The following is a 57,671-nucleotide window of genomic DNA, read 5'->3' as shown; positions in this document are numbered from 1 at the left end:
TGTGTTTTTTGTAAAACTTTCCAAAATCTACCGGATATTACGTAAGTAATGGCGCAGAGGTGCTTAGTGGGAATTCTTTGACGGTAAAGTTTAGTTTTTTACATCAAAGCCGTTATGAACGATGTTTGTTTACTCCATCCTCGGTTTTAGTAGGAAAGTTTAATGATTACTGATTTGTTATCGGTAAAGGCACTGACCATACCAGAGCCAAAGCCAGCCTTAAGCCAGCATTTTGTGGTTCTGGGAGGTGGAATTGCAGGACTCGCAACCGCCTACGAACTTTCAAAACGAGGAATTCAAGTCACGGTGGTTGAAAAAGCGGAAGAAGTGGGCGGGCTTGCTCGAACACTAAATTATGACGGCTTTCGCTTTGATATTGGCGGACACCGATTTCATAGTAATAATTCCAGCGTGGTTCAGTGGCTGAAGGATTTGTTACAAACAGATTTGCAGGTTGTACCTCGGATTAGCCATATCTATCTAAACCAGCAGTTTGTCGATTATCCGATTCAATTTGCAAATGCGCTGGCTATCTTTCCACCCCTGAAAGCAGCGCAAATGGTGATGAGTTATCTAGGTGCCAAAATCAGCCCGACTCGGCAAGAGATTTCCTTCGAGGATTGGGTGATCAAACGGTATGGAAAAGCGCTCTACGAAGTTTTCTTCAAACCTTATACCGAGAAAGTCTGGGGGATGACTTGCGATCGCTTAGCCGCAACTTGGGCAGCACAGAGAATCCGCGTTCCTAGCCTCTGGAAGACGCTTCAGAATATGCTATTCCAGAAGCAAGGCGGGACGGCTCCGATTTCTCAGTTCTACTATCCCAGATCCGGCTTCGGCATGATCCCGAGCGCGCTCGAAGCAGAAATTATCAAGCGGGGCGGCATCGTTTACACCAGTACAGCATTGTCTGAGCTAGCCCCGACCTCTAATGGATTTGATGTAACGATTCAGCAGCAAGACGGCACGACTCGCACGATCGCAGCCGATCAAGTTGTTTCAACGCTGCCTTTGAATTATTTGCTGCAATCAATTCCAAAGCAGTGGGGCAGTCAAGAGATTCTCGACGCTTACGATCTGAAGTATCGAGATATGGTTTGCTTGTTTCTTGCACTCAAGAAGCCTCAAGTCAGCCAGGATAGTTGGACATATTTCCCGATGCAGGATCTAGTGTTTGGGCGCACTCACGAGCCTAAGAATTGGTCGAGCGAAATGGTGCCTAGCCCAGAGTTTACGTCACTGGCGGTCGAGATTTTTTCGAGTCGAGGAGAAGCAATTTGGCAACTACCCGATGCCGCAATCGCAGAAACCGTAGTTGAGCAAATGAGCCAAATTGGCTGGATTCAAAAAGCCGATGTGCATCAAAGCTGGGTCTTGAGAGTTCCCTATGCCTACCCGATCTATGAAGTAGGCTATGAAAACCGTCTAAAAGTTGTGAAAGACTATCTAGGTCAATGGCAGAATTTGCATCTGGTTGGCAGAACCGGATCATTTCACTACATGAATAGTGACGGTGTAATCGAAGATGTGTTCCGCTTAATTGAGCAACTGTTTCCTGAGCAAGCAGCAGCCGTTTCTCCGCTCGGCTCTCAAGTCGGGCGCTGGCTATAGACCTGACCGAATGTAAACCCTTTGTTCCCGACCCTTGCTGTGACTCAGCCTTTCCTATCAATTATTGTTCCGGTTCATAACGGCGCTTCTACTCTGGCAAGTTGCTTAGGCGCGATCGTCGCCTTTCGCGATCCTGCTTGGGAACTCATCGTGATCGACGACGCTTCGACTGATGCTTCCGGGTGGATTGCCCAAGAGCTTGGTGCCAGAGTGATCAAGGCTCCAAGTCAGCAAGGTCCAGCCGCTGCCCGTAATCTGGGCGCACAGATTGCACAGGGAGATTATCTGTGCTTTATTGATGCAGATTGCGAAGTGAACTCAACCACATTTTCGCAACTTGTCCGACTCTTGCTGGAAGAGCCAGAGTGGGATGCGGTCTTTGGTTCTTATGATGATGCGCCCAAAGCAACAAATTTTGTGGCGCAGTATAAGAATCTTTTCCACCACTATGTTCATCAAACTGCTAAAGAAGAGGCATCTACGTTTTGGGCAGGATGTGGAGCAGTCCAGAGATCGACCTTTCTGAGGTTGGGTGGATTTGATGTTGATCGATTTCCTCGTCCTAGTGTCGAGGACATTGATTTAGGCTATCGTTTGCGGCTAGCAGGATGCCGAATTCATTTAGCAAAAGGAGTGCAAGTCAAACATCACAAAGCTTGGAGCTTTTGGGGATTGCTGAGAACGGATGTCTGCGATCGTGGCATTCCTTGGACTCAACTCCTACTTCAGTATCGTTCAGGATTGATCAACGATCTGAACCTAAAATTTTCTCACCGCTTGAGTGTTGTCCTTGTTTATTTACTGTTGTTCTTTTGTTTTCTCAGTCTCTATCAACCGATAGCAATCCTGCTGATTGCGTTAGCAGTTGCTGGACTACTCATCTTGAACGCTGAGGTTTATCGATTTTTTTATCGAAAGCGCAGCTTCAACTTCATGCTTGGCGCTGTTCTAATGCACTGGTTCTACTACTTCTACAGTGGACTCTCGTTCGTTTTAGGAGCAGGGCTATACTGGCGGACTCAGTTCAAACCTAAGCAGCAGTTAAAAAAGCTCTTTCACCTGTCATTCCATAACTCAACGCTATGAATCCTGCCTTTGATCCGCCGTTAATCTCGGTCATTATTCCTGCCTACAATGCTGAAACGTATATTGCAAAAACACTGCGTTCTGTTTTAACTCAGACCTATCAAAATCTTGAGGTAATCATCATTGATGATGGATCTCAAGATCGCACCGTAGAAATCATTCAACCCTTTGCCGAGGAAGATACACGAGTTACGATCGTGCAACAGTCTAATCGCGGCGTTGCAGCCGCCCGCAACACAGGGATTCAGAAAGCGCGGGGACAGTTTATTGCGCTACTTGATGCCGATGACTTCTGGTTTCCGGATAATCTGGAAAAACAGATGAACTGTATGATGTCAGCTCCACCGAAAACAGGATTTGTCTACTCTTGGTCGGTGGATATCGATGAGCATGACCAAATGACCGGGGATTTTAATGCCGCTCAAGTAACCGGAGATGTGTATCTGCTATTGCTTTGTCATAACTTCGTAGGAAATGCCAGTTCCACCTTAATTCGCAAAGAATGCTTTGATCGCGTCGGCGGATTTAATGAACGCTTCAAATCGGTAAATGCTCAAGGCTGTGAAGACTGGGATCTGTATTTGCGGATTGCTGAAGCCTATTACTGTCAAGTCATACCAGAATTTTTGATCAGCTATCGAAAAAGTAAGAACAGCATGTCTCGCGATTATTTCAAGATGGCAGCATCTCACGCACTGATGCTACAAGCGATTCGCCAAAACCATCCAGAGATCCCTCATCTCTTATATCAATTATCAATTAGTAGCTTTTACTTATATTTCGCGCGTCAAAGTATTGATAACCACGATCGAGAACAAGCTCACTTTTGGCTATCCGAAGCCTTGAATATCGATCGAGCCGCTTTGCTTTTCCGCCCAGATTATTACTGGCTTCTACTCAAGAGCGTTCTGCTACAGCGAACGACTTCAGTGCGCACCCTTCACAACGCTCCTTCTCGCCTCAGCATCACGCTCAAAGTCTTTGCCACAGCTTGCCTACATCAATTCTTACGGATTGTCGATCAAGGATTACGCGATCGATCTGTTTCCAAAGCCCCCAGTCGTTCTCTTCTCACTCGTTCTTGACCTATGGCAACCGCGATTCTTGATCTTGATTTGAACCATATTCCATCTACGATCGCCGTATCAGAGCATTATAGCAAGGCATTGATTTTAATTCGCCTGAATGGTCAGCCGATCGGACAAACGACATTACCTGTTGTGACTGGACAAATTTCTGGGTTACACCTGCGCGATCAGTTAATTGAGGCTTCGGGTACACGGTATTGGAAGCAGTGGCTTGATGACTATCTAGAGTGGGATAGCTTAAGAAGAACCCAGAAGCTACCCACAGCGACTGTTGCGGTTTGTACTCGCGATCGTCCTGAGGATTTGCGCCGCTGCCTCAATGCACTGATGCAGCTTCCCGATGATGGTCAAGAATTTCTGGTGATTGATAACTGCCCTTCAACTGATGCGTCATGGCAACTTGTTCAAAATTACCCGCGCATTCGTTACATTCGGGAAGAGCGCCCAGGGCTAAATATTGCTCGAAATCGGGCCTTGCAGGAGGCACAACATGAAGTCATCGCTTTCACCGATGATGATGCAGCTCCAGATCCAAACTGGCTTCGAGCAATTCTGCCTAATTTTAATGATCCACTAGTGCTATGCGTAACTGGTTTAACGATGCCATTAGAGCTAGAAACCGAGGCCCAAGAATGGTTTGAGCAGCACTGTCCATTTGGTAAAGGCTTCTGGCGCAGTTCCTTTGATTTGACGACACAAAGCCCACTGGCAGTCGGGCGTATTGGCGCTGGCGCTAATATGGCGATACGGCGGAGTGGGCTTGAGCTAGTCGGTAAATTTGACGAGGCGCTTGATGCTGGGACAAAGACTTGCTCTGGTGGAGACCACGAAATGTTTGCACGCATTCTGACAGCAGGCTATCGCATTATCTATGATCCAGCCGCTCTTAGTTGGCATCGTCACCGTCGAACTTGGGAAGAGTTGCGATGTACATTCTATGGGTATGGTGTGGGGGTTTACGCTTCATTTACTCGTCATCTGCTAGCAGGGGAACTGAGCGTCTTGCAACTCGCGTTGGGGTGGCTATGGCACGACCAACTTCCCGCATTAAGAAAAGCCTTGCTTCAGCAATCGGGCAGCATTCCGCTTGCCCTAGTTCTCGCTGAGTTACAGGGGTGTTTTATCGGTCCTTGGGCTTATATTTCGACTCGTAGAAAGTTACTTGCTGCTGAAAATCATGGTGATTAATCCTATGCCAATTCTTAGCGTTATTATTCCAACCTATAACCGCTGTGATTCTTTGAAGCGCACCTTGAACGCTCTTGCAAGGCAAACTTTTCCCCTTGAACAAGTGGAAGTCATTGTCGTCGCGGATGGCTGTAGTGATGATACCCTAACGATGCTCGCAACCTATGCTGCGCCTTTTGCGCTGAAAGTGATTGAACAACCAGGACAAGGCGCTGCCGTAGCTAGGAATCAGGGTGCTGCACAGGCTAGTGCAAACTTATTGCTTTTCCTAGATGATGATATTGAAGCAACTGCTTGCCTGCTAGAAGCCCATTTCACAGTACACGATACGCACTCCGAGAAGGTTGTGCTTGGCTACCTCGCTCCAGTTATACATAGTCAATCACGTCTCTTTCGTTCAAAACTGAGAATTTGGTTGGAAGCAATGTTTGAGCCAATGCGCCAACCTGGCTACCGCTATAGTTATCGTAATCTACTGACGGGCAATGTTTCTCTTCGGGCAGACCTATTTAACCGAGTCGGTGGGTTTGATCCAACCTTTAAATGCCACGAGGACTATGAATTAGGAATACGGTTAATTGAAGCGGGCGCTGCCTTCCATTTCTCCGAGGAAGCGATGGGCTATCACCATGAAATGACCGATCTTAACCGGTCACTACGACGCAAATACCAAGAAGGAATCGCCAGTATACAACTCGGACGCAAGTACCCGGAATTCATCGCTACTTTTCCGGTCATGTCTTTGTTTACTCATCCTGAGTCCTGGCTGTACCGCGTTTTGCCTGTTCTAGTGTTTCAGTTTCCACGACTCTGTGACGGTGTAGCAGTGATGCTGCGGTCTTGCTTAAATTTCCTGGAGGGGATTCGCGCTTATGGCTATTGGCAAATGCTGCTCGATCGCTTACTGGGATACTGGTATCTCCGAGGAATGGTGCATGAACTCGGGAATCGATCAGCATTCGCTAAGTTTATCAGATTTGAAGTTGTCGATACTCATGAAGGATTTGAACTGGAGTTGAATTTGCAGGAAGGATTACAAGCTGCAGAAGAACAGTTAGATCGATATCGTCCTGCTAGTGTGAGCATTCGCTATGAAAAGAAATTTATCGCCCAATTTCCTGCAAAGCGAGGATTAGAGCGGCTGCGTGGAAGACACCTCCGTTCTCTCTTGGCAACCACCTCAGGCTATTCCTTAACAATGGCGTTAGCACTAGCTGGAGTGACTCAGCCAGAAATAATGCACCACCTACCTCAACCTGAGCAGTTACAACCGCTTGAGGAGACAATCCGATGAAACAATTTAGCATTTCATTTGCTCATCGTCGGATATTGCAGCGAATTGATGTTTTACGTCAACTCGTCGATCGAGATATGAAAATACTCTATAAGCGATCAATGTTGGGTGTAGCTTGGACACTGATTAATCCTCTACTTCAACTCGTCGTATTTGCGTTTGTTTTTCAGGTTGTTCTTCCATCCAATGTTCTCAAATATGCTTCGTTTACATTTACAGGGCTACTTGTCTGGAATTGGTTTCAAGGCTCATTACTTCAAGCAACAGGTGTTATCATTGCGAATCGTGCCTTAATTCGCCAACCTGGTTTTCCAAGTGCAATTTTGCCAGTCGTAACTACGGCAACAGGGTTAATTCACTTTCTGCTAGCTCTACCAGTTCTATTAGGATTTTTACTGCTTGATGGAGTTCAGATAACACCTGTAGTTTTGCTACTACCTCTTTTGCAAGTCATTCAGTTTTTACTCATCATTTGCTGTGCTTATTTTTTGGCAGCACTAAACGTGACGTTTCGCGATATTCAGCACACGCTTGGTATTGTTCTCACGCTAATTTTTTATCTCACTCCAATCTTCTACGACATCCGGCATTTGCCTTCCAACTACCAGGTGTTTTACAACATGAATCCTATGGTTCACCTTGTCAAGGCATATCGAGCCATCTTAATGGAAGGAACATTTCCAAATCTACAACCCTTGTTCATTCTGACGGTGATTGTTGGACTCGGCTTGCCGATCGGGCTGCGTGTTTTTCGACACCAAAGCGTTCGCTTTGTGGAGGATCTCTAAATGCAGGATGCCATCATTGTCGATAACCTAGGCAAACACTTTAATCGCCATCATGCTGATCGCCCGATGACGCTTATGGAAGCAGCTTTATCGGGCTGGCGACGCATTACTCCCATTGAACAATTTTGGGCGTTGCGAAACGTTAGCTTTACTGTTTCAGATGGAGAAATGCTTGGGATTTTGGGCAGAAATGGGGCGGGTAAATCGACACTACTTCAGCTAATTGGTGGAGTCGGCTCTGCAAGTGAAGGACGTGCCAAAGTCAAGGGGCGTATCGGCGCACTGCTTGATCTGGGAGCAGGATTTCATAGTGACTTAACTGGGCGTGAGAATGTTTTCGTTTGCGGAGTGGTTGCTGGGCTAACCCGCAAAGAGGTTGCCCGCCGGTTTGATGTGATCGTGGCGTTTGCTGAACTCGAAGACTTTATCGATAATCCAGTCCGCACCTACAGTAGTGGAATGCAAATGCGGCTAGCCTTTGCGATCGCAATTCACACTGATCCTGATGTGTTGCTGATCGACGAGTTTCTATCCGTAGGCGATCTGGCATTTCAGACGAAGTGTTTAGCTCGAATCCGTGAGCTCAAATCTCAAGGGTGCGCGATCGTCTACATCTCTCATAGTCCGGATCAGATTGAGAAATTATGCGATCGAGCATTGTGGCTCCAGCAAGGACGCATGGTGGCTTATGGTGAACCGGGAGTCGTTGCAGGACAATACTTAGCAGATATGCAGTCAGAAACTCGCAAGCGCACTCCTTCTCGTCCCGCTCAGTTCACCGAGGCAGGAACAGAACTGCGCGTCAACGAAAACCGTTTTGGGTCTTTGGAAGTTGAGATTACGGCGGTGCGATTGTTGCCTGATTCAGAAATTCGCAGTGGAGACTTGCTTCAAGTTGAAATCGAATATTGGACACCATGCCAGATCGAATCTCCGATTTTTAGCGTTTCAATTCACCTTGAAGATAGTACACTCTGCTGCGATTTCAATACTAAATCTCAGCAACTTTCTATCCCTTACATCGAAGGTCAAGGAAAGTTGTCACTTTCTCTCGATCGATTGGACTTAAACCAAGGACAGTATTTTATCGATGTAGGAGTTTACGAAAAAGACTGGGCATATGCTTACGATTATCATTGGCAAGCCTACCCACTCCTCGTGCAAACCTCGCTCAAGGCTCAGGGAATTTTGCATCCTCCTGCTAATTGGAAGCTTCAAAGCATTCATTCTTCTCATACTCGTTCACCCGGTAAAGTCTTAAGATGAACGGCTCTAATACTTCTGTGATTATTCCTGCTCATAATGCAGCAAACACGATCGCTCACGCTCTAAAATCCTTACAGAATCAATCTTATTCCAACTGGAAAGCGATCGTCGTCGATGACGGATCAACCGATGAAACTTATACGATCGCGGTTCAGCTTGCAGCAGAGGATTCTCGAATTCAGGTAGTGCAGCAATCACAACAAGGCGTCAGCAGCGCTCGCAACACAGGCATTGATCTCGCTAGATCGGCTTGGCTTCTATTTTTGGATGCGGATGATTGGATTGCACCCAATTATCTCGAAGAGATGACCGCCGCGATCGAGTCTGATCCGAGTTTAGATGCGGTTTGCTGTGGTTGGGTTCAAATCACGTTAGAAGGGACTGAAATCTACAGAAGGCAAGCACCAGCGCTGGATAACTTGTTTGAGATTGCATCTGGACGCAGTCCTTTTATTATTCATGCATGCCTAATTCGTCGTGAAGTCGTTCTATCAGTAGGGGGATTTGATGCTTCACGGCAAACTTGTGAAGATTGGGATTTGTGGCAACGCATCGCTCGATCAACGGTACGCTTTGGCGCAGTGAACAAAGTTATGGCTTTCTATCGAATGAGGTCTAACTCGCTCTCTCGACAAAGAATGCAGATGTTCAAAGACGCAATGCAAATCATCGAGCAAGGACACCTTGCCGATCCGCGAGTACCTCATCCTCAGCCCCGATTTCTCAAGGGTCAACCCGCCGAACAATTACCGCTGAAGCAACTCTACTATCTGAGTTGGTTAACAGGAATGTTTCTGGAGCAAGGTGAGAATCCGAAGTCGTTACTCGCATCGATTTCAGCAGACTTGATCACAGACTTAGATGCGGCTGTGATTGCATCCTGTCTCGCGGAAGGGCTACTATCTTCGGCTTGCTATCCGCCAGAAAACAGCTTGAAGCTCTGGTTCCGCGTAGAAAATCGACTGCAGGATTTTTTATTTGCCCTTGAAGAACGAGTTCAGGCATCCGGATTAGCACGTCAAGTTAGAACTGTTTTAGAGCGGTTTGTTGCAGATCAGACTAAAATCACTGAGCCTGTGACGATCGGAGCAACTCATGCTGTCCGAGTTGAGGTAACTCAACAGATTGCAAACATTATAGCTCCAAGTCATGCAGAGCGATTGTACGCTGTGATTGAACTCGAAGAAACCCGACTGGGAACGATCGAACTGCCCATTTACGATTGTCAAGTTGATCGCGCTGTATTAGTGGATGCGATCGCATCCCGATTTTTCTGGGCAATCTTAGGTCGCTTCTTCGAGAATACCTGCTATCGTCATATCCCTAAAGCGCAGCTCGATCGACAAACCTTCCATTTTTTCTGGGCAATCTTAGGCCGCTTCTTCAAGAATACCTGCTATCGTCATATCCCTGAAGCGCAGCTCGATCGACAAACCTTTCATGACCAAAACGGCTGGACAATCTTTCTCCGCGAACTTTGGAATCGACCGAACTGGTCTAGTAGACAGCTTTATGATCCACTGCTTCAGGAAGCATCGACGAAGCGGATTCACGTCACAGAGCCTTGTTACATACTGGAAGTCAGTGCAGAACTTCCAGAGATTGAAACAACCCATTCAGCACTAGAAATTGTGATAACGATCGGCGGCATGGCGATCGGAGCTTTTACGGTTCCAGTTGAGCAAAATTTGATTTCTGCTCAAGCCTTAAGATGTGCGGTGATGCTAGAGGCAGGCGTAGAACTTTGTATTGCGAGTGTTCGTGAGGCACTTGTGGGACGTTCTCTCACAGACGCTATCCCCTTGCAGCAGCGCTTGGCGGAAGCAGCCCAAAGCCGCAAAGCTGCTCAATCTTCTACCTAATTCTTCGCCTCCCAATCGTTTCCTGATTCTAGTCTGGTGATTAGTCATTACCCTGCTGCCATTGCAACCAGTGCTTCGCGACGTGCAAATTTGCCCACAGCAGTTGTCCCTTTGCTGCTGCAAAGCTCTACCGCAAGATTGGCTCCGTCAAATCCTGAGTTGATCGATCGAGTCATCTATGCTCCGGATTTGATTGCACGATCGCACTTTTCCCAGCCACTCAGAACTCCTCAGACTGATCAGAAAAATTTGTCAACCTCTAGCTCATTCAATGCTCGAAATCACTTTGAAACGCTATTTGCCACTCAACCTGATCCCTGGAAATATACCTCCGCATACGAGCAAATCAAGTACGAGCAAACCCTTTCTCTACTGCCGAAAGCCAGGTTTCCACGTGCCTTGGAATTAGCTTGTGCAGAGGGACACTTTACTGTACAACTTGGGTTGCGTGTGCAAGACTTGCTCGCCGCTGACATCTCGCAGGTTGCGATCGATCGAGCCGCAGAGCGATGTACTGGCGCAAAGAACATTCGCTTTATGCGTCTTGATCTGAGCTGTGATCCGATTCCTGGAACCTTTCCTCTGATTATCTGTAGCGAGGTTTTGTACTATCTGAAAGATCGAGAAACGTTACGGGCATTTGCTTACAAGGTTGCTGAGGCATTAGAACCAGAAGGATATTTTCTTCATGCCCACGCGAATCTCGTGGTTGATGAACCCAATCGGGCTGGGTTTAGCTGGGATCATCCCTTTGGTGCCAAGGGCATTGGCGATGCGTTTGCTCAAGTCGAATCGCTTGATCTCGTAAAAGAAATTCACACCCCACTTTACCGGATTCAGCTTTTTCAGCGGCGTTCCCGCATTCAGCTTTTGCCGCGTCGGCTTCCCCAAATTGTTGAACTGCCGCAGCCGACTGCTCCACCCGAGCGAGTTGCTTCGTCGATTCTTTGGCAGGGCGGGCAGCCTTATCGAAACTCATCTACAATCGTGACCGATCGCCTACCCATTTTGATGTATCACCGCATTGCTGCGGTAGGTTCAGCCAAACTAGATCGCTGGCGCGTCACTCCTCAAGACTTTGCGGAGCAACTAAGCTATCTACACGATGCAGGTTACTACAGCATCACTTTGGAAGCGTGGTACCGTGCCACCCTAGCCAACACGCCGTTACCAGGTCGGGCAATTCTGCTGACCTTTGACGATGGCTATGAAGATTTCTTAGAGGCATGGCCGCTACTGAAACAATACGGCTTCTCGGCGACGGTATTTCTCGCTGCCCAAGCGGTGGGTCGATCAAATCTGTGGGATCAAGCCTACTCGGAAGCAGTGCCATTATTGGGGTGGCAGCAGATCAGACAGCTTCAGGCAGAAGGAGTAGAATTTGGGTCGCATTCTTTCAGCCATCGTCCACTGACAGCGCTTTCTTCGACTGAGATTGTTGAGGAAGGATTGAGATCGCGTTCCATCTTAGAGCAGCAGTTAGGTAGACCGATTCGAGCGTTTGCTTATCCTTATGGCGATGTCGATCCAGTCGTTCAACATCTAATTGGAGCTTGTGGGTATACCTTTGGGTTATCTTGCAGCACTGGATTTGCTAGGTTTCAAGATTCCTTGATGGCGTTACCTCGAATTGAGATAGCAGGTTCAGACACTCTAAAAAGCTTCATCACAAAAATCTCTTCTATCACCCCCTAAAACAGTTTGAAGTAATGTTGTCATGAATGCAGAGTCATTCTGCCTTCACCCTCAACGATCGTTCATCGGGCTAACCGCGAGACTGTCGCAACTAACTCAGCCGGATTAATAGGCTTCGATAAGTGCTTTTGAAACCCAGCATTTAACACTTGACGTTCATTTGCTTCCCCCGCGTAAGCAGTTAGCGCGATCGCACGCACTTGAGAAGCCGGAGCAGGTAGTTGAGTGCGGATCGATTCAATCAGCATATATCCATCGATCTCTGGCATCCCGATATCGCTGACGAGCAAATCCGGCTGAATGTGTAGAATCGATCGCAGCACTTCGCTTGCCGAGGATAATGCCACGATTTCGGCACCGGCTTGCTCCAGCACAAAGGCAACAAAATCACGCGAATCAGGCTCATCGTCTACGACCACGATCTTTAACCCGCTCAGCGAAGCTTCGTCATCTGTTAACCGTGCATCATCAGGGTTAGTGTCTAACTGCATTGATTGCTTCAGGAGCGGCAACCGCACCATAAACGTAGCGCCTTGATCTTCACCTGCACTTTCGACCCTGACTGTCCCGCCATGTAATTCGACCAGTTGCCGCACGATCGCGAGTCCTAACCCTAATCCCCCGAACTTGCGCGTCGTCGCTCCGTCCTCTTGGCGAAAGTATTCAAACACATACGGTAGAAACTCTGGATGAATGCCTTTTCCGGTGTCTCGTACCTGCATTTGAGCGTGCGTTCCAAGCTGCTGTAACTCGATCTCGACTTGTCCCCCTTCCGGCGTGAACTTAATCGCGTTGGTCAGCAAGTTCCAGACCACTTGCTGAAGACGAGCCGAATCCCCCAGCACTTGCCCCACCTTCAAATCTAGATGCGTTTGAATCTGAATTGATTTGGCTTCTGCCGCTAGCCGCACAGTTTCCAGCGCTGCACGAATGATCACCGCGAGATCGATCGGTACCGGATTGAGCTTGAGTTTGCCTTGAAGAATCCGGGAAACATCGAGCAGATCTTCAATCAGTTGGACTTGTAGCTGGGCGTTGCGCTCGATCGTCTCCAGGGCATGAGCCGTTCTTTCAGCATCTAAACGACCTTTGCGAAGCAGACTTGACCAGCCGAGAATCGGATTGAGCGGAGAGCGTAATTCATGCGATAACACCGCCAAGAACTCGTCTTTGATGCGGTTAGCGGTTTCCGCTTGCTGCCGCGCCCCTTGCTCACTCACTAGAAGCTGTTCACGTTCCGCTTCCGCTTGCTTTTGTTTGGTAATGTCGCGTGACACAACTAACAGTTGCGAAACCTGTCCGGCTGGATTTCGCACCGCAGAAACGATCACATCCCACCATCTCGCCTGACCTTTTCTGGTTGGGCAATAGCCGTTAAACTGTCCCACGTTGCCCGCTTGAGCTACCTCGATCGCAGTGCTTGCCTTTTGTTGGTCTTCGCCTTGCCAAAAGGTGAGCCAATCTTTACCCAGAACCGACTCAGGCTGACCAATCTCAAGAAGCTGCAAGCTGCCTTTATTTAAGTACAAGATTCGCCCATCTAAGCCTAGAACTTTGATGCAGTCATGCGTGCTCTCTAAAATTCGCTGCTTTAACTCTTCACTTTCTCGCAGGTCTGCTTCGGCTTGTTTGCGTTCCGCTTCGCGGCGCTTGGCGGTGGTAATATCGGACAGAATGAGAACCGCACCGGTAAACTTTCCCTGCGAATTGAAGATTGGATCAACGGTTTTGGCAAGCCAGCGTCCTTCTGCCTGAAGCTCTGTGACTTGACGCTGATGTGTTTCTCTAGCCAGACGAAAGCAGGCACCGTCACCGACTCCCAGTTCTGCCTGCATCAGTTCATAATGAAGACAGCCAGCAATCTCTTCAGCAGACTTACAAAAAAGCTGGCTCATCGCTCGATTACAGCGCAGAGATCTGCCTTCCGAGTCTAATAAACACACGCCATCATTGATTGCATCGAACGTCGTTTGCCATTCTCGTGCTAGAGTAAAGGCTGATTCTTCAGCGCGACGAACTCGCAGCAGCGATCGCACCGTCGCTAACAGTTCGATCGGTTCCACGGGCTGAACGAGGTAGCCATCGGCACCGCTATCGAGTCCTTCGGCTTTATCTTGACTTTTGACAAAACTGGCTGAGAGATGCAGCACCGGAATAAAGGCAGTTTCGGGATTTGACTTAATCTGGCGACAGACTTCAAAGCCGTTGACATCGGGTAGCTTCACATCCAGAATCACAAGCGCGGGCTGATAATCCACGATCGCCTGGAGTCCTGCGGCTCCGGTTTCTGCTTCGACCACGGTGTACCCTGCCTCTTGCAGAACTCGCGTCACGATGTAACGAGTCGTTTCGTTGTCGTCGATATGCAAAATCGTGACTCGTGACTCAATCATGACCTCTCCCTTAAGTATCTAGAACCAGTCTGGCTTTGATCAGTGCCTCTCGAAGTTGGGAGGATGCTGCTTGGGCAATCGTTTCTTTAGAAACAATTGCGATCCCCTGCTTGGTTAAACTGCTCTGCGTTTCCGCATCCAATTGAATAGATGAATGGATGATAACAGGAATCAATTGAGCAGTGGGACTTTGCTGGAGCCGATCAAGGACATCAAGTCCGCTCATATCCGGCAGTTCCAGATCAAGCAGAATTGCGTCTGGCGATTCGAGAGTTGCCAATGCAATGCCTTCTTGTCCACTTACAGCTTCTAAAACTTGCAGTGGAGTATCAGACAATAGTTGCTTTATCACATATTGATGAGATGAATCATCGTCAATCAGGAGCAGTTTTTGAGTTCTGCCTCGATTAATCAACCGATTTAGCTTATTCAGCATCGGCAATCTATCTACAGGCTTAATCAAGAATTCATCGGCTCCAAGCGCAAGAGCCTGCTTCTCGTTATCAACCACAGTCGCGACGATGACGGGAATCTTGCAGGTGGCACTATCGCCTTTAATTTCTTTGAGAAACGTCCAGCCGTTTTGCCTTTCAAGTAAAATATCCAGCACGATCGCGGCGGGTTGAATCTGCTGTAGGACAGATCTCGCTTGCTCTAGAGAACGGGCTGTAACTAGCTGATAGCTTGAATCTTGCAGGTGCTTTTCATAAATAAACAGCGTTTCGGTGTGGTCTTCGATCGCGAGAATCGGCAGTCGAGCGGGTTGGAGCGGCGCGATCGTTTGCAGTGAAGAGGTGAGTTCGGTAGTGTGGGGATAAACGATCGGGATCGAAGCTGAGAAGGTTGAGCCTTTTCCCAGTTCACTGATTAGTGAAACACTGCCTCCTAATAGCTCTGTCAGCTTTCGGGTAAGCGGCAGTCCGAGTCCTGTTCCTTTGGTTTGCTTTTGCAGATCAGACCCGATTTGCACAAAATCTTCAAAAATCCGCTCTTGGTCGTCTGGAGCAATACCGATCCCAGTATCCGCAACAGAAAAAGTAATCGTTTGACCCGTTTGCGCTGCTGTCACTCGCACTTCCCCTCGATCGGTGAACTTGAGCGCATTCGAGACAAAATTCCTCAGAATTTGGGCGACTTTTCCTTCATCGCTATGGAGCGGCGGTAATCCAATCGGTTCTTCAAAAGTCAGCGCCACAGAGCTATTTTGCACCAGCAAGGGGCGCAACATTCCCCGCATCGTGCCAAACAAGTCGCTAACCTCAAATGTACTGGGATGGACTTCGACTTTTCCAGCTTCTACCTTTGCTAGATCCAGTAGATCGTTGACTAGAACAGATAATCCGTCTGCCGCCTTTTGGATAAAGGTCACTTGTTTTGCTTGCTCTGAGGTTAAGTCTCCGTCTAAGTGGTTAAGCAGTATCCGAGACAACGAGAGGATCGAATTTAACGGTGTCCGAAACTCATGACTCATATTCGAGAGAAAGCGGGTTTTGAGTTCGTTTGCCTGTTGGAGAGAGTCCGCCTTTTCATCGAGTTCGGCATATAGAGCTAGGACACCGCGATTGGTATCTTCTAACTCTCGGTTAAGTTGAATCAGTTCTTCTTCACGCTGGCGCAGTTCTGCCATCGCTTGCAGCAGTTCTTGATTTTGGCGCTGAATCTCTTCGTAAGGATTCTGGGGCGATCGCTTGATCATCTCGTCCCGAATCTGCTGCAATTGCGCTTCAGTCAGCAGCGTTGATCGCTTCGGCAGCGCTTTGCCCATGACGATCGTAGTCCCGGTGGGCTGCGATTCTATCTCAAAGCGCTCCATCAATCGGCGCGTACCCAGGATGCCAAGCCCCATTCCTGTTTGGGAGGTGTAGCGTCCTGCCAACACTTCTGCAAGATGCGGAATGCCCTGACCCTGATCCCAAATCCGAATCAAAAAGGTCTGAGGATTTCCATCTAGATAGAATTCAACGGTTCCGCCCCCGGCATATTGAAACGCATTGCGGCTAATTTCTGAAACTGCCGTTGCCAGTCGTGTTTGATCTTGCGGATCAAATCCTAAGCGATCGGCAAGTTCGCGGGTTCGTTGCCGCGCCTGTACGACATCTTGTTCGTAGTGAACTCTGAGCGTGAATAAAACAACCCTCATCGTGCTTCTCTTGCCACCAGTACGGTCACGTCATCTCGATCGCGGTTAAAGTCTCGATACAATACCCCCGCGATCAGACTGGGATGTTTTTGGCGCAATCCAGGATAACGATCGAGCCTCCACTGCGTTGCCAATCCGTCAGAGTGCATAATCAACAATCCGTTCGGATACCAGGGATGCGTAAACTCCTGAATTTTGCGGACTTCATGCCCAACCGTGCCATTGTGAGACACCAGATTGTGATGATCCGTAAACGAAGAGATGCTGGTCGCAATGTTACCGATGCCTGCGTAGTGAACTGATCGCTGGTCAAAATTAATTTCCGTGATCGCTAATACCGCGCCGCGTGTACTTCGCAAAGCTTGATGTGCCGCTTCGACGATTTCATGGGGCGATCGCTGATAATTTTCCTCTAAAGTTCTGACGGCGGCTGAAGAAGCACTCGCCGCCGCAGACCCATGCCCTAACCCGTCTGCCACTAGTAATACACTACGATGCGGGTGAATTTGACTTGCCCAAGCATCTCCAGAAACTTCCTCGCCTCGCTTCGGTAAACAGACCGCTCCGATTTCTAATAGGATCTTGGGTGAATGGGAAAGCGGCTCTGACCAAAGTTGCATCAGGATTGCGGTTCCAGAGCCAGGAATCGAATAAATTTCAAACAAATTAGAAAGGCGACGAACCGCGCCCAATCCATTGCCTGCGGTTCCAGCCGTCGAAAAGCCATCTTGTAAGCACTGATTCACATCGATCATGCCTGGCCCTTGATCGAGGGCTAAAACCTCAATGCCGATCGCGGGCTCTTGGATTGCCCGCAGCAGCATCACTCCTCCCTGAGCATGCTGTAGCAGATTGTTCGCAACCTCGGTCACGACAATCCCGACTCTACCGCGCTCGATCTCTTTGAACCCGAAACGAGTTGCCAAGTTCAGCGCTGCCCGTCGCGCTTCTCCTATTTGACTTGACTCAGTGATTGCAATGGCGATCGATTCTCTCATGCCCTATTCTGACGCATTCCGAATCAAATCATCGCTATTTCCACCGAACGATCGTCACCCGCGTTCCTTGTCCGATCGCAGATTCAATCACAAACTCATTCGCCAATCGTTTAGCGCCACCCAATCCCATTCCTAATCCGCTCCCCGTGGTAAATCCATCTTTGAGCGCTAGTTCAATATCCGGAATGCCCGAACCTTGATCTTCAAAAGTGAGCCGGAGTCCTCTGCGTCCTCCTGCCTCCAGCGTTTCTAGCTTCATCAGTCCGCCACCGCCATAATCTAGGGTGTTGCGGGCAAGTTCACTGGCGGCGGTGACAATTTTGGTTTGATCTACTAAGCCGAACCCAATCGCGATCGCGGACTGGCGCACGGCTTGTCGGACTAAAATCACGTCTGTAGAAGATGCAATCGGTACCGTTTCAATCTTTTCCATCGTCGTGTACACTCCGCCCACGCTCGACGATTGGAGGTTTGGCAGGTTCGCTCAGCGACGATCGCAGCAGTGCCATACCTTTTTCTAGGTTTAACGCAGTCCGAATTCCGGTGAGCGATAATCCCAACTCTACCAGAGTAATTGCCACGGCGGGCTGCATTCCAACGACGACGGTTTCGGCATCCAGCACCCGCGCCATTCTCGCAATGTTGCCTAAAACCCTGCCGATAAAAGAATCAACAATCTCTAAGGCAGAGATATCAATCAGAACCCCGTGCGCCGAAGTTTCGGAGATACGGTTCGTTAAGTCATCCTGTAGCGTCAGGGCTAAACGATCGTGCATATCGACCTGGATTGTGACCAAGAGAAAGTTGCCCATTTGCAGGATAGGAATGTGTTCCATGCGGTTTCTCCTATTTCGCCTGAGTGCGGACGATCGTCGCTCCCACTCGCGTCAGTGCCACTCGAAACGCATCGGCTAACGTGGCTTTTGTGATCACATTAGTTAAATCGATGCCGAGATACACGATCGTTTGAGCAATTTGAGGACGAATGCCGCTGATAATACAGTCTGCCCCCATTAATCGAGCCGCAGTCACAGTTTTGAGCAAGTGTTGAGCGGTGAGGGTATCGACAGTCGGAACCCCAGTAATATCGATAATCGCAACTTCTGATCCAGTCTCCACGATCGCTTGTAGCAGGGATTCCATCACCGTCTGAGTCCGAGCGCTATCAAGCGTTCCAATAACCGGCAGAGCGAGAATCCCGTCCCAAAGTTTTACAACGGGCGTAGAAAGCTCAAGCAACTCTTCCTGCTGGCGCTGAATCACTTTTTCCCGCGACTTTTGATACGCTTCCATCGCCAGTAATCCGAGTTGATCCAGCAAAGTGGTGGCTTGCCAAATTTCCTCACTTAATGCAGCGGAATCTTTGAGATGCTGACGCATTCGATCGAACAGGGGTTGCTTGAACGAAAACACAAACATCGCCGTTTCAGTTGGCGTAAAGCCTTTTTGAGATCGCGATCGTGCCACGCTTTCCACCATTTCCCGCACGTCGCGCCACTCTGAAGCTTGAAGATTTGTCAGATTATTGTGCTGAGCAGCGCTCCGAAGCACATTGAGAAATTCGCGGCATTCCTCTTGCATTTCTGCTTCTTTGATTAGCCCCCCGCGATTGTTCGCGATCGCCAGTTCTCGACTCCACTCTGCCAGTAAGTCTGCTTCATAGGCTTCAAGAATTTCCGGGATCGTACTGCGACTCGTCATATCCATGGGAGCATCTTCTCATAGTCCAAGCTTTAGTGTAGGACTGCTTCAACTCATCGAGATGGAGTGAACCATTTTTCATAAGGTTTCATTGTGATCCAGCCTGTACAAAGTCACGGGCGATTGGGTGAATCGAGACAGCTTAAATACAAGCCCTCAGACCGCAATCTATAAATTTAGACAACGGATAAAACCTGCTCGGCAGCGATCGCGCTCAACACTCAGGTTGATCAACACTTAGAAAGATAACCGTTGCAGCAACCTTCCCTTCCCCGGTGGATGCAGTGTTGTCAAGTACGCCCTAAATTGAGCAATAAGCTTACTCTGCTCGTTAAGCAAGATGCGTTGTGTAGACCTTTATGACAAACCTTGCCCCTCTGCATCAAACCGCGCATCTCGATCTGACCAAACTCTTTCAGCGAGCCGCGATCGCCAGTAGCGCGATCGTGTTCTGCATCGGTTTGAGTGTCGTCATGGGATGGCAACTGCACATACCCTTACTGATGGGCAGCTTTGCCGATGACCTTGCCCCCATGGGCATCCAGAGCGCGATCGTGTTTATGATCGCCGCCCTGTCGTTGGGTTGCTTAAAATGGCGACCTCGGCATCAAGTCACGCAACGGATTTCGCAAATATTGGCGATCGTCGTGATTGCTTTCGGGCTTTTGAGCTTAAGCACAAGCCTCTCAAACTGGCAGCTTGATCAACACTGGATGCTGCCTTTTGTAAACTTCCAACTTAGTAACAGCATTCGTCCAACGGCGGTTAGCACTGGACTAAACTTTGCCCTAATTGGCAGTGCGCTATTGTCTTCGAGTCGAACCGATCGCACCTGGCAGCGTGTCGCTCAAGTGCTCACCTTGGCTGTCGCACTCATCGCAGTCAATGCACTCGTCAACAATGTGCATCCGATCGGCTTACCCCCGTTGTATCCCGCCCCAAAAATGGCATTGACAACCGCACTCACGTTTCTGATTCTGGGTGCAGGAATTCAGGCATTGCACCTGGATGAAGCCGTGATGCAAGTGATCCAAATCAGCGAGGGATCAAGCGAAGTCATGGTGTGTCAACTGTTGCAAGCCGCGATCGCGCTGGCAATTCTCGAAGCGTTTGTCACACTCTGGGGACAACCCCAAACCCCAGAAGATACGATTTTCAATTTGTCGTTGCTGACGCTAAAAACGGCTGTCATCTTTACCTTGCTGATCGGCTGGAGTATTTCGCTTTTAACCCGCATTCGGCAAGATTATCAGCAAGCGGAGGCGGTCGTCGAAGACCGGGAAGTCTGGCTAGAAATGGCACAGGAGGCGGCTCATTTAGGGTGCTGGGATTGGAATGTGCACCAGGATTTGCTGCAATGGTGCGATCAGCAAAGAAAACTCTTTGGTATTGCTGCTGAAGTGCTTAGTGGAACGCGTGAGACATTTTTATTGCGCGTTCACCCAGACGATCGATCGCGAGTGCAGCACCATCTAAATCAAACGATCGAGGCACAACAGAACTATTACGATGAGTTTCGGATTGTTTGGGCGGATCAGAGTGTGCATTGGATCGCCTCGAAAGGACGGTGTTTCTACAACGAAACCGGACAAGCCATTCGCATGAGTGGAGTCAGTTTTGAGATTACAGAATATCGCCAGATGCAGGAGGAGCGAGATCGATTACTTCAGCTTGAACAAGCTGCCCGAACCAAAGCCGAAGCCGCCAACCGCACGAAAGACGAGTTTCTAACCATTTTGTCGCACGAGATCCGGACTCCGCTGAATTCTGTGTTGGGCTGGATTCGCTTGTTTCGGTCTCGATCGCTCAATCCTGAGATGGTGGCACGCGGCATGGATGCGCTCGAACGCAATGCAGAAGCACAGGCGCAAATCTTGGAAGATATGCTAGACATGGCGCGGGTCGTGCAGGGTAGACTCCAGCTGCAAATGTCGCCAACCGATGTCAGCACTGTAATTACAGCCGTTATTGATACCATTCGTCCGGCGGCTCAAGCGAAACGCATTCATATTCACACTCAGCTCGATCCGACAGTCGATCGACTCATCTGCGATCCCAATCGACTGCGCCAGATCGTGTGGAATTTGATGTGCAACGCGGTGAAGTTTACGCCGCCTGAAGGCAAGATAGAAGTGACCTTGATGCGAGTAGATCAGTTCATTCACATTCAGATTAGCGACACTGGAAGAGGAATTGATCCAAACTTTTTGCCGTATGTCTTCGATCGCTTTCGTCAAGAGGACAGTACGCTGACTCGAAGTTACGGCGGATTGGGGCTAGGGTTAGCATTAGTGCGCTATCTGGCTGAGCTACATGGAGGAACGGTTGAAGCAACAAGCCCAGGCATCGATCAGGGTGCGACCTTTACGCTGAAGTTGCCCTGCGGTTAGAGCAACATCGAAGCCGCAGCTAATCTGATTAATACCGGGGCTTTCTCTTAAACTGTCGATGCTTTGCCAGCGCCTTGCGCTTCCGTTTTTCGATCGGCGTTTCAAAAAAGCGATGTTTTCTCATGTCTGGGAAAATGCCCGCTTTAGAAACCTCGCGCTTAAATCGACGTAGGGTTGACTCAATTCCTTCATTCTCACCCGGAATAACTTGGGTCATCTAATGTCCTCACTAATATTGAACAAATGCCGATAAAAAAGGCTACTCACGATTAAGTAGCCTCTTACCAGTCTTAACTTTGAGCATTCAGAGCACTACTCACGCACAGCACAAGCACACTCTTTAAACTGGTTCAGCTCCGGGGCTTAGTAACGCCGAGAGAATCCGCCTCTACCGCCCGAATCACCTCTTTCTTCGCGAGGTTTAGCTTTATTGACCTTGAGATCACGACCCATCCACTCAGCTCCGTCAAGAGCCTCGATCGCTGCCGCTTCCTCGTCATCGCTTGACATTTCGACAAAGCCGAACCCGCGTAAGCGTCCCGTTTCTCGATCGGTGGGGAGTTGAATTCGCTTGACTGTTCCGAACTCAGCGAAAATTTGTGCAAGATTGTCTTGCACGACTTCGTAGGACAGATTACCCACGTAAATTGACATAAAACATTGCTCCAAAATGGATGTAGAGAGATTTAGATTCGGAGCAACACTTAACGTAATGGAAAGGAATTACACAGCCGAAGAAAGTCTCTTGAATCTACAACATAACACAATCTTGAGCAGCGATCGCCATAACTTGGGCATATCTCGAAAAGTTTGATTAAGCGTAACAAAAGGGAAATCAGTACAGTTCGTACTTCATCAACTGACACGGCAGCGCTCCGTTATACACCGGGAATCTTTGCGCCGATCTTAGTCCGATCGATTGAGAGAGTTCCTTATTTCCACTCAATACAAATGCTGTCCACCCTTTGAATTGCTGCTTCAGCACATCACCTAAACGCTTGTAAAAGGCGCTCAAGTCAGTCTCTCGTCCCAATCTTTCTCCATACGGGGGATTGCAGAATAACACTCCACTGTTTGCGGGAGCAGCAACTTCCGATAAGTCGAGTGTCGCGAAATAAACGTGATTTGAGACTCCACAGTGAGTTGCGTTGACGATCGCTTGCTCGATCACTGCGGGATCGCGATCGCTCCCCCAAATTGGTGCAGGAAGCTGCTCTCGCTGACTCGCTTCTGCGGCTTGAATTAAGTCCTCTAATAAGGTCAAATCTGCATCCAGCCAAGTTTCAAACCCAAACCGCTCCCGAAATAATCCTGGGGCAACATTTAATGCCTTTAAACTGGCTTCTAAGGGTAATGTCCCCGACCCGCAGAGGGGATCATAAAAAACCTGCTCCGGTTGCCAGCCAGAGAGTTGAATTAGCGCTGCTGCCAAGGATTCCTTGAGCGGTGCGGAGCCGACGGCTGGACGATAGCCTCGACGATGTAAGCTCTCACCCGAACTATCGAGGCTTACGGTGCAGTGATTTTGATCAAGATGCACATTAATCTGAAGATCCGGGGCTTGAAGTTCAACATTAGAGCGATCGCCCAATCTGTCTTGCTGCTGATCTACGATCGCGTTCTTAACTTGAAGGGCTGTGAAATGCGTGTGATTAAGCTGTTTAGTTTTACCCGTGGCATTCACGGCTAAGGTCATATCCGGAGTGAGATACAGCGACCAGTCGATCGATTGCACACCCTGATAGAGATCTTCTGCATCCTGGCAGGGAAATTCATGCAGCTTCATCAGGATGCGAAACGGTAGTCGCGCCCAAAGATTGACGCGATACAGGAGCGCCAGATCCCCTGTGAATGCGACTCCACAAAATCCTGGCTTGATCGCGATCGCACCTAATTGCTCTAATTCTTGTGCTGCAAGCGTTTCTAGTCCTCGCGCAACAGTCGCAAAATACTGATTCATGAGTGAATGCGATCTAGAACCTGATTCAAGCTTAGCTGTAATTCGGGAAAGACTTTTGATGTGATCGCTTGCTCTCCCCGAAATTGTCTCACTTCATACTCTCCGGCTTCATTGAGTTGATACACCGAAAACGTGGGCTGTTTGGGTGAACCAATATACCGTTTTCCTCCTAATCCCAAGTAATCACAGACCCAATACTCCTCAATTCCCAAAGCTTCGTAGTCCTCTAGCTTTAAGGCATAGTCATCACTCCAGTTCGTACCTGTCACTTCAATGATCAACTTTGCCGATTTGCCCTGAGTGATTGTTGATTCTTTTTCCCATCGTGGGTCATCTCCTAGCGTTTGTTCATTCAAAACGATGACATCTGGCTCATATCCAGACTCATCACACTTAACAACACATTCCTTTGGCACAAAGTAAGGCAATTTTAAGCGTTCAATCTCATTCCCCAGTCGCAGCGCAATGTACCCGCACACCTTCGAGTGCTTACCGGTAGGCTTTGGCATTTCAATGATTTCTCCACTATGCAACTCATAACGATGCTCTGAGTGTTCGGGATACCAAGCGATAAACTCATCAAACGTGATTTGTTTGGGAAGAGATTGAACCATCGGAATTACCTCACTGGGACTGTAATTGGGCATCTAGTGCTTTGGCAATACGATCGCGTGCCTCCTCTAAGTGTGCTTTGGTGTAAACTTCCTTCTCACTGACTCGACCGAGCGCACGATCGATAGACCGTCGAAGTTGTCTCAGTTCATACCGCGCAACCGTCCGAGCATCTTCGGGAACTGGCGCTTGTCGCAACAACATCGAAATCATTGCCTCCATGTATTGTCGTTGTAGGGCACGACGCAAGCCAGAGAGCTTGAGATTATCCTGTGGCTTAATCACATCGCCCCAAATGCTCGACTGGAGACTATCAAACAACTCAGGAATTGTTAATCCCTGTCCGGCTTGGGTTTTAAGCTCAGAATCTCGCAGACGAGCTAAGCGATCGTAATCCAGCAGCGAATACAGTACAACACTTTGCAGAAATAGAATATTGTCATGAATCGGATAGTCTAGGTTTGGGGTCGGATCTGCACCCCAATGCGCCCAGCGCGACGGAGCTAATTTGTTGAGAAAGTCCGGTGAGAAGCGGAACGGGTCTTCGCTAAACACATACTTCTCGATCAGGGCTAAGGCTTGGCGCTGTTGCTCGATCGGCACTGGTTCAAACGGCAATCTTCCTTTGGCATCTCCCGCCTTGAATCGATTGAAATACTGTCCTCCAATGTACTCGCTCAAGAAAGTCGAATACTGGAAGTAGTATTCAAACACCGCATTAAAAGCCACTCTGACTTCATTAAAGCCATCGCCCTCGAATGGATAACGCTGGTCAACGCGATTCCACATCTGGCGAGCATTGTTCAATTGCCACTGAGCGTAAGTCAGGAGATCACCGCTCATGTCGAACACATTGATTTTAGGGTCGAGATAAGTCAGGTCTTCATCCGTCGCGTAGGTCAGTTCGGGAGCAGGAGCGCGTTGAGCAATTTTATCTAACTCACGCTTTTCCGCGAGTGGAATAATTGCAGTGATCGGTTTGTATCCGTATTCGATCGCCCATTCGTCGTAGGGGCCAACTGTATGAGTGAAATAATCACCTTGCTTGGTTCCTTGGGGTGCAAGATTGACTGGAGCATATTCCATCACTGATCCAACCAAGCCCTTAGATCGAGTAATCGCAGTATTGTTCAGTTCTTCAGGTTTGAGCATTGAACTCGCGCGGAAGTTGTGCCGTAAACCGAGCGTATGTCCAACTTCATGAGCAATTAAGCTCCGCATAAACTCTTGAGCAAACGCTTTCATTTCGGGACTGCTTGGCAAAGTATTTTGCATCAGTGCCAGCGAGAGATTTCCAACTGCGTATTGTTTAGCCGTATCTACACCAAAGCAAAGGTCTTGGTAGTTGCCTAAGTGGGAACCAAATCGGAGCCGCGCTGTGTTTTTCTTTTCGTCAGCTTTGGCTTGTTTACGAAGCGAATGGGCTGCCATGCCATAGTTACAAAGGTTGGCATTACCTGTAAGCTGTGCGGCAAAGGGAGCCGATCGCATCTGATTTTGTTCAACGATCGTGCGATAGTCCTCTTTCACCGCTCTGGTAAAGTCAGCGGAAACAATGATGTCTGCATCGAGAATTTCGCCTGTGAGTGGATTAACGCGAGAAGGCCCCATTGCAAAGATGGCATCATTGGTATTGAACCAGCGAATAGTGTTATATCGAACATCCGCCGGGTCCCAATCCGCTTTATCCGGCATCTGTTTGACCTCGATCGCATCTTTGAAGCCAATTTTTTCAAAGGCACGATTCCACATCAAAACGCCATCTCGAACTGCATCGCGATACTCTAACGGGACACTGTTTTCAATCCAGAAAACGATCGGCTTTTTGGGTTTAGAGAGCGGTGCAGCGGGGTCTTGTTTTTGTAAGTTCCAGCGATTGATGTAGCGAACAAACGGTCGTCTAGCGTTGTCGTTGGTGTAGTCTTTGTAAGCGGTGATGAAATAGCCGATGCGATCGTCTGCAAGTCTTGGACGGTAATCGCTGTTCTCAGGCAGTTGAGACAAGCTGTAGCGCACCTTTAGGGTAAATGCCCGACTATCTGGCAGGGTTTCGATATAGGTGGGAAGGCTTTCATCGTTGCCGCTACCGATAAAGCCAAACACTGTCTCAACTTCGATATTTTGTGGGAAAGCTTTTACTCTATCAAAGTACGAATTTTCTATATCTGGGCTGTAGTCGCCGCCGAGTGATTTTCCAAGAACGGGTAACAATCCTGGTAAGTCTGATAACAATAAGGGATTGAGTTCGACAAGAAAGCTCTTGCGCTCTGAATGAATACTACGGATTGGCAAAGTTTCTAAAATCGAATCACTGAACGATCGCTGGATCGATCGCTGAATCGGTAATCCCTGTTCTGAGCGGAAATAGATATTTGGGACAACAAATTGAATGGAGTCTTTGTTCCGTCGGAGTGTGAAGAGAAAGTCTCCGATCGGTAAACCACTATAGATTCCACGCTCCCCGACCCCGGATTCCAGCGTCATTGCCGCAAAGAAATTACGCTCTAGCTGATTCGGCATAATTTCTGCGAATAGCTTACCGCTCTTTTCGTTGCGATATAGCGTAAAAAGCCCTTTCAGCGGTGTGGCATCTTTGACCACTTCATCAAAGGGGCGAAGTTGCGATCGATCCACTTCAGTTCTAGATCTTTGGGCTGATCGGGGGGATTCAGCGACTCCAGGTAACACCCAGTTGATGCTCACAGGCAACATCACTAGCATAAACCCCAACAGGAAAGCCAGGAATCGCGATACTCGTTTCATTCTATTGTTCTACTCAGTGAGATTGCGGGTAATCGGTACTATGAAGGCAGTGGATCGATACTAGCTTGCAGACAGAAGAGTGAATAAAATTTCAGACATTCTTAATTTGTGGATCAAGTGTACACGCATTGTCTGAAGTTAGCGTGACATTTTGATTTCAAGCGCGATCGTGAATCAACAGAATTGCCCAAATTGCCATTGCTCTGAGGTAATGACTGGCGCGAAATGTTCCGGCTGCTGTAATCGCTTCGGGTGTCCTAAATTGCAGTCCGTGATTGTAGATTTGTTGCACGACTGATTCAGTGAGTGTCCAAGCTTGTGGTTTCATTTCCATTTGCATCAAAAACGCTGCTAACCCAAAGTTGATGCCTGTCCAAACTTCAAGCGGATGGGTTGCGTTTGGATTTTCCGGAGATCCATCCGGGCGAACTCCATTTGCCGCACCGATTTTAACGCCCATCTTTTCGCTGAACTTCACAAAGCAAGCGTCATAAACGGTTTGCAGTGCGGAGTGAGCGCAGTCGATCGGAACAATATCCGGCAAGTTCAACAATTTTGCATAGAACTGTCCGCAGAGTTGATCCGCCATCACCACATCTGAGCCGCTACCACTATCTAAGCGGTAGTAAGTTCCATTCCAGAGCGTGTCTTGATAAATTTTGCGGGATTGTGTGAGCCAAGATTGATACAGTTCCACAGGTCGATCGAGAATGTTTCCAATGGCGATCGCGCTTTCTAATGCTGCAATCCACAATCCGCCACAGTAAGCACTGACACCCTGTAATCGCCAGTCATCAAAGGTTTGATCCGGTGCGCCTGAGTTTTCAGGAATGCCATCCTCGTCTAGATCAAACCGCTTGAGATACTGTAAGGTTTCGACGATCGCGTCCCAACATTCCTCTAGAAATTCCGTATCAGTTGCACCCGTTAATAGATAATCCCGATACACTTGCAAGACAAAATCTGAGCCAAGATCTTTCCATAAGTTGCAGTCTTGGTAGGCGGTATAGTTCGTTTTCTCCCAAACGTGCTCATTTGGTGCGCCTAAATCATGTGGCGTTGCACCTTTGACTTTGCGGAGTGCCATCGGACTTTCGGCACCGATCGTATAGTAGTAACCAATCACGCGGGTTCGATCGTCTTGTTGGGGAATCGCGCGGGCGAACGATCGCATCACCGCTTTTTCTAGCTCTGCCCACAGCATCAACAATCCAAACGAACCATACAATCGCACGTCTAAGCTTTCATACCAGCGATAATCAATGCACTCTAGCACTGCGAATTGTCCAACTGGATCGCGCTCATCGGCTGCGCTCCACAATGTTCCACCCTGAGTTAAATCATAGAGCTCATTGAACAATGCCATCTTGAACCAATCCGGTAGATCAGTTCGATCGAGAATTGGAGCTTGCCAAGCTTGAATCTTTTCTTGCCACGATCGATGATGTTTCAATGCAGTTCGAGCAATTGACCAGGCGTTCTGCCCATTGCGACCAAAGAAATCTGTGTAACGCCGAAAATATTCCACACCTTCAGCAAATTCTGTAACTGGAAGATCCCAGCTTAAAACAAAGGGAATTTGCAGCGTTTGACCGGGTTTTAGGGTGAACCGAACGGCGATCGCGCTACCAATTCGCTCACCCGCTGAAGGCGTTTCATCGTCTCGATCACTCAATGATCCATCCCGCGAAAAGCTCTCCCACAGTTCAGAACCATCTTCAGGATTCCATCGCGTGTGATAAAACACTTCCCACAAATAAGGATTGATCGATGTTGCGATCGCCCATTGTCCGTCGCCTTCTTTCGGTTGATCAACATTGCGAGACATGACGATCGCTAATTGATGTTCATTGCCCGTAAGTTGATTAAAGTTTCCAGCACTCTCGCGCAATCGGGGCTGATACTCATACACCGGACTCCCATCATCTCTGAGGCGAATTTCCGGCGATTTGAGCGCATTGGTGAACCAGCCGACCATATTCTCCCAGGTCAGCATAATGCTCAGGGTAATCGGCTGATCGGTGGGATTGTGTGCTGTCCATTGGAACACCGCAACCGGATAGCTCGTTTCTTGATAGTTGTTCGCAACGATCGGCGAGAATTGCTCACAGATTAACTGTGCTTGGAACACATTCTCATACTTAAACCAGCTACGCGGATACAGTGCTGCATAAGTTCCAGATTGTTCGGGATACGATCGCCAACTCCCCAATGTCTGATCGGTCGTCAGCGCATAAGCTTGGGATTGTTCACCCACTTGCTCAAACACACTAAACTGACAAGCAGGCATCGATTCAAACAGATGCTCACCGCCATCAACGTGCCACAGATTAAAATCGCCCCTCGACGATCGCCCAACACACCCCGCTCCAAATCCCCCTAGCGGCGCACCATGCCAAGCCCCATCATCTAAATTACTGGGATAGCGCACTGTGTAAGGCTTTTCCCACCCTTGCCCGATCGAGCGCTGCCAAGCACAAGCGGGAATTTGAACGAAATTCGATTGAGTCATCGTTAAGTTTGGCGAACGCGTAGCGCGGTGCAAGCATCGGCAATGCCCAATATACTACGATCGAACAACGTCGCCCGCCGAATCCTATGACCGAAATTCCTACCTTAGCCGATTTAGCCTTCATTCCCTACGTTGATGAGAATGGTCAACTGCCCGAACAATTTCAAGGGAAAGTCGGCATTTATGCCATTTTTGATCAATCTCAAACGCTAAAATTTATTGGCTTTTCGCGGGATGTTTTTCTCAGCTTAAGACAGCATTTAGTTCGATGCCTTTCTGAGTGCTACTGGATCAAAGTGCAGACCTTCGATCGACCCAACCGCACGCTTCTCGAAACAATTCGCACGGCTTGGATTGAAGAGGATCATTTATCGATCGACAACGAAGCCAAATGGACAGAACCAATCCAGGTCAAGTCTTTGATGACTGACCAAGAGCGATCGACCTACGAAAGTGCGATCGATGAATTCACACAGGGAAAAGCACTAAAGAACGTTGCTCGCCGCATCGAAGCTGAGATCATGGCTCAACTGAAAGCGCGAAATGTTCAAACAGAAATCCGATTCAATCCAAAACTCAAGGAAGAAGGCTTACTCGACCTGAAATAGCAGCATTGAAAATTTTTGAGTACAAGAGCCCTCTACATTGCAAAAAATTGCAACTCTCAAAGTCCCCCACGAGTGGGGGATTTAGGGGGCAACCCAACGCTACAAACGCAGCCCCCAATCCTTCCTACTTCCGCTCCGGATGAGCAGAAATCTCTGGCGGTGGATTCCCTAGCATATTAATCGCTGCAATCAGTTGATACAGCTTGCCTAAATCCCGCTGATTAAAGTTCATCATCAAGCGCGGTAAAGCATAAGTCTCATCTTTAGCCTCTTGTGGAAGCGGTTTCGTCTTCTCGATCCGACCTGTGACGAGAATATCCCTGAACCGATCGTTCAACTCATCCACCGCCGCATCACTCAACTCCGTCTTCAATCGCAGCACTAGCTGGCTGCCAACATAACGACTGGAGTGATACACCTGATAGAAATTAGAGATCGCCGCACAAGCCACATCAATATCATCGGTAATCGTGAACAGGCTCGGATCATCCGCGCTAATCAAGCCGCGCTTCAGCAACTGCTTATCAATGTACTCCGTCCAATCGTCCCAATATTTGCCGCCCGGCTTATCCACCAGCACCAGTGGCACCGGAGCCGATTTCCCGGTCTGCGTCAGCGTCAAACATTCAAACGCCTCATCTTGAGTCCCAAACCCACCCGGAAACAGCGCTAACGCATCGCTTTCCTTCAGAAAGAACACTTTACGCGTGAAAAAATACTTAAACGGAATCAGCTTTGGATCGCCTTGAATAAATTGATTTGCACCTTGCTCAAACGGCAACTGAATATTTAAGCCAAACGATTTTTCTGCTCCTGCGCCCTCGTTGCCCGCTTCCATAATGCCGCCGCCCGCACCCGTGATCACCATGTATCCCTGCTGCGTCACACATTGGGCAAACTCTTTTGCAAGCTGATACTCCTCAGTATTCGGCTTAATTCGAGCAGAACCAAAAATCGCAATCTTCCGCACATGACGATACGGGTAGAACACAGTAAACGCCCGCTCCATATCTTGCAGCGACGCATTCAAAATCTTCCAGTCCAGCCGATCGATCTCATCACCCGACATTCGCGCAATCAGGTTCAGCGCTTGGGCAATTAACGCCCCGTGCTGCATATTCGGGAGATGATCGAGTAGGTCGTTCAGCGTCGATCGCAACGGCTCGACATTTAACATCGATGGGGACGGTTGGGACGGGTCAACAGGCATGAGCGATTCCTCACAAGGGCATTCTATTTTAACGAGATTGGGCAGAATGCGATGCCCTCATCAATACTGAAAAACGCCCCAGACTTTTACTCCGGAGCGTTCTCAGCACTGTGACAAATGAGTTTAGCAAATGAGACGAATCCAGGGACGTAACCTTAAAGAAGATGCTTGTCAAGTGTGCTTGCAAGCGTCGTTTTCGGGACAGCACCGACGACCATATCCACCCGCTGACCGCCCTTGAAAATCATCAGCGTGGGAATGCTGCGAATTCCAAATCTGCTAGCAACTTGGGGATTTTCATCCGTGTTGACTTTGACCACTTTGACTTTGCCTTCGTATTGCTCTGCAATCTCATCGACTACAGGTGCAACCATTCGACAGGGACCACACCAGGGTGCCCAGAAGTCTACCAGGACCGGGACCTCACTCTGAATCACTTCCTGGTCAAAAGAAGAATCGGTAACTTGTGCGGTTGCTGACATTCCTGAAAATCCTTGCCTTTGTTTCATTTGACGAAATTCTAACATAGCAAAAACGACAGGACGTATTCTCAGCCCAGACATAATTAGATACAAATCGGTGGCTCGTTCGGTTGAGAAATCTCTAAAACTTGAGAAATCTCTAAGAGAAATGGGGAGTAGGAAGTTAGGAAAAACTGAAATGATTAGCCCTGCTTCCGCTCCTCATTTCCCTACTTCTCGCTTTAAAAACAAGGAACCGCCTAAACCGAAGTCCAGGCGGAGTGTGGTGTGAGGAGTGAACGGAAACTTGCGTCTCCGCTTCCTCTATTCTAAACGACGGATTTGGATTTACCCGCCAATATTGCAAGTCGTGGCAAAACTCTTAAGCTTTTAATAAAAACTTTATTTTGCGGTCACGACTTCGTGTGCCAAGGGTATCGCGGCTGGTGAATTTAGAGGCTGTGATCGCGCCTTCGCGCTTATTTGCCCATTCCAAGCTGCTGGGCTTTCTGGTACACTTTGCCTTCGGTTAACAGGGATGGAGCAATCACGACATCGACCTGCTGCATCTCCTTAATATTCTTCGCGCCTAGCGTTCCCATACTGGTTTGCAGCGCTCCGAGGAGGTTGTGCGTTCCATCATCTAATTGAGCGGGACCGCGCAAGATTTGTTCCAGAGTTCCGGTCGTGCCCACGCGAATCCGGGTTCCTCTGGGAAGGACGGGGCTAGGCGTTGCCATTCCCCAATGGAATCCGCGTCCCGGTGCTTCTTTGGCACGGGCGAACGGCGATCCAATCATCACCGCATCAGCACCACAAGCAATACATTTACAGATGTCGCCACCTGTGATCAGTCCACCGTCAGCAATCACAGGAACATACCGCCCCGTTTCGCGCTCGAAATCGTCGCGAGCAGCAGCACAATCTGCAACGGCGGTCGCTTGGGGCACTCCGACACCCAAGACTCCGCGAGATGTACAAGCGGCACCCGGCCCAATTCCAACGAGAATAGCGGCAGCTCCCGCTTTCATCAGATTCATCGTGACTTCGTAAGTGACGCAGTTTCCGAGAATTACGGGAATTGGCATTTCTTCGCAGAACTTCGCTAGATCCAAAGGAGCGATCGATTCCGGCGACAAGTGCGCGGTCGAAACCACGGTTGCCTGAATGAAGAACAAATCTGCTCCCGCTTTTGCGGCAATCTGTCCGAATCTGTCGGCACCCGCAGGAGTCGCACTCACCGCAGCGATTCCACCTTGGGATTTAATTTCTTGAATTCGCTTTTCGATTAATTCGGGCTTAATCGGTTGCGAATAAAGTTCTTGCATCAACGGCACAAATTCTGTTGTCCCGACTGAAGCGATGCGATCGAGAATCGGATTGGGGTCATCGTAGCGAGTTTGAATGCCTTCCAAGTTCAGAACGCCAAGTGCGCCTAACTGTGAAAGTTTGACCGCCATCTCGACATCGACGACTCCATCCATTGCCGACGCGATGATCGGAATTTCGCGATCGATGCCGCCGATCGTCCAGCCCGTCTCTGCCAGTTTCGGATCGAGTGTCCGCGCTCCAGGAGAAAGCGCAATTTCATCGAACCCATACGCTCTTCGAGCTGTTTTGCCCCTGCCGATTTGAATATCCACGCCAATGTTCCCCAAGCACTAATTGGATAAGAGTATCAAATTTCAATCCTAGTTGTGTGAGAAAAACAAGGGGCGATCGCGGTTCATTCTGTCAAACCTCTAGGAATTGCAAAACCCGTTAAACCAATCACCGGGACTTATAATTTTGAAATATTGGATTTGTCTTGCCATGTCACAAGAGTCTCAAGAGAATTGGCGTGATCGAATGGAGCGCCTAGAAGCAAACCTTGATCAATTTATCGATTTCGTTTCCCAGAATCAGCGTAATCAAGCCGTACAACTTCAAATTCATCAAGAACTGCTTGCATCTCATCAAGAACAAATTAATGAGATTAGGGAACTCTCCCGGCGGCTTGCCGAAACTCAGATTGCGACGTTTGCTCGCATTGATGAGATGCAGGCTGAAATTCGTGGACGTCAAATCGAGACTCAGCGAATGCTCGCCCTTTATTTGAACCGAGACCCCGATGAAGACACCCAAAACTAAATTCACCCTGACCCATCACCATCATGTTTGAAACCGCACAGTTAATTGAAAAAACTCAATGGTTAGGCATTGCGACGATCGCGTTTGCCGTTCTGACGATCGTTGCGTTTCTGTTCAAATGGGGAATTCGCTTCCGACTCGTCGGCGTGACCGGATTTACCGCCGTTCTCACCGGAGGGGTGTTCGCGCTCAGTTTAGGACTGTACAACCGTCCCAATATTCCTGGAAATGTTCATTACTCGCGGGTGTTTGATGCCGGAGCAGCTCAGGTCGTCATCGCTGTGCCTCCAACCATTACCGAATCTCAACTCGAAGCGACCCTCAAACAAGCTGCGATCGATATCTTCTCCTACGGTCGTCTTGGACAAGGATCAAATCAAATGACCATTCGGGCGCGAACCATTTTGCATCCTCAAGAGGGGATATCCCAACCTTTATACTTAGGTGAAATTCAGCGATCGCTCTCGATGCGCGAGGATGAAAACGCTACGATTAAGCTGTATCGCGAGAACTTGGCGCAGTTACCGCAGCCAACCGCATAAAGTTTGTTTCTTATTCCAAATATGTCTACTCAATCAAATTCTGTGGTTTCGTTGATGATTGCTCCTGCCCAAGTGGTACGCGGTTCAGGAGCGATCGAGCAAGTCGGAGATTGCATCGCTCGCTTGGGAACTCGTCCGCTCTTAGTTGGTGGAGAACGATCGCTTGAGGTGGTTAAATCTCGACTGAAATCAGTGTTTAGGTCGCACTCGCTTCAGGCTGCAAAAGCGTCTTACGGCAACGACTGTAGCGAGATTGCGCTGGCAAGTTTGAAAAAGGCAGTTGCTGACCATCAAGCCGATTTGATCATCGGAGTCGGAGGCGGTAAAGCGCTCGATACGGCAAAGCTTTTAGCCTATCAGTGCCATTTGCCGATCGTCACGATTCCGACTTCCGCCGCCACTTGTGCCGCTTGGACAGCGTTATCGAACATTTATTCTGAACAGCACGCTTTTCTGTACGATGTCGGATTGCCGCGCTGTCCGGATCTGCTGGTGTTGGATTACGATTTGGTTGCAACCGCGCCCCAGAGAACATTAGTTGCTGGCATCGGAGATGCGATCGCGAAATGGTACGAAGCTTCGGTCAGTAGCGGTCACTCTGACAAAACCTTACTGATTGCCGCCGTTCAACAAGCGCGAGTTTTGCGCGATATCCTATTCCAGAAATCCGAAGCCGCTTTGCAGAATCCTTTAGGAGCAGAGTGGCAGGAAGTCGTGGATGCTTCAGTGCTGATGGCGGGTGTAATTGGTGGAATTGGTGGAGCACAATGTCGAACGGTTGCGGCTCACGCGGTTCACAACGGATTAACTCACCTGCTCGAAAGTCATCACGCTTTACACGGCGAAAAAGTTGCGTTCGGAATTTTGGTGCAGCTTAGACTTGAAGAAATGGTTCAAGGCAATCAGCTTGCCGCGACCTCCCGCCAACAGTTGCTGAAGTTTTATGACCAAATTGGCTTGCCGAAGACGTTGGCGGACTTAGGACTGGGGAATGTGACGATCGCGCAGCTTCAACAGGCGGCGGAGATTGCTTGTAATGACACTTCAGACATTCATCGCTTACCGTTCCCGGTTGTTCCGAGTCAGCTGATGGCAGCAATGGTATCAACCACAGCACCGACAATATCGGCCCGCACTGACCTGAGTGATTTATCTATGGTTGGATCTGCGGTAGAATAGCCAACTCAGTCATTATTTGTCGATCGCTTCACACTCATGAATTTGCCCTGGATTTCTCCTGCCAATCGCTTAACAAAGCTGCCTCAATATGTGTTTGCACGTCTGGATGAGCTAAAAGCCAACGCCAGAGCGCAAGGAGTTGATCTAATCGATTTGGGCATGGGAAATCCAGACGGGGCGACTCCAAGCCCGATCGTTGAGGCGGCGAGCAATGCGATTAAAGATTCTAGAAATCACGGATATCCGCCTTTTGAGGGCACAGCCAGCTTTCGCAAAGCCATTACCGATTGGTACCGACGGCGCTATGGGGTTGATCTGAATCCCGACGGTGAAGCCCTGCCACTATTGGGATCAAAAGAAGGACTGACGCATTTAGCCTTGGCATATCTCGATCCGGGTGATGTCGTTTTGGTTCCGAGTCCTTCCTATCCGCCCCATTTTCGAGGGCCTTTAATTGCGGGTGCAACGTTGTATCCACTAATGTTGAAAGCTGAGCAAAATTGGCTTATTGACCTCAGCGCCATTCCCGAAGAAGTGGCTCAGAAAGCGAAGATTTTGTATTTCAACTATCCGAGCAATCCCACAACTGCAACCGCTCCACGCGAGTTCTTTGAAGAAATTGTTGCCTTTGCGCGTCGGCATGAAATTTTGCTGGTACATGATCAAGCCTATGCGGAATTAGCGTTTGACGGATATCAGCCCACAAGTTTATTAGAAATTCCAGGCGCGAAAGAGATCGGAGTTGAGTTTCATACGCTGTCAAAAACGTACAACATGGCAGGCTGGCGCGTGGGGTTTGTTGTAGGAAATCGCCACGTGATTCAAGGATTGCGGACGCTGAAAACGAACCTTGATTACGGCATTTTTTCCGCCATTCAGACCGCAGCAGAAACCGCTTTGAACTTGCCCGATCGCTACCTTATCGAAGTGCAGGAGCGCTATCGAACTCGCCGCGATTTCTTAATTAATGGACTTTCTGAATTAGGCTGGTCGATTCCGAAGCCCAACGCCACGATGTATCTTTGGGTTCCTTGTCCGCCGGGAATGGGTTCAACTGATTTTGCGCTGACCGTTCTGCAGAAAACGGGGGTTGTTGTCACTCCTGGAAATGCGTTTGGCGCAGGGGGGGAAGGCTATGTGCGAATTAGCTTAATTGCAGAGTGCGATCGCTTAGGTGAAGCCCTAAACCGATTAAAGCAAGCCAACATCCGTTTCGCTTAAAACAACTCAAACTTTCTCAGCAAAATCGCGATTGCAAGCTATTATATTGCGGCAGATTAATGCTGAGGAAATGCCGATGAGCCGCCATCTACTGTCGATCGAGCCATTTGATATGAATGGGTTTCGCTTTCCGGGGTATATGGTGAGCAGCACTGCTCCGATCAATGTTGAAGATAAAGACGAAACGACTATCGATCGAGATCCCAGCGAGGTTTTGAAGGAGATTGCGGATTACCTACAGCAGCATGAAGATGCTGAAATTTTGATTGCAATTCACGGTTATAACTCCAGCCAATCAGGAGCAAGATGGTGGTACGAAGAAATCCGCAGATATGTTAATCAAAACTTCGCAAACCATGTTTCACCAGGCTTGATGGTCATTGGTTATCGATGGTCTTCAGAAAACGTATTTCCGAATGAGTCGGGTCAGAAATCTTCGAGCATTCTTAAGGTTTTGCAAGGAACGATTAAGGCATTCAAAGCTTTACCAAAACCTCTAGCGATCGCAGGTATTTTTGGAGTATTACTTGCGGTGATTGGTGGCATTTTTAATCTTGTCATTGCGCTATTCAATCTTGTTGATAGTCTTACTATTCTGATTGCTTCCTCTTTGGCACTAACGCTCTCTTTATCGATTGTTGTGGTTATTTTGACAATCTTTATTCTGAGAATCTCAGGATATTTTCGAGATACTTATCGTGCAGCAAATTTTGGTGTTTCAGATTTAGTTGAATTTATTCGACAGCTAGATAATCAATTGGTAGGGCAATCGACAAATCGGCAAAAACGAGTCCGTCTTAGTTTCATTGGGCACAGTATGGGTGCTTTTGTAGTGACAAATACGGTGCGAATTTTGTCAGATGTATTCGATCGAGATTCGATCGGAAATCTACACATCAAAAATCAGAAAAAGCTTCCTTCTTCAGATATTGGTAATGCCTTTCGGCTGAGCCGATTAGTATTAGTTGCACCTGATATTTCTGCTGAAGCGATCATCTCAGGACGAGGGAATCCGTTAAAGTCTTCGTTGCGTCGTTTTGATGAAGCTTATCTCTTCAGCAACGAAGGCGATATGGTGCTGAAAATTGCTTCAACTGCGGCAAATTACTTCAGTTTTCCGACAAGCACCCGAGATGGAGGATATCGCTTAGGAAATGTGATTGTGAGAAGTCCGGGGAAATTTGGACTTGAGAAAAGCGGCATCGTGAATCTAGATAATTCTGGGCAATTAATTCCGTTATGTGGAATTGAGTTTTTAGAGCGTTTGTATCTACGAGAAGGAATGCCACTGTCGAAGCGGCAAGAACAAATTGACTTGGAGAGCGATCGTTTTATTGCAGAATTATTTACTTATTTCGATTGCACAAACTACCAAGAAAACGGTAGAGGAATTGTTAGTCAAGCGCTTGGTAAATCCTTCCTAAATTTCAAAGATTATGTTGCTTTGATTCTCTCTGGAGCAGACGGACACGGTGGATTTTTATTTGCTAAAGATGCGAATTTTAGTCGTCGCTTAATTTACGGATTGAGCAGTATTGGACTTGAAAAGTTGCTCATGACGATCGATGCAAATCAGGGAGATCACCAGGTTTTACTCAAGCTTTTTTCTCAACAATGCGGCGAAAAAGGCATTCAAGTTTTGCTTGCGAATGAGCGGTACGATCGTCTTGGTTTAGCTAGTGGAAAGCTGAGCGATCGAAAAGCATTCTAGTTCAGCCCTTATCTTCGGAGAACTCCTGCTTCGAGGTAGTCTTTAATTTTTAAGGACAATGCGATCGAATACGCTCACATTAGCGATCGTTTTGACGATCGGAATTCTTTCAGTTTCAACGGCTGCAATTCTGATTCGACTGGCGACAACCGTTTCAGGTGTTTCAGGCGTTGGGTTTAGTCTTGTTTTAGCAGCATCCCGCTTGTCGATCGCAGCGCTGGTTCTGGTTCCAACTTGGCGGTCTTTTCAGACCGCTTCACCGAGTGCGACCAAATTCGCGATCGGTGCAGGGATTTCGCTGGCGGTGCATTTTGCGACCTGGATTTCGTCGCTGTCTTATACGTCGATCGCAGCTTCGACAACGCTTGTAACAACGAATCCACTCTGGGTTGCTCTGCTTAGTTGGGCTTGGTTTCGAGAAAAGCCAACTCGTGCAACGTTTTGGGGAATTGGAATTGCCATGATTGGGGGCATCTTAATTGGATTTGATCAAACCAGTCGAGATGGTTCAAATCCACTGCTGGGAAATGGATTAGCGATCGTCGGCGCGTGGGCAGCAAGTTTATATCTGTTATTAGGACGAGAAGCACAACGGCAAGGATTAAGCGTGAAAAGTTACATCACGATCGCCTATAGCGTTGCGGCGATCGTACTGTTTCCCTTGCCGTTCCTATTCGGCTCATCTTACATTGGCTATCCCGTTCTTACTTATGTTTACATTGCGTTGATGGCAGTATTTCCGCAACTGATTGGACATACCAGTTTCAATTGGTCAATGCGACATCTACCGCCAACGATCGTGACGCTGATTATTTTGCTAGAGCCAGTTGGATCGACGATTTTTGCGATCGCACTATTTCAAGAAATTCCTGGAACGCAAGTGATTGCAGGAGCTTTGGTCTTATTAATCGGAGTCGCGATCGCAATTTTAGGAAATTCTACGAAAGTATCCTGATTGCCCTAAATTTCTGAGTAAAGGGGAATGGTAGATGCACCCTGATAATTACCCCTGGCTTCGGTCGGGGGTTTTTTGTTCCAGGGCTTCGATTGCCGCTTCGAGCGCGATCGCTACATGCGTCCAATGCGTTCCACCTTGGCAAAACACAACATAAGGTTCACGTAAAGGGCCATCGGCAGAAAATTCCGAAGTGCTGCCATCGATAAATGTCCCACCTGCCATCACCAACTCACTCTCATAGCCAGGCATTCCCGACGGAACCGGATCGAGATAAGAGCCGATCGGTGAATTCTGCTGAATCGATCGGCAAAACGCAATAATCTTTTCCGGCGAACCTAGCTTAATCGCTTGAATCACATCGCGCCTCGGAGCCATCGGAGCCGGATTTACCGGATAGCCCAACTTGTCAAACACATAAGCGGTCAGATGATTGCCTTTCATCGCTTCACCCACCATTTGAGGTGCAAGAAACAAGCCCTGAAATAACAAGCGATTTTGATCAAACGTCGCACCGCCGGAACTGCCAATTCCCGGAGCAGTTAACCGACAAGCTGCCATTTCTACCAAATCAGCTCGACCTGCAACGTATCCGCCCGTCGTGACGATCGTCCCCCCCATATTTTTAATCAAAGACCCCGCAATCAAGTCTGCTCCAACCGCCGTGGGTTCTCGATCTTCCACAAACTCTCCATAGCAGTTATCCACAAAGCAAACCGTATTCGGATTCTGTTCCTTGACGATCGCAACGATCTTCTCAATTTCGACGATCGACAAACTCGGTCGCCACGAATAGCCACACGATCGCTGAATCGAAACTAATTTTGTATTCGGTCGAATCGCCGTCCGGAGCGCGTGCCAGTCGATTAACCCGTCCGGCGTAAGTTCCAACTGCCGATACGAAACGCTAAGATCTTTAAGAGAGCCTTGCTGATGTCCCCGCAAGCCAATCACTTCTTCTAAGGTGTCGTAGGGCGCACCTGCAACGCAGAGCATTTCATCACCCGGACGTAGCACTCCGTAAAGCGCCGAGGCGATCGCATGAGTTCCAGACACAAACTGCACCCGAACGATCGCAGCCTCAGCCTGAACGATCTCTGCAAAGACCCGATCGAGCACTTCTCGTCCTAAATCATCATGACCGTAGCCGGAGACACTGGCAAAATGATGAACTCCCACTCGATGATGGCGATAAGCAGCCAGCACCCTTTGTAAATTTTTCTTGACCTGAGAGTCAATACCAGAAAAAATTGCAGATAGCGCCTGTTCTGCTTCTTTTATCAAGATCGAGCCGTCCATCGTCTGCCTCGTTCATTAATATTTACAGTAGAGATTGCGCTAACCCGAATAACTCAGTCGGTTAGAGCGGGTTCTATTGTCGCGCAAATTGGTATCGTATTCCGTTTAGAGATTCTTTCATGACTATTGCAACTTCCGAAAAACTGAAAATAGACTATCCCACGCTAGGCTTCATGGTGGCGATTCACATCGGCGCACTGTTCGCCTTTTTGCCCGGAAACTTTAGCTGGAGCGCAGTCGGATTAGCAATCTTCCTTCACTGGCTGACCGGAGGCTTAGGAATTACCCTCGGCTGGCACCGTCTCATGAGTCACCGCAGCTTCCAAGTCCCAAAATGGCTCGAATACACCCTAGTTTTCTTTGGTTCATTGGCAATGCAGGGCGGGCCAATCTGGTGGATCGGGCTACATCGTCATCATCATCTTTATTCTGATCAGCCCAACGATCACCACGATTCGACCAAGGGATTCTGGTGGAGCCATATGGAATGGATGCTGCGGGATGTTCCGGCTGAAAATGAAGTTCCTAAATTCACAAAAGATATTGCCGACGACAAGTTTTATCAGTTCTTAGAGAATTACTTTGCACTGCTGCAAATTGCATTAGGCGTGTTGCTGTATGCGATCGGCGGTTGGTCATTCGTGGTTTGGGGAATCTTTGTTCGCTTGGTGCTGGTTTACCACTGCACTTGGCTTGTCAACAGTGCAACGCATAAATTCGGCTACCGCACCTATGAATCCGGTGACAACTCCACAAACTGCTGGTGGGTAGCGCTTCTGGTTTACGGCGAAGGCTGGCACAACAATCACCATGCGTTTCAGTATTCCGCCCGTCACGGTCTGAAATGGTGGGAAATCGATATGACTTGGATGACGATTCGGCTACTGCAAGTTCTCGGTCTTGCAACCAAGGTGAAACTTGCAGAAGACAAAGCTTAGAGTCAAATTTCAATAAAAAATCCCGGACGATCGCGCTGTTTATCGTCCGGGATTTTTTATTAGAGAAGGGCTACTTCGCGCCCTCCGGAAACTTGGGAATTCGGCCCGAAAAGGTTAGCATGATGGGATTGTGGGTAGGAGCTTAGCGCATGAAATTACGGATCGGTGCAAGTCTTCAGAACGGAAAGTACCAACTCAATCAAGTTCTAGGGCGCGAGAGCTTAGGCGCAACTTATCTAGCAACGCAAACGCTCCTTCAGCAATCGGTCGTAATTAAAACGATCGACCCTAGCCTGCAAGTGATGCAAAGCTTCCCCCAACTCAAAACTCGATTCATCGAAGAAACTCGACTTCTCGCTCGTTCCCAGCACCCCAGTATTGTGCGAGTTCTCGACTTTTTCCAAGAAGATGGTCTACCGTTTCTGGTGATGGAATACATTCCGGGTCAGACTCTGCACGATCGCATTTCTACGTTTAATGCACCACATCTAACCGAAGCCGAAGCGATTCACTATCTGCGGCAAGTCGCCTCAGCGCTCAGCGTTGCTCATCGTAACGGGCTGATTCACCGCAATATTCGACCCGAAACGATCGTGCGTCGTCAAGGCACTAATTTAGGCGTTCTCGTCGGCTTCGGGTTTGCTCACGACCTTGCACCCCCGGTTGAGAAAAGCCCCTTTCTTCCTCCTGATGCCAATTGGAGCCAAGACAATCGATTCGCGATCGACCTCTACTCGCTGGCTGCAACTCTTTACTTTATCCTGACCGGACAATTCCCGAACGGCTCACCGTCGCTTGAACACCACTCTTGGAGTCCTGCAACCAAGCAAGCCATCTTTCGAGGACTGACCCGTGATCCCCAGTGGCAGCTTCAAACTGCGGATGAGTGGTTGCGCCTCCTTCCCAACACAACGCTCCCACTGATGGCAACGAACCCCACCAGCAATGGTGCAAACAGTGCAGCCAATAATATTGTTCAGAGTACTCCGACAACTGGCAATTCCACATCGTCTCAAAACGGTCGGGGACGCTCGATCGAGCCAGAAGTCACGCTGGCTTCATTCCCGGTACAGAACGGACGCTCGGCGGCTCCTCCCACTAAAGCTCCTACCGCGCCACCCGCCCCAACCTTGACGGCACTTCCCACAACTGCCGTAGAAGCGACTCCGGCATCAGCAGTCCTTGTATCCCCGACCCCTCGCTTGCCAAAATCTTTAGTCCTAACGATGGTGACGGCTGGCGCGATCGGCGTAGGATTCGGATTAGCGCTGCGAATTAGCGCGACCAAAGCACCCGGAACGACTTTGCTACAGCCTGTACAGCCTTTTCCCGAAAAAGAATGGAAAGGCACACTCAATCCAAATGATAAGGATGCCGCCGATCTTCCCCTTGAATCCAGCAGCGCCAATTCCAACAAAACACCCTTAAAACCCGTTACCCCAGAAGTCGATCGCTCTATCTATACCCCCCCAAAAATAGAAACGCCGTCGCCTGAACCGATTCGCCCGCGCCGTCATCCACTCACCGAGGAGATCGTACCCACCAACCCTGTGAAACCCAAGCCCTCAGTTGAACCGAGCGAACCTGAGATCGAGCCAACTGAGCCTTTACCCGAAACGAGTACAACCCCTGAACCTGTCGTTCCGCCGGCAACCGCTCCGGCTCCCGTTGCGCCTGCACCTTTGAAACCCAGTTCTCGCGAAGTCACGCCGACTCCACCCACAACACCCTAACGGTCGATCGCGGAGATTCTCCCTCCGCCTGGGTTGTCCTCTCGACGGCTCACGCTATAATTCAGGCAGCGCTAGGAAAAATTTTATGAGTACCCCCTTAGTTCATGCTTTCTTTGTAGGTCGAGCGATCGCTGAAATTGCTTACGAGCGGCTTGAAGCAGGTCTTACCGATGCCTTGAGCGAGCTAGGAAAATTCGATGCCGAACAGCGAGAAAACCTGCGGCAGCTTGTCGATGAAGTGATGGCACGGGCAGAGCGTGAAGCCACGATCGCCACCCAAGCTCAAACGACGACCGCGATCGTTCCGTTAGACTTACAAACAAGCGGCGACCTGCAAGCGACGATCGACGATCTGCGGGCAGAAATCGCGGAATTGCGGTCTGAACTTCAGCGCTACCGGACGCGATCGACTCAGTAAGATTCGCGTTTGTAATAATAAAGTTGAGTTTAAAATTCAGTGTTAGTTGAGAAATCGCGTGTCTGTTTCTTCCAATGACTCCAGCCCTTCGGCATTCTCGACGGAGCCAATCGAGTCTGAGCGCTCCGAAACCGTGACCGACCCCGACCTGCCTAGTGTTGAGAAGGTAACTTCCTTGCCTGAACCAGCCCCCCATGAGCCTGAGTTTGATGGAGCAGCCAGAAGCATCACGCGGCGGCGCAAAGCTCCAGAAATTTTGCATTCCAATAAAGCGTATCGTTGGAACCGGGAGAAATACTCGCGGCAGCGCAGATTTATCGATATTTGGTCGTTCGTGCTGAAGTTGATGGGCGCGCGCTGGCTGTACACGAAGCGCTGGAGCTACAAGGGCGGAATCAGCGACGCGAAAAAAGCGGCTCGACGCAAATCTCTTGCCATCTGGATTCGAGAAACCCTACTGGATTTAGGTCCGACCTTCATCAAAATTGGTCAGCTCTTCTCAACGCGGGCAGATCTGTTTGCGAGTGAGTTTGTCGAGGAACTGTCTAAACTGCAAGATCGGGTGCCTGCATTCAGCTACGAACAGGTCGTTGCGATTATCGAACAGGATTTGGGCAAGTCGATCGAAGAACTCTATCGCAGCTTTGACCCGATTCCGCTTGCGGCTGCCAGCCTCGGTCAAGTACACCGCGCTCAACTGCACTCCGGCGAAGAAGTCGTTGTAAAAGTGCAGCGCCCTGCATTAAAGCAGTTATTTGAAATCGACTTGCAAATCCTCAAGGGCATCACTCGCTATTTTCAGAATCACCCAGAGTGGGGCAAAGGACGCGATTGGATTGGCATTTACGAAGAATGCTGCAAAATCCTGTGGGAAGAAATCGACTACCTCAATGAAGGACGTAACGCCGATACATTTCGCCGAAATTTCCGGGGTCACGAGTGGGTTCATGTTCCGCGAGTCTACTGGCGCTACGCCTCTCCGCGTGTTCTGACCCTGGAATATATGCCCGGAATTAAGATCAGCCATTACGATGCGCTGGAGGCAGCAGGACTCGATCGCAAACTCCTCGCCCAACTGGGAGCCAGAGCCTACCTGCATCAACTTCTCGATGATGGCTTCTTTCATGCCGATCCGCATCCGGGCAATATTGCGGTGAGCCCCGATGGCGCACTAATTTTCTACGATTTCGGCATGATGGGACAAATCAAGCCCATTACTCGCGAACGATTGCTCGATACATTCTTTGGAGTTGCTCAAAAAGACGGCGATCGCGTGGTGAAGTCGCTGATCGATCTGGGTGCGCTGGCTCCGACTGATGATATCGGCCCGGTGCGGCGCTCGGTTCAGTTCATGCTGGATCACTTCATGGATAAACCGTTTGAGGAACAATCGGTCAACGCTATCAGCGACGATTTGTATGAAATTGCGTATGATCAACCCTTCCGATTTCCTGCAACGTTTACCTTCGTCATGCGGGCATTCTCAACCTTAGAAGGAGTCGGCAAAGGACTCGACCCGGAATTTAACTTTATGGAGGTTGCAAAACCATTTGCAATGCAGCTTATGAGCAACGGAAATTCCCCGGATGGTGGACTTTTGAACGAATTAAGTCGTCAAGCAGTACAAGTCAGTAGCACCGCATTCGGGCTACCGCGTCGAATTGAAGATACCCTCGACAAGCTAGAGCGCGGCGATTTGCGCGTCAGAGTTCGATCGACCGAAACCGATCGCATCTTGCGGCGCATCGGCGGCGTAAATATAGGGACAAACTACACACTATTAACTTGTGCGTTTACGATTTCCTCAACCATTTTATTGGTGAATCAACTTTATTGGGTTGCCGGAATTGTCGCGATCGCTGCGGTAGTTAGCGGAATCGCTCTGATTCGATTGATGATGAAGCTCGATCGGTTCGATCGAATGCCTTAAATGAATGGTGTGTTTGTGGGGCGAGGTGTGAATACTTAGACTCAGAGTAAATTTAACTTAGCTTCGACGCTTTTTACCCGATACGCTGAACACCATGAAACGCTTCTTTACTGCAGGGATGACTGATACCGGACTGATCCGATCTGTCAACCAAGACGCTTATTCTGTCGATCCAGATGAGCGATTTTTCATTGTCACTGATGGTATGGGTGGACACGCAGGCGGACAAGAAGCTAGTCGCATCGCGATAGAGACGATGCAAGCAGTTCTGACGCAGCAGTGGGAAACCGATCTCGATTCGGAAACGCTGTTGCAGCAAGCAGTCTTAGAGGCGAATCAAGCCATTCTCAAGGATCAGCGCCTCCACCCGGAACGAGCAGATATGGGAACTACGGCAGTTGCGGTGATTTTCCGGGATGACCAACCGCTTTATACCCATATTGGAGATTCGCGACTATATCGACTGCGAGGAGCTAAACTCGAACAAATCACCGAAGACCATACTTGGGTGGCAAGAGCAATGCGCCTCGGTGAAATTACGCCGGATCAAGCGCGAGTCCATCCCATGCGCCACGTCTTAGCCCAATGTTTAGGACGACCTGAATTAGAAACCGTAGAAGTACGATCGCTCTCCGTGCAGTCGGGCGATCGTTTGCTGCTCTGTAGCGACGGACTGACCGAAGAACTCTCTGATCAACTCATCGCGAACCATCTGAAATCAATTCGAGCCTGCGAAAAGGCAGCCACTGCGTTGATTAATGCAGCAAAAGATCGCGGCGGACGAGACAATATCACTGTGGTGATTGTCGCAATTCCGTAATCTGAATCTGCTTTATCACCATCACTCTAAAGTAAGATTCTGGCAATCTGTGTACGAAACCGTACAGACAGAAATTCACGCTGCCCGATACCGTAGCTCTTAGCGAATGTAAGCAGCGAGAGTATTTACTCTGCCTGGACTATGGCTCTTTCTCCTCAGCGGGTTCAACTGATTGGCTCAAAATCTTACATGGATACCTTTCCCCTACAAGCCCTGCGGATCCTGGTCGTAGATGATAATCAAGATTCGCGAGAAATGATGATCGCGGCACTTGAAGCAGAAGGAGCAGAAGTCATTGCGGCTGAGTCTGTCCAAGCAGCCTTGATCACCTTATCGACTTGGAAACCCAATCTTCTCATTAGCGACATTCGGATGCCCGATGCTGATGGATATAGCTTTCTAAAAGCGCTACGATCTCGATCGATTACTATCCCTGCGATCGCGGTGACTGCATTTGCCCGCGAAGACGATCGTCAAGAAGCCCTCGCCGCCGGATACCAATCGCACTTATCGAAGCCAATTGATCTCGAACTGCTCTACAGCACAATCGCCACGCTGATTCGGGAGTCTAGTACTCAATGTCGCATTTGCGACCAAAAGGAATAGCTAAATCTCGGCTAGTTCCTCAACTCTGCCCATCTATAGAGAGGATAGAGAGATAGATACGATACGATAGCGGTCATATTCACTGAAGCAAAATTTTATAAACAACAGGCGTGAGACGCTAGCATTTTAGCCCGCTCTTTTGAGCTACCGTCCAGTCGTCTCTTGTTGCTCGATTTACCCATGACTAGAGATTTCACCGATTCTGTAGCTCCAGATGTTCAACGGGCAACCAGTCTACGGTGGCTCCTGCAAGCCATGTCTCCGCCCTGCAACCAACTCCTAACCGCACTTCCTTCAGGCGATTACGAGCGTCTGACTCTACTTCTAGAACCTGTTACCCTGTCCTTGGGCCAAGTTCTTTATGAACCGAATCAATCCATTGAGTACGCCTACTTTCCCACCACCGCTGTTATTTCCCACTTGAATGTGATGGAGGGCGGGCGAGAAGTCGAAACTGTCACGATCGGCAACGAAGGAATGATTGGCGTTCCGCTCATTCTGGGAACCGACCACATTCCGACGCGAGCGATCGTTCAAATTCCTGGTACGGCGCTTCGTGTTTCTGCAAAAGCCATTCAAGCTGAACTCAGTGTGAGTCGATCGCTGCAATTTCTCTTGCTGCGCTACATTCAGACGCTGATGAATCAGATTGCCCAAAATCTTGCCTGCACCCAATTGCATTCGAGCCAAGAACGCTGCTGCTACTTGTTGCTATTAACGCATGATCGTCTGGGAGAGCCAATCTTGCCGCTTACCCACGACCTACTTTCCCGAATGGTGGGAGTGCGGCGCGATCGCATCGGCGAAATTATTGACACGCTAGAGCGGGCTGGATTAATTCAGCATCAGCGCGGTCGTTTGACCCTTTTGGATCGATCAGGCTTAGAATCTGCGGCGTGTGAATGCTACCAAATTTTACGATCGCAGTTTGACCAACCGTTTGAAGAGCTGTGATAAACCACCCTGATCCTATGTACGGTAAGGGACAGACAACGGTGACACAAGACTTATACCTTAGAAACCGCATTCGGATTGCGGTCTGAGTGGTTGTGTGTCGCGGGTCTGTTGGCTTTCATGCCTCAAAATCGTTCTCGTCCTACTCAAAATAAACTCTTACGCGCTCTGTCCCAAGAAGAGTACGAGCAACTGTCGCCGCATTTGGAGTTTGTCACACTGCCGTTCAAGCACGTCTTGTATGAGCCGCATCAGTCTGTTGATTATGTGTATTTCCTCAATCATGGTGTTGTTTCAATGGTGACGATTACCGAAGAGGGAGAAACGGTCGAAGCGGCGACGATCGGCAATGAGGGCATGGCGGGCATTCATGTTTTGCTAGGGGTGAATCACCTCTCGCTACAAGCAATCGCGCAAGTGGCAGGCAACGGAATGAGAATGCGAGTCGATGCGTTCCGCCGAGTCGTCACACCCGACACTCGGTTATATGAGCTACTGTTGCGCTACATTCAGGCGTTAATTAGCCAACTGTCCCAAACGGTTGCCTGTAATCGGTTGCATTCGGTTGAGGAGCGCTGTTGTCGCTGGTTGCTGATGTGTCACGATCGCGTCCCGACCGACGAGTTTTTTCTCACCCAAGAATTATTGTCTCAGATGCTGGGAGTCCGGCGGGCGAGTGTGAGTGTTGTGGCAGCGATTTTGCAAAAAGCGGGACTAATCACCTACAGTCGCGGCAGAATTCGGATTCTCGATCGCCAAGGACTCGAATCTGCCTCTTGCGAGTGCTATCACTTAGTCAAGATAGAATTCGATCGGTTGTTAGGCGACGAGCTAAGAGATTCGGAAGATTAAACTGCAAAAACTGAAATAATTCAGAAGAATTTCAAAGACTCGATAAAGATGTCCTTGGTGGAATAGTCGAGGTATCCGTAAGATTGCTAGGATGCCCCCACGGAGATTAGAACTATCATGTCAGAGCGCGGCGGTTGAGAAAATGCTGCCCAAAAGGACTGCATTTGTTTGAAAATAGAGAAAAAAGGTTCCGCTTGCGTTAATCTCTATCTCGCGTTCAAACCTCCTTCCCAAAGCTGAGTGATATAATTCCCGCACCTGTATTCAGGCTGACTGTTTCACACCTTTAGATAGAAAGGAGATTGCCCTTGTCCCGTCGTTATTTTTTTACGTCTGAGTCCGTCACTGAAGGACATCCAGACAAGATTTGCGACCAGATTTCTGACACGATTTTAGATGCGCTTCTAAGCCAAGATCCGAGCAGTCGGGTTGCGGCTGAAGTCGTTGTCAACACAGGGTTGGTTCTCATTACAGGTGAGATCACCACCCAAGCAAATGTCAATTACATCGATCTTGCTCGCAAAAAAATCGCTGAAATCGGTTATACCGGAGCCGAGAACGGATTTAGCGCCAATAGCTGCGCTGTGATGATCGCACTTGATGAACAATCCCCGGACATCGCTCAAGGCGTTGACACCGCTCAAGAAAGCCGCGAACATCTCAGTCAAGAAGCGCTCGATGCGATCGGGGCTGGCGACCAAGGCATTATGTTTGGGTTTGCCTGCAACGAAACGCCAGAATTGATGCCGCTCCCAATTTGTTTAGCACACCGGATTTCTCGTAAGCTTGCCGCCGTTCGCAAAACGGGTCAACTGCCCTATCTGCGCCCCGACGGTAAAACTCAAGTCACTATTCTTTACGAAGACGATCGACCCGTTGGCATCGATACAATTTTAGTTTCGACGCAGCATACCGCCACGATCGGCGACATTAGCGACGAAGTTGCGATCCAAGAAAAGATTAAAGCAGATCTCTGGGCACTCGTGGTAGAGCCTTGCTTCGCTGATATCGACGTGAAGCCTGACGAAAACACTCGATTCTTGGTGAACCCCACAGGCAAATTTGTCATTGGTGGGCCTCAAGGCGATTCTGGCTTGACCGGGCGGAAAATCATCGTTGATACTTACGGCGGTTATTCGCGTCATGGTGGCGGTGCATTCTCTGGAAAAGATCCCACCAAAGTCGATCGCAGTGCTGCATATGCAGCACGATATGCCGCGAAAAACATCGTTGCAGCCGGTTTAGCTGACAAGTGCGAAGTTCAGTTAAGCTATGCGATCGGTGTGGCGCGCCCCGTCAGCATCATGATCGAAACCTTCGGCACCGGCAAGGTGAGCGATGAAGTCTTGCTGTCATTGGTGCAGGAGAATTTTGATCTGCGTCCAGCAGGCATTATTCAGGCGTTCGGCTTGCGGACGCTTCCTGGAGAGCGCGGTGGTCGTTTCTACCAAGATGTTGCCGCCTACGGTCATTTTGGTCGTCCTGATCTCGAACTGCCTTGGGAGCAAACGGATAAGGCTGCACTGTTAAAGGAAGCTGCTTTATCGACGACCGCAATTAGCTAAAAGGTTCGATTCAATCTGCCCCCAAGAGACTGCTCTCTGGGGGCTATTTTTTGTTCCAAGCTGAAATTCTGATGGAAACTGCACAATTAAACAGAATTTACGATCGTCCCCTAGTTTCTTTGGTAGGAGTCTTCCCTTAAAATTAAGGCGGAATTGCACTGTGAAAAAGCGTAAATTACTAGCCCTATGAGAATTCTTGCCCTCGTTCCTGGTGGAATAGGCGATCAAATCCTATTTTTTCCAACCTTAGACGATCTAAGAGCGACCTATCCCGATGCTCAAATCGATGTTGTTGTTGAGCCAAGAGCGAAGGCAGCCTACCGCATTTCTAAATCCGTTAACGATATCATTCTGTTTGATTTCAAAGGCAGTAACAGTCTGTCGGACTGGAGCAATTTGCTTGGGGTACTGCGAGATCGCGAATACGATGTCGCAATTTCTCTCGGTCAGCGCTGGGGGATTGGCTTCCTGCTGTGGCTGAGCGGCATTGAAACTCGTGTTGGATACGACAGCGGAGCTAAAACCTTTTTTACGAGAACCGTCCCGCTTAATCAAAATCAGTATGCGGCGGCGATGTATCACGACTTGCTGAAGGGCATAGGCATCGATCGTCCCGTCTCTGACATTGCAATCAGCGTTCCAGCAAAAGATTTGGAGTGGTCGGATGCTGAGCGCAAACGGCTTGGGCTGCAAGATGGCGGATACGTTTTGATTCATCCTGGAGCAAGCCAACTTTCCCAGCGTAAGGGAATCGATAAGATTTATCCGGCTGAAAACTGGAAAAAAATTATCCAGGACTTTCAGCAAAAGCAGCCAGATTTACCGATCGTTCTGATTAAAGGTGAGGAAGATGCAGCGATCGTCGCTCAATTAGCGGCGCTATGTCCTGGAATTAAGGTGACTGCACCCGAAAATACTGGGCAACTGGTTGCAATGGTGGCAGGGGCGAGCTTGATGCTTTGTACTGATAGCGCACCGATGCACATTGCAATCGCAGCTCAAACGTTTACCTTGGCATTGTTTGGCGCAACTGATCCAGAGAAGCTTCTACCTAAGAGTGATCGAGTGACAGCGATCAAATCTCCAACAGGCAAAATGGCAGATATTTCACCGCAAATGGTACTTGATCGCGTTTGGGGCGGTTAGTATTCGCCACCTGCCGAAATGCCGCTACCGTAAATCTCCGCGTTTCTGATATTGATGCCATTGAGAACTGCGCCGAGCGTCTGCGCGTTAATCAGGCTAGCACCAGATAGATTTGCATCGGTAAGATTGGCATAATCAAGGGTGGCATTGCTCAGATAGGTGGTCGTGAGATTTGCATTTTTCAAATTTGCGCCTGTTAAGTCTGCACCCTCAAGATTCGCACCTGTGAGATTCGCGCCTTCAAGATTGGCGTTTCGCAAATCAGCGCCCAACACATGGATTTCTTTCAAGTCTGCGCCTGCAAGATTACAACCGGAACATTTTCCGGTTGTGAGCAGTCGTTGAACGTGCTGAGGATCGGCTGCTTTCCCTGGTGCTGAGATCGAGACGACAGCGAGACAAGCGAGTGTAATTCCAACTTTTGCAAACATAAAAGTATCCTCCAAAAATTGAGTGGAGCGAGCCTATCAACAAGGTAAAGTAGCAGTCTTATTTATTACTTCAAGCGTAGACAAACGAGTTCCAGAAAACCTCATTCTCTGGATGTCATTCGATCGGATGAATTGTGGAAAAAGTACGAACACCCTGATCGAGACAAGACAAATTCTAAGTTTTGTTGAAGCTGCTAAGAATTTGGGCTTATCTTTATTTTGGCAAACTTTTTCTGCGGTGGCAAAGTCCCTCAGCTTCTTCTAACAATTGAAAGTGCAATCAAAACCGTACTATGACACTCATAAATTTGATAAAATTTAACATCATCACTATTGATGTTACGCTCAGCAGTTAGGAGACCTCATGACCGGATTCATTCGAGGATTATTTTCAAAATCTAAATCGAACGAGACAGAAGCACCCGTAGAACGTCCGAAGAAAGAGAAAGCCGAGCGTCCGAAAAAAGAAAGCGCTGCCTTCTTTCTGGAAGCTACTGAAGCTCAGACGTTTGGCAATTCGGAGTATATGAAGGCATCTAAAAGGATTCGACGGACTTTCCCTAAAACAGTGGACAGTCCAGACGAGAAGGAATACATCCAAGAGCTTTCTGCTATGGGTCGCGTGACTCCGGGTAAAGCCAAAGTAGAAATTGTTGATCCGAAGCAAGAAGCTAAATCGTCTCCAACTGCTCCGATCGAGGATGCGGCTGCTCAACGTCGAAAAGCTGCGTCGGATATGGATATGTTCCGCAAGATGGCGAAAGACATTCGTAAATAGTTCGGGTGCTTGTGGTGTTATCATCTCCAGTTTCCTTGCGAAATTGGAGATTTTTATTGTTTGACGATCGTTGATCCAATCAAGAGAGATCCATTTTCCTGGTAGATTGAGCGATGTATAGCGCTTAGAGGCAGGAAGATGCAGCCAAAAATCATTGTTTTAGATGATGATCCAACAGGGTCGCAAACTGTGCACAGCTGTCTGCTTCTGATGCAGTGGGATGTCGAGACTTTGCGTGTGGGATTGCGCGATCAAGCGCCGATTTTCTTTGTGCTGACGAATACGCGATCGCTGACTCCCGAAGCTGCAAAAAGCGTAACTCAGGAAGTTTGCCGCAATTTGAAGCAGGCGATCGCGCTTGAGTCGATTCAAGATTTTCTGGTGGTAAGTCGATCCGATTCGACTTTGAGAGGACATTACCCGATCGAAACGGATGCGATCGCGGAAGAACTCGGTTCGTTTGATGCTCATTTCCTCGTTCCTGCATTTTTTGAAGGCGGACGAACGACTCGCGACAGTGTGCATTATTTGAAAGTCAATGGTGTCGATACGCCAGTTCACGACACTGAATTTGCTAAAGATTCTGTGTTTGGATACAAGTACAGCTATTTGCCGGATTATGTGGGAGAAAAAACACAGGGTCGCATTCATGCCGATCAAGTCGAGCGATTTCTGCTAGCAGACATACGAGCAGGAATTCAGCCGAGATTAAAAAATTTACATAATAATCAATGCTGTGTGGTTGATGCAGAAACACAGGCAGACATGGATAAATTTGCATCAGATGTATTAACTGTTGCATCGGAAGGAAAACGCTTTTTATTCCGTAGTGCAGCAAGTCTGCTGACATCGCTAGCAAATTTGGGAGCGCAACTGATCGCACAAGCAGAAATGGCACGTTACGTCCGGGGAGGCAAACCCGGAGCCGTAATCGTTGGATCGCACGTAAAGAAGACCACCGAGCAGCTACAGAAATTACTCGAAGCTCCTGGAGCGGTTGGCGTTGAGATCGAGGTTGCACAATTGACTGGATCAGATGAGGCGCACGATCGTTTACTGAGTGACGCAGTTGAAAAAATTAGCGAAATTCACAACGCTGGAAAAACTCCTGTCGTCTTTACCAGCCGTAAAGAATTGACCTTTGATGATGCCCAAACTCGCTTGGATTTCGGCGAATCTGTTTCAACACTTTTGATGGACATTTTGCAGCAGCTTCCAGCAGACATCGGTTTCCTGATTAGCAAAGGCGGCATCACCTCAAACGACACCCTGAGCAAAGGATTAGCGCTCCGAACTGCGCGACTTTTAGGTCAAGTTTTGGCAGGCGTTTCGATGGTTAGAACCGCAGAAGATCACCCACAGTTCCCAAACCTTCCCGTCGTTCTCTTTCCCGGAAATGTCGGAGATGAAACCGCATTAGCAACCGTTTATCAACGCTTAAATCAACACATCTAACCCCATGGAACGCATCGGATTTATTGGACTTGGCATCATGGGAAAGCCAATGGTGCAAAACCTGCTTTCAGCAGGTTATCCTGTGACGGTGTTTAACCGATCGCCCTCCCCCATTTCAGAACTTGCCGCTCAAGGGGCAACCCCCGCAACTTCCCCCAAGCAAGTTGCTGAACAATCCGACGTTGTGATTACTTGCCTGCCGGATTCTCCAGACGTTGAATCCGTTGTACTAGGACAGGACGGAGTTTTAACCGGATCGCGATCGGGACTGTTGTTTATCGATATGTCTACGATCGCGCCTGCAACCTCTAAGAAAATTTACACAGAACTGCAAGCCCGCGGAATTCAGGCGCTGGATGCGCCAGTTTCAGGGGGCGATATTGGTGCACAGCAGGGAACCCTATCAATTATGGTCGGGGGAGAAAAAGCGGCGTTCGATCGTGCCCTCCCCGTTCTGCAAGCAATGGGAAAAAATATTGTTCACATCGGCGAAGCAGGCGCAGGACAAGTCACGAAAGCGTGTAATCAAATCGTGGTTGCAATGACGGTTCAAGCGGTTGTAGAAGCACTAACGCTAGCGAAAAAATCAGGCGTTGATCCGGCAAAAGTTCGCGATGCCTTACTGGGTGGATTTGCTCAGAGCCGAGTGCTAGAAGTTCATGGGCAACGCATCTTGGATGGCAGTTTTCAGCCTGGATTCAAGCTCGATCTGCATCGAAAAGATATGAATATTGTTTTGCAGACTGGACGAGAAGTGGGAGTCCCTTTGCTCGGAAGCAGTCAAGTGACTGTTTTAATGGATTCCCTGATTGCTCAAGGCAAGGGAAATCTTGATAACGCTGCGATCGCGCTCCTTTACGATCTGCTTTCAAATGCCTGAGATCTGCTCAGTTGGCTCCACTCGCGCGGTTGACCAACCCGCCTCAGCCTGTCCTAAGACGTAGGTCGCGATCGCTTCGATCTCTTCTTCGCTCAAGCGTCCCCCAAATGCAGGCATCGCATTTTTACCGTTGATCACTTGATGCCGAATCGCCTCTAGAGACTTCATTTCATACTTCTCTAGGGCTTCCTTTTTCAAAGTTTTGTGCGAAATGATCACATTGTTACCGCCAATGTGACAGGCAGAACAATTTGCATTAAACAGATGTTCACCATCTGATGATTCTGCTGATGCTGGAGAAATTGTCATAAAAATTGCGATCGCGCACATCAAAAGCGCGATCGCATTCCGAAACCAAGACGTTTGCCAATTTGAGTTCATTCTCCTTAGTCCTGCGCCAATATGGGTAAAAGCACTGATTTCATTGTAAGCCGAGATCAAAGTGCAACCGTAGAACCAAGGAGAATAGCGGAAATTAACCTTGGACGACAACTTTACCGACCATGCCCGCGCCACGATGAGGCAAGCAGTAATAGGTGTACTCTCCAGCAGGAGCGTCAGCCGGAATCGTAATTTCAAAGCTCTTCTTCGCACCTTCTAGAGCTTTGTGCGATAAGGAAGCAGCCAACTCTGCATTCCCACCAGGAACTTTTGCAGCATCAAAGATCACGTTATGAGGAGGCAATTGACCTACCGCAAATTCAATCGTGTCTCCAGGCTTAACGGTGACAATTGCGGGTTCAAACACTAGACCCTTTGCACCGCCCATTTTCACTTTCACGGTATCTGCTGAAGCAGGAGCAGCAGAAAGGAAAAGGCTACCCATAATTAGTAGAACTGCACAGAACGCCAGGGTCAGTCCCCGGATAGCAGAAGCGATCGATTTCATAGTTCACTCTCGAATCGAAATGGTTTTCTAGAGGGGTTCTCTAGATTGTTTTTACATTTTACAGCCTGTCGTACTCACATTGACCGGGTTCTAACCGAAAATCATTTCCAGAAATCCGTTCTAAAAATTCGCGATCCCCCAACCTTTTGCTTTTTCGGCAGCTCTTAAGATAAAGCCTGCAAGATTTTCGACTTCAGCCTGAGAGAGCCAAGACTCTGGCACTTCACGACAGAGGAGGCTGTCTTCGCTGCCATCATAGGTCATCGGTTGCCGCATGAATTTTACTAATTGTTCCACTGTGTCGCGGGGTGGTATCGCGTGTCTTAGCGCTGCTAACGATAAAGAGACAGTAGGGTTCGGTAAGGTTGCACCGCCGACATGACAGGAAGCACAGTGAAGCTCAAATAGGTTTTTTCCTTTAATTAAGTCCTCAGCGGAAAACGATCGCGTTTCTCCTCGATCATTCATTACCACTGGAACCGGATCTGTCACTTGTAAATAATTTCTAACGTATGGATCAACTTTGGCATACGCAGGAAGGCTGATCGCTCCCCAACTGAACAAAGCAAAACAGAAGATTAGAAGGCAGCGTTGCCAGAATGTTCGGAAAGCTTGTATCAGCATCAGAGGATCAGCCTAAATTTGGGTTAGTAGTAGATTTTGCCGCCGCCCCATTTGTCGCCAACGACTTTGGGTTGCAGCAAGATGTGACCTGCGATCGCAGTTAGATCTTGATCGGTCAGGTTCCGCATCGCCGGGAAGGTATCTTTGCTCTTGAGGCTCGGATGTACTTCCGCGATCGATGTGGTTCCGTCATAGCTGGTCGGATCTTTCATGTAATCGACTAGCGCGTCAATGTTATTGCGAGGCGGGGTCGCGAGTGAAAGCGCTTCAGGGTCAAGCCCAACGTTGGGGTCGGTTTTGGTAACACCGCCCACATGACATTGAGCGCAAGCGTATTGAAACAGGCGCTTGCCTTCTTTTACTTGCTTGGGGGTGAGGGTAACAGTACCCCCGCTCGCATCTTTTACCACCGTGCGGGTTGCGGCATCAAGTTCAGCAGCATTGGCAGACGGTGCAAAGACCTGAAAAGCAAAAAAGACAGTGGCAACAGCAAGCCAAAGAAATCTTTTAAGCATGGTTCTCCTTAAATGTGGCTCAGTAATCGGACTTCACAACACAACAATCGATAATGGCAGCCCGAAGGCAATCGGCAAGTCGCTCGAATCGGCTTTGCTGATGATGAGAATAGACCTCTTTAATACCAATATCATGCCGTTGTGACAATGCTTTCACCAATCTTGAGATTCCACCTAGTCAGGAGTCGTGGTAAAGGTTTTTATCCCTGGAATCTGAACGCCGTGAGCGGTCGGAATGACAGGCTGATGCAGGCGAATCAGTTGCGCTAAGGTCTTTTTCAGTTGGGTGCGCGGCACGATTGCATCAACAAATCCATGATTTAGCAAATATTCCGCCGTCTGAAAATCATCGGGAAGTTTTTGGCGTAAGTTCTGTTCGATCACTCGTCGCCCAGCGAACGCAATCATGGCTTTCGGTTCTGCCAGAATGATGTCTCCCAGCATGGCAAAACTCGCCGTTACACCGCCAGTCGT

52 protein-coding genes (1 of these 52 only partly in view) are annotated in these 57,671 nt (G+C 48.8%); 30 read left to right on the top strand and 22 right to left on the bottom strand.

Translation table 11 applies throughout. The annotated features are described in order from the left end of the window. Nucleotides 1–162 precede the first annotated feature (162 nt). Genes NC981_RS15995 through NC981_RS15955 form a run of 9 tightly spaced genes read left to right on the top strand, consistent with a single transcriptional unit; the run spans nucleotide 163 to nucleotide 11,878 of the window. Nucleotides 163–1,611, top strand: coding sequence for an FAD-dependent oxidoreductase (locus NC981_RS15995; protein WP_190377928.1), 1,449 nt, complete (start codon nucleotides 163–165; stop codon nucleotides 1,609–1,611). Between the two features lie 39 nt (nucleotides 1,612–1,650). Then, on the top strand, nucleotides 1,651–2,697 hold the full coding sequence (locus NC981_RS15990; RefSeq protein WP_348243855.1) for a glycosyltransferase: 1,047 nt from the start codon (nucleotides 1,651–1,653) through the stop codon (nucleotides 2,695–2,697). Further along, nucleotides 2,694–3,782, top strand: a complete 1,089-nt coding sequence (locus NC981_RS15985) for a glycosyltransferase (protein ID WP_348243854.1) — start codon at nucleotides 2,694–2,696, stop codon at nucleotides 3,780–3,782. The genes NC981_RS15990 and NC981_RS15985 overlap by 4 nt, the downstream gene beginning before the upstream one ends. A 3-nt stretch (nucleotides 3,783–3,785) precedes the next feature. After that, complete coding sequence (locus NC981_RS15980; protein ID WP_348243853.1) at nucleotides 3,786–4,973, top strand: glycosyltransferase; 1,188 nt, start codon at nucleotides 3,786–3,788, stop codon at nucleotides 4,971–4,973. Between the two features lie 4 nt (nucleotides 4,974–4,977). Then, the gene (locus tag NC981_RS15975) at nucleotides 4,978–6,267 is read left to right on the top strand and encodes a glycosyltransferase family 2 protein (protein WP_348243852.1); all 1,290 of its coding nucleotides are present in this window, start codon (nucleotides 4,978–4,980) and stop codon (nucleotides 6,265–6,267) included. Continuing rightward, nucleotides 6,264–7,055: an ABC transporter permease gene (locus NC981_RS15970; protein WP_348243851.1), complete on the top strand. Its 792-nt coding sequence runs from the start codon at nucleotides 6,264–6,266 to the stop codon at nucleotides 7,053–7,055. Before NC981_RS15975 ends, NC981_RS15970 begins: the two co-directional genes overlap by 4 nt. Next, nucleotides 7,056–8,321: an ABC transporter ATP-binding protein gene (locus tag NC981_RS15965; protein WP_348243850.1), complete on the top strand. Its 1,266-nt coding sequence runs from the start codon at nucleotides 7,056–7,058 to the stop codon at nucleotides 8,319–8,321. Further along, the gene (locus NC981_RS15960; protein ID WP_348243849.1) at nucleotides 8,318–10,183 is read left to right on the top strand and encodes a glycosyltransferase family A protein; all 1,866 of its coding nucleotides are present in this window, start codon (nucleotides 8,318–8,320) and stop codon (nucleotides 10,181–10,183) included. The genes NC981_RS15965 and NC981_RS15960 overlap by 4 nt, the downstream gene beginning before the upstream one ends. Nucleotides 10,184–10,219: 36 nt before the next feature. Continuing rightward, a complete protein-coding gene (locus tag NC981_RS15955; protein WP_348243848.1) occupies nucleotides 10,220–11,878 on the top strand; it encodes a polysaccharide deacetylase family protein in 1,659 nt (552 codons plus the stop codon). Between the two features lie 62 nt (nucleotides 11,879–11,940). Here the strand turns inward: NC981_RS15955 and NC981_RS15950 are convergent, their stop codons facing one another. Genes NC981_RS15950 through NC981_RS15925 form a run of 6 tightly spaced genes read right to left on the bottom strand, consistent with a single transcriptional unit; the run spans nucleotide 11,941 to nucleotide 19,116 of the window. Continuing rightward, nucleotides 11,941–14,271: a response regulator gene (locus tag NC981_RS15950; protein WP_348243847.1), complete on the bottom strand. Its 2,331-nt coding sequence runs from the start codon at nucleotides 14,269–14,271 to the stop codon at nucleotides 11,941–11,943. 10 nt (nucleotides 14,272–14,281) lie between these two features. Continuing rightward, nucleotides 14,282–16,411: an ATP-binding protein gene (locus NC981_RS15945; RefSeq protein WP_348243846.1), complete on the bottom strand. Its 2,130-nt coding sequence runs from the start codon at nucleotides 16,409–16,411 to the stop codon at nucleotides 14,282–14,284. Then, complete coding sequence (locus NC981_RS15940; RefSeq protein WP_348243845.1) at nucleotides 16,408–17,409, bottom strand: ATP-binding SpoIIE family protein phosphatase; 1,002 nt, start codon at nucleotides 17,407–17,409, stop codon at nucleotides 16,408–16,410. Before NC981_RS15940 ends, NC981_RS15945 begins: the two co-directional genes overlap by 4 nt. A 34-nt stretch (nucleotides 17,410–17,443) precedes the next feature. Then, complete coding sequence (locus NC981_RS15935) at nucleotides 17,444–17,842, bottom strand: anti-sigma regulatory factor (protein ID WP_348243844.1); 399 nt, start codon at nucleotides 17,840–17,842, stop codon at nucleotides 17,444–17,446. Further along, entirely contained in the window at nucleotides 17,829–18,245 is a 417-nt protein-coding gene (locus NC981_RS15930) for an STAS domain-containing protein (RefSeq protein ID WP_348243843.1), read from the bottom strand. Before NC981_RS15930 ends, NC981_RS15935 begins: the two co-directional genes overlap by 14 nt. A 10-nt stretch (nucleotides 18,246–18,255) precedes the next feature. After that, nucleotides 18,256–19,116: an STAS domain-containing protein gene (locus NC981_RS15925; RefSeq protein WP_348243842.1), complete on the bottom strand. Its 861-nt coding sequence runs from the start codon at nucleotides 19,114–19,116 to the stop codon at nucleotides 18,256–18,258. 353 nt (nucleotides 19,117–19,469) lie between these two features. On the opposite strand from NC981_RS15925, the gene NC981_RS15920 reads away from it, so the two are divergent. Next, nucleotides 19,470–21,500 (top strand): PAS domain-containing sensor histidine kinase, encoded by a 2,031-nt coding sequence (locus tag NC981_RS15920; RefSeq protein WP_348243841.1) that lies wholly within the window; start codon nucleotides 19,470–19,472, stop codon nucleotides 21,498–21,500. Between the two features lie 28 nt (nucleotides 21,501–21,528). On the opposite strand, the gene rpsU is transcribed toward NC981_RS15920, so the two are convergent. The 6 genes from rpsU to NC981_RS15890 form a co-directional block, all read right to left on the bottom strand. Next, nucleotides 21,529–21,717: a 30S ribosomal protein S21 gene (gene rpsU / locus NC981_RS15915; protein WP_190377912.1), complete on the bottom strand. Its 189-nt coding sequence runs from the start codon at nucleotides 21,715–21,717 to the stop codon at nucleotides 21,529–21,531. Nucleotides 21,718–21,863: 146 nt separating this feature from the next. Next, nucleotides 21,864–22,154, bottom strand: a complete 291-nt coding sequence (locus NC981_RS15910; RefSeq protein WP_348243840.1) for an RNA-binding protein — start codon at nucleotides 22,152–22,154, stop codon at nucleotides 21,864–21,866. A gap of 181 nt (nucleotides 22,155–22,335) precedes the next feature. Next, nucleotides 22,336–23,460 (bottom strand): THUMP domain-containing protein, encoded by a 1,125-nt coding sequence (locus tag NC981_RS15905; protein ID WP_348243839.1) that lies wholly within the window; start codon nucleotides 23,458–23,460, stop codon nucleotides 22,336–22,338. Then, nucleotides 23,457–24,074 (bottom strand): Uma2 family endonuclease, encoded by a 618-nt coding sequence (locus tag NC981_RS15900; protein ID WP_348243838.1) that lies wholly within the window; start codon nucleotides 24,072–24,074, stop codon nucleotides 23,457–23,459. The genes NC981_RS15905 and NC981_RS15900 overlap by 4 nt, the downstream gene beginning before the upstream one ends. A 10-nt stretch (nucleotides 24,075–24,084) precedes the next feature. After that, the gene (locus tag NC981_RS15895) at nucleotides 24,085–26,835 is read right to left on the bottom strand and encodes a zinc-dependent metalloprotease (RefSeq protein WP_348243837.1); all 2,751 of its coding nucleotides are present in this window, start codon (nucleotides 26,833–26,835) and stop codon (nucleotides 24,085–24,087) included. 157 nt (nucleotides 26,836–26,992) lie between these two features. Beyond that, nucleotides 26,993–29,347, bottom strand: coding sequence for a GH116 family glycosyl hydrolase (locus tag NC981_RS15890; RefSeq protein ID WP_348243836.1), 2,355 nt, complete (start codon nucleotides 29,345–29,347; stop codon nucleotides 26,993–26,995). A gap of 86 nt (nucleotides 29,348–29,433) precedes the next feature. Here NC981_RS15890 and NC981_RS15885 point away from each other — a divergent pair, with 86 nt between their 5' ends. Beyond that, entirely contained in the window at nucleotides 29,434–29,955 is a 522-nt protein-coding gene (locus tag NC981_RS15885; protein WP_348243835.1) for a GIY-YIG nuclease family protein, read from the top strand. Between the two features lie 124 nt (nucleotides 29,956–30,079). Here NC981_RS15885 and NC981_RS15880 read toward each other — a convergent pair whose 3' ends face one another. From NC981_RS15880 to NC981_RS15870, 3 genes are all read right to left on the bottom strand, one after another. Continuing rightward, nucleotides 30,080–31,165 (bottom strand): LOG family protein, encoded by a 1,086-nt coding sequence (locus NC981_RS15880; RefSeq protein ID WP_348243834.1) that lies wholly within the window; start codon nucleotides 31,163–31,165, stop codon nucleotides 30,080–30,082. 155 nt (nucleotides 31,166–31,320) lie between these two features. Next, a complete protein-coding gene (gene trxA / locus NC981_RS15875) occupies nucleotides 31,321–31,692 on the bottom strand; it encodes a thioredoxin (RefSeq protein WP_348243833.1) in 372 nt (123 codons plus the stop codon). A gap of 413 nt (nucleotides 31,693–32,105) precedes the next feature. Next, nucleotides 32,106–33,269, bottom strand: a complete 1,164-nt coding sequence (locus NC981_RS15870; protein ID WP_348243832.1) for a GuaB3 family IMP dehydrogenase-related protein — start codon at nucleotides 33,267–33,269, stop codon at nucleotides 32,106–32,108. Between the two features lie 169 nt (nucleotides 33,270–33,438). Between NC981_RS15870 and NC981_RS15865 the strand changes: the two genes are divergently transcribed. From NC981_RS15865 to NC981_RS15840, 6 genes are all read left to right on the top strand, one after another. Next, nucleotides 33,439–33,756 carry a hypothetical protein gene (locus NC981_RS15865; RefSeq protein WP_348243831.1) on the top strand — a complete coding sequence of 106 codons (318 nt, stop codon included), beginning with the start codon at nucleotides 33,439–33,441 and terminating at the stop codon, nucleotides 33,754–33,756. Nucleotides 33,757–33,779: 23 nt separating this feature from the next. Next, the gene (locus NC981_RS15860; RefSeq protein ID WP_348243830.1) at nucleotides 33,780–34,298 is read left to right on the top strand and encodes a Ycf51 family protein; all 519 of its coding nucleotides are present in this window, start codon (nucleotides 33,780–33,782) and stop codon (nucleotides 34,296–34,298) included. A 21-nt stretch (nucleotides 34,299–34,319) separates the two neighbouring features. Beyond that, nucleotides 34,320–35,477 carry an iron-containing alcohol dehydrogenase family protein gene (locus tag NC981_RS15855; protein ID WP_348243829.1) on the top strand — a complete coding sequence of 386 codons (1,158 nt, stop codon included), beginning with the start codon at nucleotides 34,320–34,322 and terminating at the stop codon, nucleotides 35,475–35,477. A gap of 36 nt (nucleotides 35,478–35,513) precedes the next feature. Next, the gene (locus tag NC981_RS15850; protein WP_348243828.1) at nucleotides 35,514–36,698 is read left to right on the top strand and encodes an aspartate aminotransferase; all 1,185 of its coding nucleotides are present in this window, start codon (nucleotides 35,514–35,516) and stop codon (nucleotides 36,696–36,698) included. Between the two features lie 76 nt (nucleotides 36,699–36,774). Next, nucleotides 36,775–38,409: an alpha/beta hydrolase gene (locus NC981_RS15845; RefSeq protein WP_348243827.1), complete on the top strand. Its 1,635-nt coding sequence runs from the start codon at nucleotides 36,775–36,777 to the stop codon at nucleotides 38,407–38,409. A gap of 58 nt (nucleotides 38,410–38,467) precedes the next feature. Next, nucleotides 38,468–39,364: a DMT family transporter gene (locus tag NC981_RS15840; protein ID WP_348243826.1), complete on the top strand. Its 897-nt coding sequence runs from the start codon at nucleotides 38,468–38,470 to the stop codon at nucleotides 39,362–39,364. Between the two features lie 48 nt (nucleotides 39,365–39,412). On the opposite strand, the gene NC981_RS15835 is transcribed toward NC981_RS15840, so the two are convergent. Next, nucleotides 39,413–40,663, bottom strand: coding sequence for a methionine gamma-lyase family protein (locus NC981_RS15835; protein WP_348243825.1), 1,251 nt, complete (start codon nucleotides 40,661–40,663; stop codon nucleotides 39,413–39,415). Between the two features lie 119 nt (nucleotides 40,664–40,782). Between NC981_RS15835 and NC981_RS15830 the strand changes: the two genes are divergently transcribed. The 10 genes from NC981_RS15830 (at nucleotide 40,783) to NC981_RS15785 (ending at nucleotide 51,625) form a co-directional block, all read left to right on the top strand. Further along, complete coding sequence (locus NC981_RS15830; protein ID WP_190377897.1) at nucleotides 40,783–41,601, top strand: acyl-CoA desaturase; 819 nt, start codon at nucleotides 40,783–40,785, stop codon at nucleotides 41,599–41,601. A gap of 149 nt (nucleotides 41,602–41,750) precedes the next feature. Further along, the gene (locus NC981_RS15825; RefSeq protein ID WP_348243824.1) at nucleotides 41,751–43,334 is read left to right on the top strand and encodes a protein kinase; all 1,584 of its coding nucleotides are present in this window, start codon (nucleotides 41,751–41,753) and stop codon (nucleotides 43,332–43,334) included. 85 nt (nucleotides 43,335–43,419) lie between these two features. Then, entirely contained in the window at nucleotides 43,420–43,752 is a 333-nt protein-coding gene (locus NC981_RS15820) for a DUF6825 family protein (RefSeq protein ID WP_190377895.1), read from the top strand. Between the two features lie 226 nt (nucleotides 43,753–43,978). Continuing rightward, nucleotides 43,979–45,682: an AarF/ABC1/UbiB kinase family protein gene (locus NC981_RS15815; protein WP_348243952.1), complete on the top strand. Its 1,704-nt coding sequence runs from the start codon at nucleotides 43,979–43,981 to the stop codon at nucleotides 45,680–45,682. Nucleotides 45,683–45,776: 94 nt separating this feature from the next. Then, a complete protein-coding gene (locus tag NC981_RS15810) occupies nucleotides 45,777–46,502 on the top strand; it encodes a Stp1/IreP family PP2C-type Ser/Thr phosphatase (protein ID WP_348243823.1) in 726 nt (241 codons plus the stop codon). Nucleotides 46,503–46,643: 141 nt separating this feature from the next. Continuing rightward, on the top strand, nucleotides 46,644–47,108 hold the full coding sequence (locus NC981_RS15805) for a response regulator (RefSeq protein ID WP_348243822.1): 465 nt from the start codon (nucleotides 46,644–46,646) through the stop codon (nucleotides 47,106–47,108). A 180-nt stretch (nucleotides 47,109–47,288) separates the two neighbouring features. Beyond that, nucleotides 47,289–48,062 (top strand): Crp/Fnr family transcriptional regulator, encoded by a 774-nt coding sequence (locus NC981_RS15800; RefSeq protein ID WP_348243821.1) that lies wholly within the window; start codon nucleotides 47,289–47,291, stop codon nucleotides 48,060–48,062. Between the two features lie 120 nt (nucleotides 48,063–48,182). After that, complete coding sequence (locus NC981_RS15795) at nucleotides 48,183–48,914, top strand: Crp/Fnr family transcriptional regulator (RefSeq protein ID WP_348243820.1); 732 nt, start codon at nucleotides 48,183–48,185, stop codon at nucleotides 48,912–48,914. Between the two features lie 308 nt (nucleotides 48,915–49,222). Further along, nucleotides 49,223–50,479: a methionine adenosyltransferase gene (gene metK, locus NC981_RS15790; protein WP_190377890.1), complete on the top strand. Its 1,257-nt coding sequence runs from the start codon at nucleotides 49,223–49,225 to the stop codon at nucleotides 50,477–50,479. A 186-nt stretch (nucleotides 50,480–50,665) separates the two neighbouring features. Then, complete coding sequence (locus NC981_RS15785; protein ID WP_348243819.1) at nucleotides 50,666–51,625, top strand: glycosyltransferase family 9 protein; 960 nt, start codon at nucleotides 50,666–50,668, stop codon at nucleotides 51,623–51,625. Here the strand turns inward: NC981_RS15785 and NC981_RS15780 are convergent. Beyond that, the gene (locus NC981_RS15780) at nucleotides 51,622–52,056 is read right to left on the bottom strand and encodes a pentapeptide repeat-containing protein (protein WP_348243818.1); all 435 of its coding nucleotides are present in this window, start codon (nucleotides 52,054–52,056) and stop codon (nucleotides 51,622–51,624) included. The genes NC981_RS15785 and NC981_RS15780 overlap by 4 nt on opposite strands. Before the next feature lie 364 nt (nucleotides 52,057–52,420). Between NC981_RS15780 and NC981_RS15775 the strand changes: the two genes are divergently transcribed. From NC981_RS15775 to NC981_RS15765, 3 genes are all read left to right on the top strand, one after another. Beyond that, nucleotides 52,421–52,834 carry a hypothetical protein gene (locus NC981_RS15775; protein WP_348243817.1) on the top strand — a complete coding sequence of 138 codons (414 nt, stop codon included), beginning with the start codon at nucleotides 52,421–52,423 and terminating at the stop codon, nucleotides 52,832–52,834. Between the two features lie 138 nt (nucleotides 52,835–52,972). Beyond that, complete coding sequence (locus NC981_RS15770) at nucleotides 52,973–54,289, top strand: four-carbon acid sugar kinase family protein (RefSeq protein WP_348243816.1); 1,317 nt, start codon at nucleotides 52,973–52,975, stop codon at nucleotides 54,287–54,289. Between the two features lie 4 nt (nucleotides 54,290–54,293). Further along, nucleotides 54,294–55,169, top strand: coding sequence for a 2-hydroxy-3-oxopropionate reductase (locus tag NC981_RS15765; RefSeq protein WP_348243815.1), 876 nt, complete (start codon nucleotides 54,294–54,296; stop codon nucleotides 55,167–55,169). Here NC981_RS15765 and petJ read toward each other — a convergent pair. The 5 genes from petJ to accD all read right to left on the bottom strand — a co-directional run. Beyond that, nucleotides 55,158–55,550, bottom strand: coding sequence for a cytochrome c6 PetJ (gene petJ / locus NC981_RS15760; protein ID WP_348243814.1), 393 nt, complete (start codon nucleotides 55,548–55,550; stop codon nucleotides 55,158–55,160). The genes NC981_RS15765 and petJ overlap by 12 nt on opposite strands. Nucleotides 55,551–55,644: 94 nt before the next feature. After that, nucleotides 55,645–56,058, bottom strand: a complete 414-nt coding sequence (gene petE, locus NC981_RS15755; protein ID WP_190377883.1) for a plastocyanin — start codon at nucleotides 56,056–56,058, stop codon at nucleotides 55,645–55,647. 120 nt (nucleotides 56,059–56,178) lie between these two features. Further along, nucleotides 56,179–56,682, bottom strand: a complete 504-nt coding sequence (gene psbV2, locus NC981_RS15750; protein WP_348243813.1) for a photosystem II cytochrome PsbV2 — start codon at nucleotides 56,680–56,682, stop codon at nucleotides 56,179–56,181. 23 nt (nucleotides 56,683–56,705) lie between these two features. Continuing rightward, nucleotides 56,706–57,197 carry a photosystem II cytochrome c-550 gene (gene psbV, locus NC981_RS15745; RefSeq protein ID WP_348243812.1) on the bottom strand — a complete coding sequence of 164 codons (492 nt, stop codon included), beginning with the start codon at nucleotides 57,195–57,197 and terminating at the stop codon, nucleotides 56,706–56,708. Between the two features lie 174 nt (nucleotides 57,198–57,371). After that, a protein-coding gene (gene accD / locus NC981_RS15740) for an acetyl-CoA carboxylase, carboxyltransferase subunit beta (RefSeq protein WP_348243811.1) crosses the window boundary here: on the bottom strand, nucleotides 57,372–57,671 show its 3' end. Its footprint extends 621 nt past the window's final position; only the last 300 of its 921 coding nucleotides appear in the window; its start codon lies beyond the right edge, outside the window — the gene reads right to left on this strand; it ends in the stop codon at nucleotides 57,372–57,374.

Source organism: Leptolyngbya sp. DQ-M1, from assembly GCF_039962505.1.
Lineage (GTDB): Bacteria > Cyanobacteriota > Cyanobacteriia > Leptolyngbyales > Leptolyngbyaceae > Leptolyngbya.
Note: the sequence above shows the minus strand (reverse complement) of the source record. Positions and strands in the feature narration are given on the sequence as shown.

What these genes read in the sequence shown, in the direction of transcription:
- NC981_RS15785 (WP_348243819.1), top strand. Translation starts at nt 50,666, where the DNA reads ATGAGAATTCTTGCCCTCGTTCCTGGTGGAATAGGCGATCAAATCCTA.
- NC981_RS15805 (WP_348243822.1), top strand. Translation starts at nt 46,644, where the DNA reads ATGGCTCTTTCTCCTCAGCGGGTTCAACTGATTGGCTCAAAATCTTAC.
- NC981_RS15975 (WP_348243852.1), top strand. Translation starts at nt 4,978, where the DNA reads ATGCCAATTCTTAGCGTTATTATTCCAACCTATAACCGCTGTGATTCT.
- NC981_RS15830 (WP_190377897.1), top strand. Translation starts at nt 40,783, where the DNA reads ATGACTATTGCAACTTCCGAAAAACTGAAAATAGACTATCCCACGCTA.
- NC981_RS15920 (WP_348243841.1), top strand. Translation starts at nt 19,470, where the DNA reads ATGACAAACCTTGCCCCTCTGCATCAAACCGCGCATCTCGATCTGACC.
- NC981_RS15970 (WP_348243851.1), top strand. Translation starts at nt 6,264, where the DNA reads ATGAAACAATTTAGCATTTCATTTGCTCATCGTCGGATATTGCAGCGA.
- NC981_RS15810 (WP_348243823.1), top strand. Translation starts at nt 45,777, where the DNA reads ATGAAACGCTTCTTTACTGCAGGGATGACTGATACCGGACTGATCCGA.
- NC981_RS15950 (WP_348243847.1), bottom strand. Translation starts at nt 14,271, where the DNA reads ATGATTGAGTCACGAGTCACGATTTTGCATATCGACGACAACGAAACG.
- NC981_RS15825 (WP_348243824.1), top strand. Translation starts at nt 41,751, where the DNA reads ATGAAATTACGGATCGGTGCAAGTCTTCAGAACGGAAAGTACCAACTC.
- petE (WP_190377883.1), bottom strand. Translation starts at nt 56,058, where the DNA reads ATGAAATCGATCGCTTCTGCTATCCGGGGACTGACCCTGGCGTTCTGT.
- rpsU (WP_190377912.1), bottom strand. Translation starts at nt 21,717, where the DNA reads ATGACCCAAGTTATTCCGGGTGAGAATGAAGGAATTGAGTCAACCCTA.
- NC981_RS15910 (WP_348243840.1), bottom strand. Translation starts at nt 22,154, where the DNA reads ATGTCAATTTACGTGGGTAATCTGTCCTACGAAGTCGTGCAAGACAAT.
- NC981_RS15925 (WP_348243842.1), bottom strand. Translation starts at nt 19,116, where the DNA reads ATGGATATGACGAGTCGCAGTACGATCCCGGAAATTCTTGAAGCCTAT.
- NC981_RS15890 (WP_348243836.1), bottom strand. Translation starts at nt 29,347, where the DNA reads ATGACTCAATCGAATTTCGTTCAAATTCCCGCTTGTGCTTGGCAGCGC.
- NC981_RS15905 (WP_348243839.1), bottom strand. Translation starts at nt 23,460, where the DNA reads ATGAATCAGTATTTTGCGACTGTTGCGCGAGGACTAGAAACGCTTGCA.
- NC981_RS15840 (WP_348243826.1), top strand. Translation starts at nt 38,468, where the DNA reads ATGCGATCGAATACGCTCACATTAGCGATCGTTTTGACGATCGGAATT.
- NC981_RS15865 (WP_348243831.1), top strand. Translation starts at nt 33,439, where the DNA reads ATGTCACAAGAGTCTCAAGAGAATTGGCGTGATCGAATGGAGCGCCTA.
- NC981_RS15770 (WP_348243816.1), top strand. Translation starts at nt 52,973, where the DNA reads ATGCAGCCAAAAATCATTGTTTTAGATGATGATCCAACAGGGTCGCAA.
- NC981_RS15855 (WP_348243829.1), top strand. Translation starts at nt 34,320, where the DNA reads ATGTCTACTCAATCAAATTCTGTGGTTTCGTTGATGATTGCTCCTGCC.
- NC981_RS15995 (WP_190377928.1), top strand. Translation starts at nt 163, where the DNA reads ATGATTACTGATTTGTTATCGGTAAAGGCACTGACCATACCAGAGCCA.
- NC981_RS15765 (WP_348243815.1), top strand. Translation starts at nt 54,294, where the DNA reads ATGGAACGCATCGGATTTATTGGACTTGGCATCATGGGAAAGCCAATG.
- psbV (WP_348243812.1), bottom strand. Translation starts at nt 57,197, where the DNA reads ATGCTTAAAAGATTTCTTTGGCTTGCTGTTGCCACTGTCTTTTTTGCT.
- NC981_RS15885 (WP_348243835.1), top strand. Translation starts at nt 29,434, where the DNA reads ATGACCGAAATTCCTACCTTAGCCGATTTAGCCTTCATTCCCTACGTT.
- NC981_RS15775 (WP_348243817.1), top strand. Translation starts at nt 52,421, where the DNA reads ATGACCGGATTCATTCGAGGATTATTTTCAAAATCTAAATCGAACGAG.
- NC981_RS15980 (WP_348243853.1), top strand. Translation starts at nt 3,786, where the DNA reads ATGGCAACCGCGATTCTTGATCTTGATTTGAACCATATTCCATCTACG.
- NC981_RS15820 (WP_190377895.1), top strand. Translation starts at nt 43,420, where the DNA reads ATGAGTACCCCCTTAGTTCATGCTTTCTTTGTAGGTCGAGCGATCGCT.
- psbV2 (WP_348243813.1), bottom strand. Translation starts at nt 56,682, where the DNA reads ATGCTGATACAAGCTTTCCGAACATTCTGGCAACGCTGCCTTCTAATC.
- NC981_RS15860 (WP_348243830.1), top strand. Translation starts at nt 33,780, where the DNA reads ATGTTTGAAACCGCACAGTTAATTGAAAAAACTCAATGGTTAGGCATT.
- NC981_RS15940 (WP_348243845.1), bottom strand. Translation starts at nt 17,409, where the DNA reads ATGAGAGAATCGATCGCCATTGCAATCACTGAGTCAAGTCAAATAGGA.
- NC981_RS15935 (WP_348243844.1), bottom strand. Translation starts at nt 17,842, where the DNA reads ATGGAAAAGATTGAAACGGTACCGATTGCATCTTCTACAGACGTGATT.
- NC981_RS15850 (WP_348243828.1), top strand. Translation starts at nt 35,514, where the DNA reads ATGAATTTGCCCTGGATTTCTCCTGCCAATCGCTTAACAAAGCTGCCT.
- NC981_RS15895 (WP_348243837.1), bottom strand. Translation starts at nt 26,835, where the DNA reads ATGAAACGAGTATCGCGATTCCTGGCTTTCCTGTTGGGGTTTATGCTA.
- NC981_RS15945 (WP_348243846.1), bottom strand. Translation starts at nt 16,411, where the DNA reads ATGAGGGTTGTTTTATTCACGCTCAGAGTTCACTACGAACAAGATGTC.
- NC981_RS15965 (WP_348243850.1), top strand. Translation starts at nt 7,056, where the DNA reads ATGCAGGATGCCATCATTGTCGATAACCTAGGCAAACACTTTAATCGC.
- NC981_RS15845 (WP_348243827.1), top strand. Translation starts at nt 36,775, where the DNA reads ATGAGCCGCCATCTACTGTCGATCGAGCCATTTGATATGAATGGGTTT.
- trxA (WP_348243833.1), bottom strand. Translation starts at nt 31,692, where the DNA reads ATGTTAGAATTTCGTCAAATGAAACAAAGGCAAGGATTTTCAGGAATG.
- NC981_RS15900 (WP_348243838.1), bottom strand. Translation starts at nt 24,074, where the DNA reads ATGGTTCAATCTCTTCCCAAACAAATCACGTTTGATGAGTTTATCGCT.
- NC981_RS15780 (WP_348243818.1), bottom strand. Translation starts at nt 52,056, where the DNA reads ATGTTTGCAAAAGTTGGAATTACACTCGCTTGTCTCGCTGTCGTCTCG.
- NC981_RS15795 (WP_348243820.1), top strand. Translation starts at nt 48,183, where the DNA reads ATGCCTCAAAATCGTTCTCGTCCTACTCAAAATAAACTCTTACGCGCT.
- NC981_RS15835 (WP_348243825.1), bottom strand. Translation starts at nt 40,663, where the DNA reads ATGGACGGCTCGATCTTGATAAAAGAAGCAGAACAGGCGCTATCTGCA.
- NC981_RS15930 (WP_348243843.1), bottom strand. Translation starts at nt 18,245, where the DNA reads ATGGAACACATTCCTATCCTGCAAATGGGCAACTTTCTCTTGGTCACA.
- petJ (WP_348243814.1), bottom strand. Translation starts at nt 55,550, where the DNA reads ATGAACTCAAATTGGCAAACGTCTTGGTTTCGGAATGCGATCGCGCTT.
- NC981_RS15985 (WP_348243854.1), top strand. Translation starts at nt 2,694, where the DNA reads ATGAATCCTGCCTTTGATCCGCCGTTAATCTCGGTCATTATTCCTGCC.
- NC981_RS15880 (WP_348243834.1), bottom strand. Translation starts at nt 31,165, where the DNA reads ATGCCTGTTGACCCGTCCCAACCGTCCCCATCGATGTTAAATGTCGAG.
- NC981_RS15800 (WP_348243821.1), top strand. Translation starts at nt 47,289, where the DNA reads ATGACTAGAGATTTCACCGATTCTGTAGCTCCAGATGTTCAACGGGCA.
- NC981_RS15960 (WP_348243849.1), top strand. Translation starts at nt 8,318, where the DNA reads ATGAACGGCTCTAATACTTCTGTGATTATTCCTGCTCATAATGCAGCA.